At 59.7% G+C, this 57,671-nt stretch carries 51 protein-coding genes (1 of these 51 running past the window's edge); 15 read left to right on the forward strand and 36 right to left on the reverse strand.

Going from position 1 to position 57,671, the window contains the following annotated elements:
- Positions 1–176 precede the first annotated feature (176 nt).
- Positions 177–398 (reverse strand): alkylphosphonate utilization protein, encoded by a 222-nt coding sequence (locus ABJO61_RS06225; RefSeq protein ID WP_348324404.1) that lies wholly within the window; start codon positions 396–398, stop codon positions 177–179.
- A 72-nt stretch (positions 399–470) separates the two neighbouring features.
- The gene (gene cobA, locus ABJO61_RS06230; protein WP_348324402.1) at positions 471–1,388 is read right to left on the reverse strand and encodes a uroporphyrinogen-III C-methyltransferase; all 918 of its coding nucleotides are present in this window, start codon (positions 1,386–1,388) and stop codon (positions 471–473) included.
- Between the two features lie 139 nt (positions 1,389–1,527).
- On the opposite strand from cobA, the gene ABJO61_RS06235 reads away from it, so the two are divergent.
- From ABJO61_RS06235 to ABJO61_RS06245, 3 genes are all read left to right on the forward strand, one after another.
- Positions 1,528–2,223, forward strand: coding sequence for a TIGR02281 family clan AA aspartic protease (locus tag ABJO61_RS06235; RefSeq protein WP_348324400.1), 696 nt, complete (start codon positions 1,528–1,530; stop codon positions 2,221–2,223).
- A 186-nt stretch (positions 2,224–2,409) separates the two neighbouring features.
- Positions 2,410–3,909, forward strand: a complete 1,500-nt coding sequence (locus tag ABJO61_RS06240) for a phosphomannomutase/phosphoglucomutase (RefSeq protein WP_348324398.1) — start codon at positions 2,410–2,412, stop codon at positions 3,907–3,909.
- A gap of 71 nt (positions 3,910–3,980) precedes the next feature.
- Positions 3,981–5,084: a phospholipase gene (locus ABJO61_RS06245; protein WP_348324396.1), complete on the forward strand. Its 1,104-nt coding sequence runs from the start codon at positions 3,981–3,983 to the stop codon at positions 5,082–5,084.
- Here ABJO61_RS06245 and ABJO61_RS06250 read toward each other — a convergent pair.
- The 7 genes from ABJO61_RS06250 to ABJO61_RS06280 all read right to left on the reverse strand — a co-directional run bounded on the left by ABJO61_RS06250 (position 5,081) and on the right by ABJO61_RS06280 (position 14,701).
- The gene (locus ABJO61_RS06250; RefSeq protein ID WP_348330986.1) at positions 5,081–5,917 is read right to left on the reverse strand and encodes a sulfite exporter TauE/SafE family protein; all 837 of its coding nucleotides are present in this window, start codon (positions 5,915–5,917) and stop codon (positions 5,081–5,083) included. The two genes, ABJO61_RS06245 and ABJO61_RS06250, sit on opposite strands and share 4 nt — an antisense overlap.
- Before the next feature lie 98 nt (positions 5,918–6,015).
- Positions 6,016–8,661: a glycosyltransferase gene (locus tag ABJO61_RS06255; RefSeq protein WP_348324392.1), complete on the reverse strand. Its 2,646-nt coding sequence runs from the start codon at positions 8,659–8,661 to the stop codon at positions 6,016–6,018.
- A 163-nt stretch (positions 8,662–8,824) separates the two neighbouring features.
- Complete coding sequence (gene dusA / locus ABJO61_RS06260) at positions 8,825–9,844, reverse strand: tRNA dihydrouridine(20/20a) synthase DusA (protein WP_348324390.1); 1,020 nt, start codon at positions 9,842–9,844, stop codon at positions 8,825–8,827.
- Positions 9,845–9,976: 132 nt separating this feature from the next.
- Positions 9,977–10,810 carry a fumarylacetoacetate hydrolase family protein gene (locus ABJO61_RS06265; protein ID WP_348324388.1) on the reverse strand — a complete coding sequence of 278 codons (834 nt, stop codon included), beginning with the start codon at positions 10,808–10,810 and terminating at the stop codon, positions 9,977–9,979.
- 38 nt (positions 10,811–10,848) lie between these two features.
- Positions 10,849–11,754: a VOC family protein gene (locus ABJO61_RS06270; protein ID WP_348324386.1), complete on the reverse strand. Its 906-nt coding sequence runs from the start codon at positions 11,752–11,754 to the stop codon at positions 10,849–10,851.
- An 11-nt stretch (positions 11,755–11,765) separates the two neighbouring features.
- Positions 11,766–13,226, reverse strand: coding sequence for an aldehyde dehydrogenase (locus tag ABJO61_RS06275; protein ID WP_348330984.1), 1,461 nt, complete (start codon positions 13,224–13,226; stop codon positions 11,766–11,768).
- Positions 13,226–14,701 (reverse strand): 4-hydroxyphenylacetate 3-hydroxylase N-terminal domain-containing protein, encoded by a 1,476-nt coding sequence (locus tag ABJO61_RS06280; RefSeq protein WP_348324383.1) that lies wholly within the window; start codon positions 14,699–14,701, stop codon positions 13,226–13,228. Before ABJO61_RS06280 ends, ABJO61_RS06275 begins: the two co-directional genes overlap by 1 nt.
- Positions 14,702–14,910: 209 nt before the next feature.
- Here ABJO61_RS06280 and ABJO61_RS06285 point away from each other — a divergent pair, with 209 nt between their 5' ends.
- The 3 genes from ABJO61_RS06285 to ABJO61_RS06295 all read left to right on the forward strand — a co-directional run bounded on the left by ABJO61_RS06285 (position 14,911) and on the right by ABJO61_RS06295 (position 17,277).
- The gene (locus ABJO61_RS06285) at positions 14,911–15,615 is read left to right on the forward strand and encodes a TetR/AcrR family transcriptional regulator (protein ID WP_348324381.1); all 705 of its coding nucleotides are present in this window, start codon (positions 14,911–14,913) and stop codon (positions 15,613–15,615) included.
- A 98-nt stretch (positions 15,616–15,713) separates the two neighbouring features.
- Positions 15,714–16,484 carry an aldolase/citrate lyase family protein gene (locus tag ABJO61_RS06290; RefSeq protein WP_348324379.1) on the forward strand — a complete coding sequence of 257 codons (771 nt, stop codon included), beginning with the start codon at positions 15,714–15,716 and terminating at the stop codon, positions 16,482–16,484.
- Between the two features lies 1 nt (position 16,485).
- The gene (locus ABJO61_RS06295; protein WP_348324377.1) at positions 16,486–17,277 is read left to right on the forward strand and encodes a fumarylacetoacetate hydrolase family protein; all 792 of its coding nucleotides are present in this window, start codon (positions 16,486–16,488) and stop codon (positions 17,275–17,277) included.
- Positions 17,278–17,662: 385 nt separating this feature from the next.
- On the opposite strand, the gene ABJO61_RS06300 is transcribed toward ABJO61_RS06295, so the two are convergent.
- The 4 genes from ABJO61_RS06300 to ABJO61_RS06315 all read right to left on the reverse strand — a co-directional run bounded on the left by ABJO61_RS06300 (position 17,663) and on the right by ABJO61_RS06315 (position 22,782).
- A complete protein-coding gene (locus ABJO61_RS06300; protein WP_348324375.1) occupies positions 17,663–19,225 on the reverse strand; it encodes an amidohydrolase in 1,563 nt (520 codons plus the stop codon).
- A 74-nt stretch (positions 19,226–19,299) separates the two neighbouring features.
- Entirely contained in the window at positions 19,300–20,511 is a 1,212-nt protein-coding gene (locus ABJO61_RS06305) for a hypothetical protein (protein WP_348324373.1), read from the reverse strand.
- Positions 20,512–20,520: 9 nt separating this feature from the next.
- The gene (locus ABJO61_RS06310; protein ID WP_348324371.1) at positions 20,521–21,594 is read right to left on the reverse strand and encodes a DUF2817 domain-containing protein; all 1,074 of its coding nucleotides are present in this window, start codon (positions 21,592–21,594) and stop codon (positions 20,521–20,523) included.
- 15 nt (positions 21,595–21,609) lie between these two features.
- Positions 21,610–22,782 carry an enolase C-terminal domain-like protein gene (locus ABJO61_RS06315; RefSeq protein WP_348324369.1) on the reverse strand — a complete coding sequence of 391 codons (1,173 nt, stop codon included), beginning with the start codon at positions 22,780–22,782 and terminating at the stop codon, positions 21,610–21,612.
- A gap of 28 nt (positions 22,783–22,810) precedes the next feature.
- On the opposite strand from ABJO61_RS06315, the gene ABJO61_RS06320 reads away from it, so the two are divergent.
- Positions 22,811–23,713, forward strand: coding sequence for a MurR/RpiR family transcriptional regulator (locus tag ABJO61_RS06320; RefSeq protein WP_348324367.1), 903 nt, complete (start codon positions 22,811–22,813; stop codon positions 23,711–23,713).
- Positions 23,714–23,742: 29 nt separating this feature from the next.
- Here ABJO61_RS06320 and ABJO61_RS06325 read toward each other — a convergent pair whose 3' ends face one another.
- The 10 genes from ABJO61_RS06325 to ABJO61_RS06370 form a co-directional block, all read right to left on the reverse strand.
- The gene (locus tag ABJO61_RS06325) at positions 23,743–24,168 is read right to left on the reverse strand and encodes a biopolymer transporter ExbD (RefSeq protein WP_348324365.1); all 426 of its coding nucleotides are present in this window, start codon (positions 24,166–24,168) and stop codon (positions 23,743–23,745) included.
- A gap of 12 nt (positions 24,169–24,180) precedes the next feature.
- Entirely contained in the window at positions 24,181–24,606 is a 426-nt protein-coding gene (locus ABJO61_RS06330) for a biopolymer transporter ExbD (protein WP_348324363.1), read from the reverse strand.
- 30 nt (positions 24,607–24,636) lie between these two features.
- Positions 24,637–25,557, reverse strand: a complete 921-nt coding sequence (locus ABJO61_RS06335) for a MotA/TolQ/ExbB proton channel family protein (RefSeq protein ID WP_348324361.1) — start codon at positions 25,555–25,557, stop codon at positions 24,637–24,639.
- 64 nt (positions 25,558–25,621) lie between these two features.
- Positions 25,622–26,251: an energy transducer TonB gene (locus ABJO61_RS06340; RefSeq protein ID WP_348324359.1), complete on the reverse strand. Its 630-nt coding sequence runs from the start codon at positions 26,249–26,251 to the stop codon at positions 25,622–25,624.
- A 102-nt stretch (positions 26,252–26,353) separates the two neighbouring features.
- Positions 26,354–26,875 carry a flavin reductase family protein gene (locus ABJO61_RS06345; RefSeq protein ID WP_348324357.1) on the reverse strand — a complete coding sequence of 174 codons (522 nt, stop codon included), beginning with the start codon at positions 26,873–26,875 and terminating at the stop codon, positions 26,354–26,356.
- A gap of 30 nt (positions 26,876–26,905) precedes the next feature.
- Positions 26,906–28,276, reverse strand: a complete 1,371-nt coding sequence (locus ABJO61_RS06350; RefSeq protein ID WP_348324356.1) for a peptidase M20 — start codon at positions 28,274–28,276, stop codon at positions 26,906–26,908.
- Entirely contained in the window at positions 28,269–28,943 is a 675-nt protein-coding gene (locus tag ABJO61_RS06355; RefSeq protein ID WP_348324354.1) for a cysteine hydrolase, read from the reverse strand. Before ABJO61_RS06355 ends, ABJO61_RS06350 begins: the two co-directional genes overlap by 8 nt.
- On the reverse strand, positions 28,940–30,007 hold the full coding sequence (locus ABJO61_RS06360) for an LLM class flavin-dependent oxidoreductase (RefSeq protein ID WP_348324352.1): 1,068 nt from the start codon (positions 30,005–30,007) through the stop codon (positions 28,940–28,942). The genes ABJO61_RS06355 and ABJO61_RS06360 overlap by 4 nt, the downstream gene beginning before the upstream one ends.
- Before the next feature lie 47 nt (positions 30,008–30,054).
- Positions 30,055–31,392, reverse strand: coding sequence for an MFS transporter (locus tag ABJO61_RS06365; protein ID WP_348324350.1), 1,338 nt, complete (start codon positions 31,390–31,392; stop codon positions 30,055–30,057).
- A gap of 53 nt (positions 31,393–31,445) precedes the next feature.
- Positions 31,446–33,920: a TonB-dependent receptor gene (locus tag ABJO61_RS06370; RefSeq protein WP_348324348.1), complete on the reverse strand. Its 2,475-nt coding sequence runs from the start codon at positions 33,918–33,920 to the stop codon at positions 31,446–31,448.
- A gap of 84 nt (positions 33,921–34,004) precedes the next feature.
- Here ABJO61_RS06370 and ABJO61_RS06375 point away from each other — a divergent pair, with 84 nt between their 5' ends.
- The 3 genes from ABJO61_RS06375 to ABJO61_RS06385 all read left to right on the forward strand — a co-directional run bounded on the left by ABJO61_RS06375 (position 34,005) and on the right by ABJO61_RS06385 (position 36,228).
- A complete protein-coding gene (locus tag ABJO61_RS06375; protein ID WP_348331471.1) occupies positions 34,005–34,271 on the forward strand; it encodes a hypothetical protein in 267 nt (88 codons plus the stop codon).
- A 221-nt stretch (positions 34,272–34,492) separates the two neighbouring features.
- Positions 34,493–35,347, forward strand: coding sequence for a TauD/TfdA family dioxygenase (locus tag ABJO61_RS06380; protein ID WP_348324346.1), 855 nt, complete (start codon positions 34,493–34,495; stop codon positions 35,345–35,347).
- A 35-nt stretch (positions 35,348–35,382) separates the two neighbouring features.
- Positions 35,383–36,228: an oxidoreductase gene (locus tag ABJO61_RS06385; RefSeq protein ID WP_348324344.1), complete on the forward strand. Its 846-nt coding sequence runs from the start codon at positions 35,383–35,385 to the stop codon at positions 36,226–36,228.
- A 54-nt stretch (positions 36,229–36,282) separates the two neighbouring features.
- On the opposite strand, the gene ABJO61_RS06390 is transcribed toward ABJO61_RS06385, so the two are convergent.
- Positions 36,283–37,098: a TauD/TfdA family dioxygenase gene (locus ABJO61_RS06390; protein ID WP_348324342.1), complete on the reverse strand. Its 816-nt coding sequence runs from the start codon at positions 37,096–37,098 to the stop codon at positions 36,283–36,285.
- A gap of 132 nt (positions 37,099–37,230) precedes the next feature.
- Entirely contained in the window at positions 37,231–37,839 is a 609-nt protein-coding gene (locus ABJO61_RS06395; protein WP_348324340.1) for an NAD(P)H-dependent oxidoreductase, read from the reverse strand.
- Between the two features lie 331 nt (positions 37,840–38,170).
- Between ABJO61_RS06395 and ABJO61_RS06400 the strand changes: the two genes are divergently transcribed.
- The 4 genes from ABJO61_RS06400 (at position 38,171) to ABJO61_RS06415 (ending at position 44,021) form a co-directional block, all read left to right on the forward strand.
- Positions 38,171–39,355 (forward strand): SRPBCC family protein, encoded by a 1,185-nt coding sequence (locus tag ABJO61_RS06400; RefSeq protein ID WP_348324338.1) that lies wholly within the window; start codon positions 38,171–38,173, stop codon positions 39,353–39,355.
- A gap of 25 nt (positions 39,356–39,380) precedes the next feature.
- Positions 39,381–40,172 carry a 4,5-DOPA dioxygenase extradiol gene (ygiD, locus tag ABJO61_RS06405; protein ID WP_348324336.1) on the forward strand — a complete coding sequence of 264 codons (792 nt, stop codon included), beginning with the start codon at positions 39,381–39,383 and terminating at the stop codon, positions 40,170–40,172.
- A gap of 197 nt (positions 40,173–40,369) precedes the next feature.
- Positions 40,370–41,449: an acetamidase/formamidase family protein gene (locus ABJO61_RS06410; RefSeq protein WP_348324334.1), complete on the forward strand. Its 1,080-nt coding sequence runs from the start codon at positions 40,370–40,372 to the stop codon at positions 41,447–41,449.
- A 193-nt stretch (positions 41,450–41,642) separates the two neighbouring features.
- Positions 41,643–44,021, forward strand: coding sequence for an acetamidase/formamidase family protein (locus ABJO61_RS06415; protein WP_348324332.1), 2,379 nt, complete (start codon positions 41,643–41,645; stop codon positions 44,019–44,021).
- On the opposite strand, the gene ABJO61_RS06420 is transcribed toward ABJO61_RS06415, so the two are convergent.
- Positions 43,993–44,913 (reverse strand): PfkB family carbohydrate kinase, encoded by a 921-nt coding sequence (locus ABJO61_RS06420; protein ID WP_348324330.1) that lies wholly within the window; start codon positions 44,911–44,913, stop codon positions 43,993–43,995. The two genes, ABJO61_RS06415 and ABJO61_RS06420, sit on opposite strands and share 29 nt — an antisense overlap.
- Positions 44,914–45,112: 199 nt before the next feature.
- Here ABJO61_RS06420 and ABJO61_RS06425 point away from each other — a divergent pair, with 199 nt between their 5' ends.
- A complete protein-coding gene (locus ABJO61_RS06425) occupies positions 45,113–46,978 on the forward strand; it encodes an alkaline phosphatase D family protein (protein WP_348324328.1) in 1,866 nt (621 codons plus the stop codon).
- Positions 46,979–46,984: 6 nt separating this feature from the next.
- On the opposite strand, the gene ABJO61_RS06430 is transcribed toward ABJO61_RS06425, so the two are convergent.
- From ABJO61_RS06430 to ABJO61_RS06475, 10 genes are all read right to left on the reverse strand, one after another.
- Entirely contained in the window at positions 46,985–47,476 is a 492-nt protein-coding gene (locus ABJO61_RS06430; protein WP_348324326.1) for a VOC family protein, read from the reverse strand.
- Between the two features lie 169 nt (positions 47,477–47,645).
- Positions 47,646–49,046 carry an MFS transporter gene (locus ABJO61_RS06435; RefSeq protein WP_348324324.1) on the reverse strand — a complete coding sequence of 467 codons (1,401 nt, stop codon included), beginning with the start codon at positions 49,044–49,046 and terminating at the stop codon, positions 47,646–47,648.
- Between the two features lie 113 nt (positions 49,047–49,159).
- Positions 49,160–50,500, reverse strand: coding sequence for a DUF1329 domain-containing protein (locus ABJO61_RS06440; protein WP_348324323.1), 1,341 nt, complete (start codon positions 50,498–50,500; stop codon positions 49,160–49,162).
- A gap of 39 nt (positions 50,501–50,539) precedes the next feature.
- On the reverse strand, positions 50,540–52,219 hold the full coding sequence (locus ABJO61_RS06445) for a DUF1302 domain-containing protein (RefSeq protein WP_348324321.1): 1,680 nt from the start codon (positions 52,217–52,219) through the stop codon (positions 50,540–50,542).
- An 89-nt stretch (positions 52,220–52,308) separates the two neighbouring features.
- Positions 52,309–53,775: an alpha-L-fucosidase gene (locus tag ABJO61_RS06450; protein WP_348324319.1), complete on the reverse strand. Its 1,467-nt coding sequence runs from the start codon at positions 53,773–53,775 to the stop codon at positions 52,309–52,311.
- Positions 53,765–54,649: a fumarylacetoacetate hydrolase family protein gene (locus tag ABJO61_RS06455; RefSeq protein WP_348324317.1), complete on the reverse strand. Its 885-nt coding sequence runs from the start codon at positions 54,647–54,649 to the stop codon at positions 53,765–53,767. The genes ABJO61_RS06450 and ABJO61_RS06455 overlap by 11 nt, the downstream gene beginning before the upstream one ends.
- Entirely contained in the window at positions 54,646–55,398 is a 753-nt protein-coding gene (locus tag ABJO61_RS06460) for an SDR family oxidoreductase (RefSeq protein WP_348324315.1), read from the reverse strand. Before ABJO61_RS06460 ends, ABJO61_RS06455 begins: the two co-directional genes overlap by 4 nt.
- Positions 55,388–55,717 (reverse strand): L-rhamnose mutarotase, encoded by a 330-nt coding sequence (locus tag ABJO61_RS06465; protein ID WP_348324406.1) that lies wholly within the window; start codon positions 55,715–55,717, stop codon positions 55,388–55,390. The genes ABJO61_RS06460 and ABJO61_RS06465 overlap by 11 nt, the downstream gene beginning before the upstream one ends.
- Positions 55,718–55,739: 22 nt before the next feature.
- Positions 55,740–56,852 (reverse strand): mandelate racemase/muconate lactonizing enzyme family protein, encoded by a 1,113-nt coding sequence (locus ABJO61_RS06470; protein WP_348324313.1) that lies wholly within the window; start codon positions 56,850–56,852, stop codon positions 55,740–55,742.
- Positions 56,839–57,671, reverse strand: the 3' portion of a protein-coding gene (locus ABJO61_RS06475) for an amidohydrolase family protein (RefSeq protein WP_348324311.1). It continues 58 nt past the right edge of the window; only the last 833 of its 891 coding nucleotides appear in the window; the start codon falls outside the window, past its right edge; the stop codon is at positions 56,839–56,841. The genes ABJO61_RS06470 and ABJO61_RS06475 overlap by 14 nt, the downstream gene beginning before the upstream one ends.

Consider the following 57,671-nt stretch of genomic DNA (forward strand, 5'->3'; position numbering starts at 1 on the left):
ATTACCCGCCAACCTCCTGAAATCGCCCGGGACGCAGGACTGTTCCCCACGCCGCAGGATCGGTTCCCTCTCCACGCATTCGGCCAGTCCGGACGCGCCCTTCGGTGGAGCGAGATCGAACTAATATGGGTACGGAGGAAGAGAGGGGGACAAGTTTATTTTGAGGGAGCGGTCTGTCAGGCTTTCTTCAGGAACTCGGTTTTGAGGACGAGGCCCTTCACCTTCTCGGCATTGCATTCGATGTGACCGCTGTCGCCGGTGAGGCGGATGTTCTTCACAACGGTGCCGCGCTTCAAGGTGACGGACGTGCCCTTCACCTTCAAATCCTTGATGACCATGACACTATCGCCATCGGCAAGGATGTTGCCGTTGCTGTCTTTCACTACATCGCCGCTCATGAGTATCCGCCTGCCCTAAAGAGGAGTTTTGTCCTCTTTAAGCCCCGGCCCCCTCTGCCGCAACGGGAAAACCTAACCGGCGTTCTGCCTTGCGCGGGCATTGAGCGGATCGCGCTTGAGAATCCGGCCATCAATGGCGCCAAGCCAGTCGAGCCCCTCTCGCAGCTTCACCACATCGCCGATGACGATGATCGCAGGCGCCTTGAAGTCCGCGCGCATGACATCTTCCTGCGCGCTGCCCAGCGTCGTTTCGAGGACCGACTGGTCTTTCAAGGTCGCGTTGCGCACAAGAGCGACGGGCTCATCCGCACGGCGGCCATTTTCAATCAGGAGTTTCGAAATCTCGCCAAGATGGGAGAGCGCCATATAAAGAACGATGACGGGCGAGCCCTTGGCGATGGAGGGCCAGTCGAGATTTTCAGGCACATCGCCGCCCGCCATGTGGCCGGTGACGAAGGTGACGGCGTGGTTCACGTCGCGATGCGTCACCGGTATGCCGGCATAGCCGAGGCCGCCGACACCCGCCGTAACGCCCGGGACCACACGAAAGGGAATGCCCGCATCGACAAGCGCAAGCGCTTCTTCGCCGCCCCGGCCGAAGACGAAGGGGTCGCCGCCCTTCAGCCGCAACACGCGCTTGCCCGCGCTCGCAAGCTCCACCAGCTTCGCGGAAATATCGCGCTGCTTCGGGCTTGGCTTGCCGCCGCGCTTGCCGGAATATTCGAGGGTGGTATGCGGACCGGCGAATTGCAGGACCGTCTCGTCCACCAGTGCGTCATAGACGACGACATCGGCCTGGCGGAGGGCATTGAGCGCATGAAGCGTGAGAAGACCCGGATCGCCGGGCCCTGCACCGACGAGCCAGACCCAGCCGGGCTCGAACTCCGGCAGGCCGAGCGCGGACGCCGCCTCGGCCGCACCTTCCGGCACGGGAGAGACCTTGCGGCCGCCTGTCAGCGATATGACTTTATCCTGCGGGTCGTTCGACATTTCACTTTTCACGCAAGTGAATTAAAAGACAACTCAACTCTAACATGTAAATAAGGGCTTGTCGCCTGTCTTCCAAGGCCTACCCCCGGCTGAAAACCGCGTTACACTTTTCTCAATATCACACGCTAGGCTCTTGCAAATGAGACAGAACAACTGGACATGGGCTGCCCTGCTGCTCCTGGGGGCCGCGGCGCTGCTGCTATTACTGATGAACCGCTTTCCGGGTGCGCTCGACAGCGAGAATGCGCAGATGCGCCTCGTCTATGGCGTGCTGCTGCTGGCGCTGGTCGGCACCAGCGTCGTCATGGGCTGGCGGGAGCGCGCGGGGGTGGCGCTGAAGCAGGCGCTGGCCTGGGTGGCGATCGGGCTCGTGCTTGTGATCGGCTATTCCTATCGCGACGTCTTTTCGGATATGGGAAGCCGGCTGCGCAGCGAACTCGCGCCTTCCGCGCCGGTGACGAGCGAGCCGGGCACGGCCTATCTCTCGCGCGACATGACCGGACATTTCCATGCCGATGCGCTGGTCGACGGCACCTATGTGCGTTTCATGGTGGATACGGGCGCGAGCGACGTGGCGCTCAGCACGGCAGATGCAGAGCGGATCGGCATCGATCTTTCGTCGCTGCGCTATACCATTCCCTACAACACGGCGAACGGAACCATCTATGCCGCCGCCATCACGCTCAAAGAGGTGAAGGTGGGCGGGATCATTTTGCGCGACGTGGATGCCTCGGTCTCGCAGGGCGGGCTCGACAGATCCCTGCTCGGCATGAGCTTTCTCGGGCGGCTCGACTCCTTCGAGGTACGAGGCGAACGGCTGATGCTGCGCTACTGATCGAGACGCCATTCTCCTGCCTCATTCGGGCCTTCAATAGCGGATCAGACTGTCATCCGTTTACGCCGAAAATTCGCTATAAAGAACCATCGAGACTTATCGTTGCCGCGTTTCCCGGCGGCCAGGCGCCCTCTGAAAGAGGCACCTGACCTGGAAACGCTCCAATCCTGCCCTCCCGGAGAGAACATGACGCTGAAGCCGCGCACCGACCTGAAGCCCAACACGCCGGAATTCGAAAACCTGCCGCTCGTCTCACCCAACGGGTTTCGCGAATATGACGCGCGCTGGCTCTTCGAAAAGGAGATCAATCTCGTCGGTGTGCAGGCGCTGGGGCTCGGGCTCGGCACGGCGATCCACGACATGGGCGTGGCGCCGAGAATCGCGGTGGGCCACGATTTCCGTTCCTATTCCGCCTCGATCAAGCAGGCGCTCATCATCGGCCTGATGGAAGCGGGCTGCGAGGTGCACGATATCGGGCTGGCGCTCTCGCCCGTCGCCTATTTCTCGCAATTCGAACTCGATGTGCCGTGCGTTGCCATGGTGACGGCGAGCCACAACGAAAACGGCTGGACGGGCGTGAAGATGGGTGCGCAGCGGCCGCTGACCTTCGGGCCGGACGAGATGAACCGGCTGAAAGAGATCGTGCTGAACGGCAAGGGCGTGGCGCGCGAGGGCGGACGCTATATCCGCGTCGCGGACATGGCCGAACGCTATATCGCGGACCTTACCGACCGCCCGAAGATCAAGCGCAAGCTGCGCGTCGTCGCGGCCTGCGGCAATGGCACGGCGGGCGCCTTCGCGCCGAAGGTGCTGGAGGGGATCGGCGTGGAGGTGATCCCGCTCGACTGCGAACTCGACTGGACCTTCCCGCGCTATAATCCGAACCCGGAAGACATGGAAATGCTCCATGCGCTGCGCGACAAGGTGCTGGAAACGGGTGCCGATGTCGGCCTCGGCTTCGACGGCGACGGCGACCGCTGCGGCGTGGTGGACAATACGGGCGAGGAAATCTTCGCCGACAAGGTGGGCGTGATGCTGGCACGCGATCTTTCAGCGCAATATCCGAATGCGCAATTCGTGGTGGACGTGAAATCGACCGGGCTTTTCCTCACCGACCCCGTGCTGATCAAGAACGGCGCCAAGACCGACTACTGGAAGACCGGCCACTCCTATATCAAGCGGCGCGCGCATGAGCTGAACGCACTGGTGGGCTTCGAGAAGTCCGGCCACTATTTCTTCAATCCGCCGATCGGGCGCGGCTATGACGACGGCCTCGTCTCGGCCATCGCCATTTGCGACATGCTGGACCGCAACCCCGACAAGAAAATGTCGGAGCTGCGCGAGGCGCTGCCGATGACATGGGGTTCGCCCACCATGTCGCCCTATTGCCCCGACGAGAAGAAATACGAAGTCGTGGAGCGGATGGTGAAGCTCTTCACCGGCATGGCGGAGAAAGGCGAGACGCTTCTCGGCCAGAAGATCCGCGATGTCGTGACGGTGAACGGCGTGCGCGTGACGGTGGAAGACGGAACGTGGGGCCTTGTACGCGCCTCATCGAACAAGCCTGGGCTCGTGGTCGTGGTCGAAAGCCCGGCGTCGGAGGCGAACATGCGCGCCATGTTCGCGGAAGTAGACAGGCACCTCTCATCGCAGCCCGAAGTCGGCGAGTACGACCAGAAGATCTGAACAGGCTTCGCGCTTGCCCTTCCCTGCCCCTCCGGTCACTCTCGCGGCAACGAGAAACCGGGAGGCAAGGCATGAGCGAAACTTCAAGCGATAGACTTATAGAGGCCGTCGATACGCTTCTGCCCGCGCTGTTGCAGGGGATGGATGCTGTTTCCTTCATTGCGCGGCACATGCATCCGCCGCTGCTGGAAAGCCTTGTCGAGCAGATGGAGCCGGTGGCGACGAAGCTGAAAGAGGCGCGGCCCGCCTTCGACGCTGCGGCGTGGCCGGAGCATCTCGCCGCCTTCGCCTCACATGTGCGCCAGGCGGCGGACGAGACGGAGGCCGTGTTCCAGGGATTGCGCGAGGCGGTGAACGATCAATCGTCGCCGGGCGGGCCCGTCTTCGCCGCCTATCGCGGCATGCGGCACGGGCCACGCGCGATGGAAGCGCTCTACCCCGTTTCCGCGATGCTGCCGCCGGTGAGCCGTTTCTTTCTGGAGGAAGGCGCGCGGGACGATACCGCGCTGCTTGAACGGCTTGCCGAAGGCGCGGCGAAAGAAGGAACGGGCGTCCACCATTTCGGCAACGAGAAGGGGCAGCGCGGCGGTTTTTCGCTCTATGTACCCGAAACATATGAGGCGGATCGCCCTCACCCGCTGATCGTCGCCTGCCATGGCGGCAGCGGACATGGACGCGGCTTTCTCTGGACATGGCTCGCGGCGGCGCGCTCACGCGGGGCCATCCTGCTGAGCCCGACATCGCTCGACGCAACATGGTCGCTCATGGAGCCGGAGCGGGACCGCGCCTCGCTCGCGCGGATGATGGCGCATGTGAACGAACGCTGGACCATCGACGCTACCCATGTGCTGCTGACCGGCATGAGCGATGGCGGCACCTTCACCTATCTGGCGGGGCTGGCGGGCGGACCCTATACGCATCTCGCGCCTGTTTCGTCCGCGTGGCACCCGATGCTCATCGGCTCCGCCGATCCGGCGCGGCTGAACGGCCTGCCGGTCTACATCACGCATGGTGCGCTCGACTGGATGTTCGTGGCCGACATGGCGCGGCTCGCCTCGTCGGAGCTTTCGGCGGCGGGTGCGGACGTGACCTATCGCGAGATCGCGGACCTCTCCCACACTTATCCGCCGGAAGAGAATGCGCGGATCATGGACTGGTTTCTGCCCGGGTCTTAGCCGAAGAACAGCCGATAGAACATCTGCGCCGATGTGAGCGCCAGGAAAAAGGCGAAAGCGCGGATGAGCGCCTTGTGGCTGATCGCATGGGCGATGGCGGCGCCCCAGGGCGCGGCCAGCACGGAGAGCGGCGCGATGAAGGCGATTCCGATCAGGTTCACATAGCCGAGACTGAAAGGCGGAAGCAGCGGATCGTTCCAGCCCGCAAGCACGAAGCCGATAACGGCGGGAACCGCGATAAGAACGCCAAGGCCGGAAGACGTCGCCACCGCTTCGCGGGGGTTCTTGCCGTAGAGCGTCATGAAGCTGACGGCGAAGGTGCCGCCGCCAATGCCCATGAGCGCGGAGAGCGCGCCGATGACGCCGGCAACGGAGTATTGCGCGGGCTTGCCTGGCAGCTCCGTGCCGAGACGCCAGCTTTCCTTGCCGAAGGCGAGATTGGCGGCAACGAGAAGCGCGATGGTGGCGAAGACGCCGGTAAGCGCATCGCCGCTGACCCATGCCGCAACCACCGTTCCCACAGCAACGCCCGCAAGAATGGGCGTGGCCCAGCTCTTCAATAATGGCCAGTCCACTGCACCTTTTTTTGCGTGGGCGCGAACCGAGCGGATCGAGGTGAGCACGATGGTGCCGAGCGATGTGCCGACGGCGAGATGCATGCGCACCACCTCGTCGATGCCGAGAAGCGTGAAGACATGATAGAGCACGGGCACGATGACGATGCCGCCACCGACGCCGAGAAGACCGGCAAGAACACCGGCGACAAGACCGGTGGCAATGAGCCCGAGCGCAAAAGGCGCAAGCTCCACGAACGACATGGCTTCAATCTGCATGGAAAAACTTCCGGCTGGCGGTCAACGGACGGGAGGAACCCCGAGGACGCGGCAAATCTAGAGTATCGTGGATGGAATTCCTACCTGTCCTGCAGAGGTCAGACGACCAGACGCTCGGCAGCAGCATGGCGGCGCGCCCAACTGCGGTCGGCTATGTCGAGCATGGTCTGGCATCTTTCCAGGCAGCTTTCCCATGAATAGTTGCGCTCGACGAAGGAAACGCCGTTGCGCTGAAGCTCCTGCCACAATGCCTCGTCTTCGTAGAGGCGCAGCACGGCGTCGCAGAACGCCTCTTCGCCATCGGCCACAAGAACGTCGCGGCCATCGGCAAGGCCCATACCTTCCACCGCGACGGAGGTTGCAACCGAGGGAACGCCATATGCAAGAGCGTGAACGAGCTTGCCCTTGATGCCCGCACCATAGCGAAGCGGCGCGACGAAAACCCTTGCCGCATCGAAAACCGGCGCGAGATCGGGGACGAAGCCCTTTACCTCGAAACGGTCATCGTCGAGCGCCAGAATATCGGGACCGGCATCCGCGCCGACAAGCATGAGCTTTGCATCGGCGGGCAGTCTCTCGCGAAGCCGGGGCCAAATTCTTTCCTTCAGGTAGACCGCTGCATCGATATTCGGCAGATGACAGAAGCCGCCGAGAAAGACGATATGGCGGCGCGCGGGCGAGAGCCCCTTTTTCGCATTCTCCGGCACTCTGAAGACGTAAGGGAAAACCAGGGCGGTGTCTCGCGCGGCGGGCTCTTCACGAACGACCATCTCGAATTCGGTCGGGGCGAGGAACACCGTGCAGTCCGCATCGGCGACAAGGCGCATCTCCATTTGCTTCGTCTGCGCCGCAACGCCGCGCATCTCATCGTCATTCGTGAGTTCGGCCTGACGGCTCTCGCGAAGATGATGCAGGTCGACGGTGTTGTAGATGATGCGGGCGCCGGGCCAGCGGGTCCGCAACTCCTCCATGACCGGGGTGAGCACATTCACCCGGAAGGCCAGGATGTAGTCAATCCACCCGACGCGGGCGAGATGGCCGGTGACATCCGTGAAGGTACGGAAATGCGGGCGGACGAGACATTCGACACCAAGCCGCCGGAAGTTGCGGGCATATCCCGCAGACGGGCGTCTGCTTTTCGTTGGAGCGAAAATCACATGCCAGCCCAGTTCGATATAAGCGCGAATGAGAGAGTCCGCGAGAACGGACCCTGCGTCCCTGTCCGGCGTCGGTATGCGATGATCAAGGACGACAAGCGGCGCGGCGGTATATCTGTTGGCCTCCGTGTAGCTGTCCGGTCCGCGCGAACCATGCCCGTCCAGAACATGCTGCCAGCGTTCCCTGAACTTTCCAAGATTGACGACCTGGTTCGCCTTGACGCCCTTGTCCGTGGCCGTCCCGTGCGTCACCCCTTCATGATGGATCACCTGCGACACGGGCTGATACCAGACTTCGTACCCGGCCTCGCGGGCACGGAAGGCGAGATCTGCATCCTCGCAATAGGCGGGCGCGAAGGTTTCATCAAAACCGCGCAATTCATTCCAGACATCGCGGCGGATGGCGAGCGAAGCGCCCGACACATAATCGGCCTGACGGGCATAGGACCAGAACGGGTTATCGGGGTCTCCCCCCCGGCCGCATAACCTGATCCTCCCATCGTTGAAGACGATGGCGCCGCCATCCTGCAAGCTGAGATCGCCGTTCAAAAGCTTCGAGCCGACGAGGCCCGCGCGCGGAAAACTGGTGAATGTGGCGACAAGTTCATCCAGCCAGCGGGTGATGACGCGCGTGTCGCTGTTCAGAAGGACGGTATATTTTCCCCGCCCCAGCTCAACCGCACGGTTGCAACTGCGCAGGAAACCAAGATTGACGGAATTGCGCACCAGCCTGATCCAGGGAATCCGCTCAAGCAGGCCGGCACAAGCCGCAGCCGGCGAACAATCGTCGACCACGACGATCTCGACCCTTGAACCCGTGCGGTGCCACGCGAGGGATTCAAGCAGAGACAACACGAAATGGATCTGTCCGAACACAGGGATGACGATCGAAACATCGGGCTCCTCCGCGTCAATCGTCATGACGGGAGTAAGCGCAGCTACATATTCAGCCGCCCGTTCGAGCGCCGCGCGATCTCCAATCTCGACGGGAAGACGGGGAAAGCCGAAACGGCGAAAAAACGCCTCATGTGCCGTGCGGGCGCGTTCACGGGCGGCGGCGTCCGTGTCCGTCACGTCCGGACAGGCCGGCACGTCCTCGGTTGCGCCGACCGTCATGAAGTGGGCAAGCGGATTTTCACCCGAGCGCCGCAAGGACGGATAGGCATCCAGATAGGCGGAGGTGGAGAACTGCGGACCAGGATCGAAATTGCCCGACGCAGCATTCTCAATGTAGTGCTCCAGCGGCGAACAACCGCTCTTTTTCACCCGAGGATATTTGCGCAGATACCATCCGGTGTGGAAAAAGCGGTTGAAGACCGCCCTCTTGCGCCCGCCGGATTTCAGATAATGGACGAGAGCATTTTCGCCCGAGCGCAACAGTTCAGGCTGGCCCTTGCAATAGCTCGCAACACTGAAAAGGGGGCCGGGATCGCGCTCTTCCGCAGCGCCGTAGCGGCAAAAGTGCTCCAGCGGATCGAGTTTCGAGGCGGCAACATCGGGGTATTGTTCGAGATACCATTGCGGGTCGAAGATCGGACTGCCGCCTATCGCGGCGAGGTCTGCGCGCCATTCGCCGCGGTGTGCCAACGGTTTCGGCAGGAAAGACCCCCCCCCGCCGGCTTCCAGAAAATCCCGGATTTTCTGTCCCCAATGCATATTCAGCAGTCACCCTCCGACATGGACCAGACGAGCTTGCCGGAGTTCCACATCAAGAACACTCTCATTCATGTTCAGTTTGACGGGCGATTTGTCACGCCCCGTCCGCACATGCCAGCGAGCCGGGGCCTTCACCACCCGTCTCTTCCACTACTAACGCCATCGCTTCGCGAATGACACGCTCATTCGCGCCGGATCGCGGCGCGTTTTCGGAGATGTGGCGGCGGAAGGCCCGTGCGCCCGGACGCCCCTGAAAGAGCCCCAATATATGACGTGTCATCGCATGAAGATGTGTTCCATGCGCCAATTCTCTTTGCACATAGGGCAAGAAGGCATCAAGCACTTCATGGCGCGAGGGAACAGGGCGATCGTCGCCGTAGAAGCGCACATCCACGCCGGACAGCACATAGGGGTTCTGATAGGCGGCGCGGCCGAGCATGGCGCCATCGACATGGACGAGATGCGCTTGCGTTTCGTCGAGCGTCGCGATGCCGCCATTGACGATAATGGTCATGTCCGGCATGGCCTGTTTCAGACGATAGACGAGCGGATAGTCGAGCGGCGGGACATCGCGGTTTTCCTTCGGCGACAAACCTTCAAGCCAGGCCTTGCGCGCGTGGACGATGAGCGTTTCGCAACCGGCTTCGCGAACGGCCTGCGCCATGGCCGGGAGGGCTTTCTCCGGCTCCTGTTCGTCCACACCGATGCGGCACTTCACGGTAACGGGGACGGAGACCGCCGACCGCATCGCCTCGACACAACGTGCAACAAGATCCGGCTCGCGCATGAGGCAGGCGCCGAAGCGGCCGGATTGCACCCGGTCCGAAGGGCAGCCGACATTGAGGTTTACTTCGTCATAGCCAAAATCAGCGGCGATGCGCGCGGCTTCAGCCAAATCCGACGGTTCGGAGCCGCCAAGCTGAACGGCAACAGGATGTTCGGACGGGTCGAAGGCGAGAAGGTGCTTGCGGTCCCCATGCAGCACCGCACCCGTCGTCACCATCTCCGTATATAGAAGTGCATGACGCGTGATGAGACGCAGGAAAAACCGGTCGTGCCGGTCCGTCCAGTCCATCATGGGGGCGACGGAGATTTTATTTGTCAGCGTGTTCAATAGCTTACCGAGCTTCGGAGAACCTTCAAGAAGCCTAGTTTACGCTGTTGTATCCCTCAATGCTTCCCCGGTGCACATGAAAATTGGCGCCCAAGCGGAAATGCGGACGGCCTGGCCATTTTCACCTTCCGGTCAGAACTGACCAAGCGCCACGCGGCGCACCGCGTCGGTGTCGGTCGGCTTGTGACCGACATCGTGCTTCGGTGCAGGTACTTCCTGAACGGTGTTCGAGATGCTTCCAATGCCCGTCACCTCCACGTCGACGACGTCGCCCGGATTCATCGGCCGCGAATTGGCGGGTGTGCCGGTCAGTACGATATCGCCCGGCAGGAAGGTGATGTGCCGCGACAGGTCGGCGAAGATGTAGTCGATCGGGAAGGTCATCTCGCTCACCGGCCCGTCCTGCACCTTCTCGCCGTTGATGTAGGTGCGCACCGACTGCTCACGAATATCCACGCCCCGCACGATACCCGGTCCGACCGGACAGAAGCCGTCCTGCCCCTTCACACGCAGCATCGAGCCCGCATCCGTGTCGCGGAAATCCTGCGCGCCAACATCATTCGCCGGGGCGAAGCCCGCGAGATGATCCCAGACGTCTTCCGGCGCAACATTCCGCATCGGCTTGCCAACGATGGCCGCGATCTCGCCTTCATAGTTGAGATACTGGCAGTCAGCCGGGCGGTTCAGAAAGCCGCGATGAGAATTGAGCGTCGTCAGCGGCTTCTGAAAATAGGTCGGCGTAACCAGCGGTGGCGCCTTGAACTCGACGCGCCGTGAATCGTAGTTCAGATGAATGCAGATGATCTTCGTCGGGTCGCAAGGCGGCAGATAGGCCGCGCTTGCTTCTTCCACCGTTCGACCATCGCCGAGACGGAGCTTGCCGCCCTCCTCCGGCTTCACCCAGACCGGCGTTCCCTGATGCAGGATGCGCCGCCATTCCTCGCGCGGACCTTCAAGAACGGACATGTATTTTCCTTCCCTTATTATTGTCCCGGTACGGACCTTCAGGCCGGCACCATGAAACCCTTCATGTTCTCGAAAATCGGCGTGTGGCCGTAGGTGTCCCGCTGATAGAACTCCGACTGGCCGGTGGGTGCGCGGCCACCCCATCCGATCTCGTTCATGAAGCCGGAGGGGTTCTTGAAATAGAAGGAGAAGTTGTGATCGTTGGAATGGCTGCCCGGTTCAAGGATCACCGGCAATTGCGCCAGGCGCACAATGTCTTGCGTAAGCCCGACATCCTCAAGCCGCTCCACTTCAAACATCAGATGATTGATTGTCTTCTCCGACGGCTCGCCGAATGCAAGAGTGTGCTGGCGCGTATTGCAGTGAAGAAACATCAGTTCGACCTTCTCCGGCATACCGGGAATCGCGATCTTGTATTCGACGCCGCCACGCATTCCGAGCAGCGAGTAGAATGCATGCAGCTCCTCGAAACCGGCGCGCCGGTTCAGCATCATGTGACCGAAGCCACCGCCTGCCGTCTTGAATCCGCCATGCATCCTTCTTCCCGGATGGAAGGGAAGGTCATACTGGACGAGCGGACCATGGAAGAGCTCGATGGCAAACCCGTTCGGGTCTGCCAGGAACATGACCTCAAGCACATGACGTGCTTCAGCCTCCTCGTGACTGCCGATCCGGACGTCGACTCCCGCAGCCTTGAGACGGTCAGCCATTTCGCGGAACTCCAGCACACCCGCAAGACGGAGCCCCATGACGAGAAGATCGTCCGCCGGATTTTCGACGAGCTTGATCCTGTGGTGCCAGTAGTCCATCCGCAGATAACGCGTTTTCTCGTCTTCGCCCGGCCTGACCTCAAGGGCCAGAACCTGAGAGGCATATTCCTCCCACGCAGCAAGATTGCTGACGCCGAGCGTGACATAACCCAGTTCCGTGACTTCTACCGCCATGATTTCCTCCCTCAAGCGAACGATCCTTTGCGGACCGATATGTTTTTTATGTCGGTGTAGAAGTCGAAGCTCCAGACGCCGCCTTCACGCCCGATGCCCGAGTCCTTCGATCCGCCGAACGGCGCGGCAAGGTCGCGAACGAAGAAGCAGTTGACCCAGATCGTCCCGGCGACGACTTGCGAGGCGATATCCATCGCCCGCTTTTCGCTGCGGCTGAACAGCGTGCCCGCGAGGCCGTAGCGCGTGTTGTTCGCGAGTTTGACCACCTCATCGTCGGAGGAAAAGCTCTGCCAGGTGAGAACCGGACCGAAGACTTCGCGCTGCGAAATCTCGAAATCGGGGCTCACATCGGCAAAGAGCGTGGGTTCGAAGTAGAGGTCGCCGAAATTGGAACGGCCCCCGCCCCAGAGCGGTACAGCGCCGTCGGCCTTCGCCCGCTCAACGAACCCCGCGACGCGCTCGAAATGCTCCTTGTGGATCAGCGGCCCGACCCGCGTATCCTTGTCGCGCGGATCGCCGACCGTCATGTGGGCGGCGGCGCCGCGCACCTTTTCGAGGAACTGTTCCTCGACCTTCTTCTCCACCATGATGCGCGTGCCCGCCAGACAGACTTGACCGGCGTTCATGTACTGAGCGGCAACGGTTTGCGCGGCGGCATCGAGATCGGCGTCGGCGCAGACGATGAAGGGAGACTTTCCGCCGAGCTCCGCGCTCATCGGCGTGATGGATCGCGCCGCCGCCTGACCGATGATTTTTGCGGTATCGGTCGAGCCCGTGAAGCTGATGCGGTCGACGCCGGGATGGTTCACGAGAGCGTCGCCCGCTTCCTCGCCAATCCCCTGTACGACATTCAACACACCAGCAGGTATGCCCGCCTCATGCGCGATGTCCGCCATGAGCGAACAGGTGAGAGGGGCCCATTCCGGCGGCTTCACGACAATGGTGTTGCCGGCGGCGAGCGCCGGGCCGATCTTCCAGGTGGTCAGCATCAGCGGTGCGTTCCACGGCGTGATGAGGACCGCCACGCCCGCCGGGTCGTATTTCACATGGTTCACGACTTCGGGCGAGTCGATCGAATGCCCGTCAAGCGTCATTGCCCAGTCGGCGAAGAACTCGATGTTCTGCGCGGCGCGCGGAACGACACGATGGACGTTGCCCATGAGGAGTGAGCCGTTGTCCATCGTTTCGACCGCGGCCAACTCATTGACCCGGGCCTTCAAGCCCTCGGCGAATTTCTTGAGGATCGGAAGCCTTCCCTTGGGCCCGAGTGCTGCCCATACCGGGAAGGCTTTGCGTGCGGATGCGACCGCCGCATCCGCTTCCGCCTTGCCACCCGCCGATACATCCGCGAGATGCGAGCCGTCGATGGGGGAGAAGTCAGGGAACTTCTCCTTCGAGGAAACGCGTCTACCGTCGATCCAGTGATCGGTGGAAACATCGACGCCCGCGACTTTCACGGTGTTGCCGCTCATCATACGGCCTCCGCGAATTTCACCGCCGGGGCCAGCGGCTTGTCTTCCTTGATGAAGCGATCGACCAGTCTGTCCGCGCGGGCGCGATCGGCGATCATATGCGCGACCTGCTGGTTGCGCGCGCCCGACGCCAGATAGAAACGCTCATACTGTTCACCGCGGCTTGCAAGCGCGCTACCTGTGAAGTCCCAGGCGAGACGGAAGAGCCGGCTGCGCGTCTCCGCATCGATGCCGTTTGCGCCATGCATGTAACGCTCGATGAGCGGACGCAGTTCAGGGTTTGCGAGCTGCGCTTCGGTCGGTGCGGCAAGCAGATTGTGCGAACCGAGCAGCCGGATGATCTCGTTCACGCGGGGAAACCAGGTCGGCAGCATCGACTTCAACGCCGTCATCGGCGCGCCATGCGGGAACCAGACGCCGTTGCCGAATTCATAGGCATTCTCTTCCGCCATCTGAATGCAGGAACGGGCGAATTCGCCATAGCTCCAGAGTTCGCCGAGCATCTGGATCGATGGCGGCTGCAGACCGCCAACCGCTTCCGTCATACGCGTTGCGACACCCCAGGCGAATTCGAGCTTCGTCTGGGCACGGATCATGGCCTGCTGCGTGACGTTCGGGAACCAGCCAGTCGACATGACTTGGTTGTATACCTCGACGTTGCAGTTGATGTGGATTCGGTCGTGCGGCACCTCGACATCATCGAAGATTACGAAGGCGTCCTGTTCGTCGAAGCGCGAGGATAGCGGATGGTCGTGCACGTTGAGCGTGCCGGCGCAGCTGTCGCGGCAGATGAATTTGAGCCCCGGCGTATCCATCGGGATACAGAAGGCGAGCGCATAATCATGCGCGTCCGGCCGCACCGGATGAGCCGGATATACAGCAAGCTCATCCGCAAAGGGGGCGAGCGTGGCCAGCACGCGGGCACCGCGCACGATGATGCCGTACTCCGTTTCGCCAACCTTGTGCAATGGCACCTCATTCGGCGGCCCAACGATATCGCCACCTGCCTTGTCGATGGTCGGGTGAATGATGGTGTGGGTAAGGGAGATGTCGTTACGGCGCAGGAACTTCTGATAGTTGACGAGGTTCTCCGCGCCCTCTTCGTTTCCGTTCGCGCCCCATTCGTCCGCGCGGCCAGCAAAGCCGGCATAGGTAACATTCATGTAATCCGGCGAACGTCCCATCACGCCGACCGTATATTCGGCGTGGCGCTGCAGCGCCTTGTGGCGGCGCAGGATGTCGTCCTTCGAACGGGGGATCATGTGCGTGGCATTGATCTTCTCGCCCGTCTCAGGGTCCGGCATCAGGCAGTCATCGGCATGCTGGTGCTGAAGGTCGAACAACCCCGCGAGGCCGCGCGCCGCGCCGGCGAAAGCAGGATGGTTGACAACATCGGTGACCTTCTCGGAGCCGAGCCAGATCTCCCGGCTGCCTCTCAAGCCCTTCAAAAACTCTTCTCCCGTGCGTGCCGGCATGGCGCGATCCCCTCCCTAGTGTCGGCGGCACCCTCGCTGGCGCGCCATTTGTGATTCAATTCATTTATGACTACACTCATATTCATTTCTTGAGTCAAGCGAAATGCATGCTGCGGAAATGAAGGGCGCGATTGACAATGCGGAACGATCGGCCAAGTTGTTGCCCTATCGAAATTCCTTACGGATTCGCAGGAAGGGGCGGGCTCGGCGTGACAAAGGCGGCGAAGAAGCAGGCAGTGACGCGCGGGGCAGAGAAGGTGCCCCCTATGGGTCGCCGCGAACGCAACAAGCAGGAAAAATTCGACCGCATCCTCGCGGCCTCGCGCGATCTTTTCGCCGCAAAGGGATTCGCCGAAACGACGACGCAGGAAATTGCCGAGCGGGCAGATATCGGTACCGGCACCCTTTTCCTTTACGCGAAGACCAAGGAAGACTTGCTCATCATGGTCTTCAAGGATGAGATGATCGAGACGTCGCGGGCGGCCTTTCGCAAAGTGTCTCCAGCAACGCCGCTTGTCGACCAGCTCATGCAGGTCTTTGGAGCGATGGTCGCCTATCATAACCGTGACGTTCCGCTGGCGCGCGCACTGATACGCGAAATCACGATCCTTTCCCGGCCGGAGCGCCGGGAAGATGTACGCACCCTCATGCGTATCATCTACAGCGGGATCGGCGACCTCATCGCCGGGGCGCGCGACCGGGAAGGACTTCGGTCCGATATCGACCCGATGCTGGCGGGCGAGAGTCTTTTCGGGATCTATTATCTCGGCCTCATCGGCTGGCTCAGCGGCCAGACAACCAAGCAGGCTTTTCTGAAACGACTGCGCGTCAAGTTCATTCTGGCGATCGACGGACTGCGCCCTACTGCCCCCGAGGCGGGCGGTACACGCAAACGGCGACCGGCAAAGGCCTGAGTCCGTCGAGCCCGCCCATGCATTATTGACTTTCATCATTTATGATGACACTCAGTAATTAGCGGCCCGTGAAGGTCGCGACATGCGGGGAGCTCATCATGAACACATCCTTGAAATCGCGCTGGGCGTCCGGCGAGGTTACGCTCGGCGCCTGGTGCATGATCCCCGAACCGTTGACGGCGGAAGCGCTGGGCCGCGCCGGTTTCGACTGGGCGTTGGTCGATATGCAGCATGGCTGCATGGATTACGAGACGGCGCTCGAGATGATCCGCGCCATCGACCTCACCCCCGCCCTGCCCGTCGTCCGTGTGCCGTGGAACGATCCCGGTATCATCGGACGCATGCTGGATGCGGGCGCGCTCGGTATCGTCATTCCGATGATCCAGACGGCAGAAGATGCAAGGCGCGCCGTCGACGCTTGCCTCTATCCGCCAAAGGGACGGCGCAGCTTCGGCCCCGTGCGTGTCGGGCAGAGAGACGGACCGGGCTATTTCATGGAAGCGAATGAACGCATCGCCGTCATTCCCATGATCGAAACGCCCGAGGCTCTCGCGAATGTAGAGGAGATCGCCACCGTGCCAGGTGTCGACGCGCTGTTTGTGGGCCCCTTCGACCTCTCGATCGCACTCGGCCTGCCGCCGGGCGACAATGACGGCAAGCCTGCCTTCGATGAGGCCATTGCACGCGTCTCCGCCGCCGCGCGCTCGGCCGGCATAGCAACCGCCGTTCTCTCCAATGCGAAGGTCGCACCGCTCCGCATCGGACAAGGCTTCCAGATGATCTCCACCACCACGGACATCAACGCACTGGCTATGGCGGCACGCGGCGATCTCGAAGCCGTGAAGTCCACACAGAAGAAGGAAAACTGACATGCTCGGGCAATCGGACCGCGACGAGATCGTCGCCCGTCTCTTCGAGACATACCGGACCCGGCAGCCCATGCCGCTTCCCTCGAAGACCTGGCCCGACATTGAAGTCGAGGATGCCTACCGCATCCAGCAGGCCTTCGTTGCGCAGAAAGTCGCGCAGGGTGGCAAGGTGAAAGGTTACAAGGTCGGCCTCACCTCGAAAGCGATGCAGGAGTTCTCGGGCACGACCGAGCCGGACTTCAGCGCCGTCACCAACGATTTCTTCGTCCCCGAGGCAACACCCATCCCGATGTCGCGTTTCTTCGCACCGATGATCGAAATGGAGATCGCCTTCGTGATGAAAGAGCCGTTAAAGGGCCCCGGCGTTCTGCCCGTCGACGTCATCCGCGCGACCGACTTCGTCCTGCCGGCCATCGAGATCGTGGACTTCCGCGTCGAGCGCGGTCCGGGTCTCAGCGTGATCGACAACATAGCGGACCTCGCCTTTTGCGGCGCGGTCGTTCTCGGCGCCAATCCGTGCCGTCTCGACCAGATCGATATTCGCCGCGTCAAGGGCGAGATCAGCCGGAACGGGATCAAAGAGCTCGAAGGTGAGGCTTCCGCCGTGCTCGGCAACCCGGTGACCGCAGTCGCGTGGCTTGCGAACAAGCTCGGCGAGTTCGGCACCTCCTTCGAACCAGGCGACACGATCCTCACCGGCTCCTTCGTGCGAGTGCTTCCCGTCGAGGTCGGAGACGAATTCGTCTGCCGCTTCGATCAGGGGCTCGGCGAGGTGTCGACGAGTTTCGTATAGCGGCCTCACGGATACAATTCAGCGCACAATAGCCAAGAACACCTCTACTCCGTTGGCGGCGAACGGCAATCGCTCGCGTGACGCGCTCATCAACGCGAGCACCGCTTGTGCATCTCTATCACCGCACACGCTGAGTACACGGCGCCGCCTAAGCTGTTGAGACAAAGGCAACTCGTTCAAATCCATCATGGGCGCGATGGAGATTCTGTTTGTCAGCGTGTTCAATAGCTTACCGAGCTTCGGAGAACCTTCAAGAAGCCCAGTTTACGCTGTTGTATCCCCCAATGCACTTCGGTGTACGTGAAAATCCGAGGCGATCGGGGGAGCGCTCTTTTTGCGTACAGATTACAGATGAGGAATATGTCGCAGAATAGTGGAGCGGGACCTACCGTTCGAATGTCACCTCTCCGCCCCGAACGGTGCGGACAAGACTGATCTTGCCGATATCGTGAGGGACGACACGATGCGGATTTTCGTCGAGCATCACGAAGTCCGCCCGCTTGCCGGGCTCAAGCGTTCCTTTTTCCGCTTCCTCGAACTGGATGAAAGCGGCATTGCGCGTATACATCGAAATCGCCTGATCGACAGTCAGCGCCTGCTCTGGCGTAAAGCCGTCTCGCGTGACGCAGCATTCGATGGCCGCGAGTACGCTGGTACTTTCGATGGGCGCATCGGACGCCCCCGCAATCACAACGCCTGACTCGAAAAAGGAGCGAAACGGATAGGTCATAGGCAGACGCTGCGGCCCCAGGCGCTGAGGCAACCACTGTGCCTCCGAGCGGATGAACAGAGGCTGGCAACTCAGCACGAGGCCAAGTTTCGCGAGACGGGGAATATCCCCTGGCGAGACCACCGAGGCGTGCTCGATGCGATGCCGGTGGTCTTCACGGGGGTGTGCCTCTAGCAATTTCTCATAGAGGTCGATGCAGGTCGTGACCGCCTTGTCGCCAATGGCGTGAATGCAGACCTGAAACCCCAGGAGATGCGCATCCCTCATCCGCCGATAAAGTTCGTCGAGACCGAGCGTCAGATAACCCGTTTTCTCAGGATGGTCGAAAAACCCCTGATGCATGCAAGCGGTACAGGAGCCGAGCGTGCCGTCCGAGAATATCTTGAAGGCGCGATGTTTGATATCCGCAAAGGGCTCGGTCCTGCCGTCGGCTTCAATGCGGGAAATACCGGAGGGGTTCGAGCCAATGAAGATATTGTAAATCGACAATGGCAGATCGGGCGCCAGCGCGGCCATCATCAGGCTTTCGCGCCGGCCACTTGCGCCACCGGGCCCCTCCTCATCCGTTTGCAGGATCGCACCAATGGAGGTGATGCCATGGGCGGCAAGCTTGCAAATTGCCTCCCTTGTCGCCGTCATGAGCTGCGCTTCTCCCGGCGGCTTAAACCGCTTCATCACAATACCGACCGCTGCCTCGCGGCACACACCGGTCGGAATGTTGTCTGCATCGACCTCTATCGTTCCCCCTTCGATTTCCTGTGGAGCGTCAGCAATCCCTGCCTCGCGGAGCGCAGCCGAGTTCGCCGTCAGGCTGTGACCGTCCCTGCAGAAAATGACGAGAGGATTGCCGGCACATATCCGGTCGAGAACATGCCGGTCTGGCAGACCCGTTTCGGAGAAACGCTGCTCGTCGAGCTGCAGCCCCAACAGCCACTCGCCGGGCTCAATCGAAGCCGCTTTTCCAGAGAGGATGCGGACGACCTCTTCTATGGAGGACACCTCGCCAAGATCCGCATTTATCTCGAAAATGGAAAGCATGATGGGGTGAAGATGGGTGTCAATGAAACCCGGGAGTACGCAGCAGCCTTCACCGTCGATCTCGCGGACGGGGCACCCCATCCTCGAAAGCCATCGCCGTGCTTCAGTTTCATCTCCTATAAAGCGGATGAGACCGTCTTGATAGATCATGGCATTCGCGACCGTCCGATTGTCATCCATGGACAGTATCTCTGCATTGATCAACAGAGCCGCCTCACCTGTCTTGTTGGTGTTTCGCTGGGACATATCTCTCACTATTCGCAATGGCTTCGCGTGGCGGTCGTCGTACCGGTCGGCCAGGAGGTGATTTCAGTAACGGCTATCAGCCCGGCCGGCTCGATGCCGTTGAAGTGCGTTGCCGTGGCATTTGTATAGGCACCCATCATCCCGAACTCGATGAAGTCTCCCGTAGCGATGGCCGATGGCAGGGATACAGGTTTCCGCAGTCTGTCCAGGCTGTCGCATGTCGCCCCCCATATCTGGAAATCGTCGCAAGGCCCTGCCTCTGGAAACGGCGTTCCATCCGCGGAGTAGGCCTGGACAGGGGGCTGGAAATCCACGAATGGAGTCTCCATGAAAGAGCCGTATATGCCCTCATTGATATAAAGGCGGGGATCGTCCTTGCGCCGGAGATTGATCCTGGCAAGGAGGTTCGCGCTCTCCGCGACCATCGCGCGGCCGGGTTCGCATATGAGAGGACAGGCGATGGATGACGCCGCTTTCCCTATTGCTGTGAAATAAATCTTCAGTGCGGGCTCAAGACCGCCTGGATAGGAGCAGGGAAATCCGCCACCGACATTGATGTGTGCGAGTGCGGCTGTGCCTTGTGCGAAAGACTCCGCTGCGATGCTGCGCCCCAGATCGATCAGCATGGCATAGCTCTCCGGGTCGCGATTCTGCGAGCCCGGGTGAAAAGTCAGGCCGGTTCGGTAGCCAAGGCTGTCGGCAAACCTCAAAAGGCCGACCGCTTTACTGGCGTGCGCACCGAATTTCTCGTCGAAGCAGTAGTTGCCCGTGCCCGCCGGCCTTGTATTTCTGAAGCGGACCGTCAGAACGGTGTCGCGCCGGGCGGTCTCACCGGCTCCATCGAGAACGGCGTCTATTTTCTCAAGCTCTTCCATACAGTCGATCGCGAAGCTTCGAATGCCGGCGGAATGCCACGCATAGACAATGTCTTCCTGTGCCTTGACAGGGTGGTTGAAGTGCAATGTCGCGGAAGGACAATGCCGCAAGATGAGATCGATCTCGTGGCGCGATGCAACGTCGAATGTCCCGATACCCGCATCGACGACCGCGCGCACGACCAGCGGATGCGGGTTGGACTTCACCGCCCAGCCGGTTTCACCCGGAAAATGCGCCAGGAACTGTTCGACCCGCTTTTTAATGGAGCCGGGCGAGAAGCAGAGAAGCGGGTGACCGGGGGCTTCTCTGCGTATCAGATCCGAAACAGATGCATATGAGGTCATGATGGGCGTTCAGCCTGCGGCATCTGCAGCGATGACCACCTCTTTTGCGCGCAGATAGGCCTTCTCTCTGAGGGAGATATCGTCCAGATAGAAGGCATCGAGCATCAGCTGCTTGATCTGCGCACCACGTTCGCTATCGACCTCAGCATGATGATGAAGCCAGTTGTCAGCGACGATGGCGCACAACACTTCGACGGGATCCTTCGTGCCGTATTCCAAAACCACGGCGAGAACATCCCGGCCGGAAGCGAGGCTTTCGAGATGGGGCCCAAGAACCCCCTTGGCGAGAACATCGCCGGTGTCCGCGGGCGGCGAAACGAGAATCTCCTGCCACATGTCCCGAGCACGCTTTATGCGTGACTGCTCCTCCGTGCCGTAGGTCATGAGCACGCCCTCGCCGGGAGAGCCGAGGCCAGTATGAAGATCGATCTGGGTGACGCGGTGTTTCCCCGCCACGGCCCGAACCCAGATATCTTCCATTGTACGCCGCGACCAGGTGGGCGCATTGCCGCCATACTGAACACTGGAAGGATGTTCGTACTGCCCGCCGCTGACCGCCTTGAAAAGCGCCCCGAGCCCCATTCTTTCCAGGGCGCGGGCCGCCTCGGCCTTGAGCTTCACCTCATACTCATCATCCCATTCGACGGGATTCAGGATTGAGCGAAACTCTTCGTAGCCTTCATTGACCGCCAGAGGTAAGCCGAAGTCGACAAAGTTGCGGTTGAGGTCGACATTGTCTTCATTGACGCGGCGATGCCATGCAAAACCATAGGGGTTGACCGCATGCACCATCACGGCATGACGGTCCGCCCGGTCCACGGCCATCACATCGTCTGCAAGAAGGCGGCTCTGGATTTCCGATCCGAGATACCCCTCAATACCGTGCGTTCCCGAGGACACCATCAGCAGATTTGTGCTTTCGACGTTTCCACAATACGCAACGTCCGTGAAAAGATCGATTTCGCAGGGGCCCTGCAGCGGATGGGGGATGCTGCATATCTCCCATTTCGCCAAACGTGCATTTGACAGAAAGAGATCGCGGGCATTCCGATATCGCTCAGCCATCTCGGCGGGATCGATCATGATCTGGTCTCCCATCTACTCGATTACAGTCGTCGGCCGCACCGAATAACGGTCCAGCGCATCGATATCGAGCTCCACCCCCCATCCCGCTCCCTCCGGCAAGGTCAGGGTCCCGCCGCTATAGTTCAGGGGTGCTTTCAGCAGGTCGTGTTCCAGCATCACGTGGCCGAAAAGCTCCATGTCGTAATGCAAGGATGAGTGGAAGGCGGCACCCAAATGCGCTTGCCAGACCGACCCAAGGCCAGCTGGCTGGTTGTGCAGGACCACACCCAGTCCGTTCTGTTCGGCGAAATGGATCGCGCGAACCGCAGCGCTGAGGCCTCCCGGACGTTCGCCATTAATACCGATGGCGCCGATGGCACCAAGCGCGTGGAGCTGATGAATTTCGTCAAGCGAGAAGCAGCCTTCATGCGCCATAAGCGGCACATTTACCCGCTTCTGAACCTCCGCCATGGCGAGGTAATTGGATGCCTTTGCCGGCTGCTCCGCCACTTCAATGCGGAAGTGTTCGATCGCATTGATAGCGGTGATCGCGTCCCATGTTGAATAAGCCTGATTGTAGTCGACCCGCAGACGCACCTCGTTGCCGAGGGCTTCACGCATTGCGCCCATGATCTCCACGTCACGCTCAATGCTCTCGCCGAGCTTCACGCGAATGGTGCGACTTCCCTGCTCGCGCCAATGTTTAGCCAGGAAAACCATCGTCGCCGTGTCGTTATGAAGGGGAACGAGCGCAGCAAGCGGCAGTTCACGTATCTGCGCACCGCCGAGAAGATCGGCGACCGAGCGCCCCACCAGATGCGCCTTCAATTCGAAGCAGGCTGAGTCCAGCAATCCCTTGGCAATTTCATTGCGCGCCACATTATTGTTGAGGCGCGTCATCAGCCGCTCGGTATTGAACGCAGATTCGCCGAGCACGAACGGCGCCATGTCATCTTGAATGGTCTCGACGATCCCGCGGGGAGAGACGCCGGATTCGGGCAGCCAGACAAAGGCTTCCGACATGCCGGCCTTGCCTGACGCGCTGAAAAGGCGGCAGATCACGAAGTCGCCTCCGAGCCAAGGCTCCTCCGCAGGGATGGCCATGCCCAATCCGTTGCCGGAACCCTGCATGACCTCCTGAACCTCCTTTTTGAAAGGAATGGCGACTTCAGTCAGCTCAATGCGAACGATTGTGTCTTCATTCATGTGTGCCGGTGTTCCGCGTGCTTGTGAGATGGGTGATCTGAACTATAATGATCATTACATCTTGAGAAAGAATGTAATGCCTGTTACAGAAACTATTTTCACCCGGCTTGAGGAACTCGCGGCTCATCTGACGGCAACCGAGCAGCGGATTGCGCGCATCATGACCAATGACCCGGAACTGATCGCTTTCGGGACGGCAGCAAGCGTGGCGCAGGCGGCGGAGACATCGGCGCCCAGCATCGTCCGTTTCGCCGCCAAACTCGGATTTACGGGGTTTAGCGAACTTCAAGCCAGCATGCGCCGGGATATCTCGACCCAAATTTCATCCGCCTACAAACGCGCGCAGGATCCGGCCGCACGTCATGACATCGCAGCCTGGATCGAGATCGAAACGCTGAACGTCACCGAAACCTTGTCGGCGATCGACGAGCAGGATCTGAAACGGGCGGTGGAGCTTCTCACCGATACCAGCAGGCGGATATTCATTCTATCGAGTGAGCAATGGGTGGGGTCCGCGATTACGCTCCACGACTTCCTGCGAATAATGCGCCCGCGTGTATATCACTTGCAGGGCTCGCCTTTCCGCGTGGCAAGCGAACTGGGCAGAGCTGAATCCGATGACGTCCTTCTCACGATGGATGCGCAGCGCAATGAAAGCTGGGTCGTGGAGACGCACAATATGGCATGCGGCATGGGGCTACGCACCATTGCGATCACCGACGGCCCTTTCAACGTGATAGCAACTCGAAGCGAAACGAATTTTCGCGTGTCACAGGCTACCTGTGGCCTTTTCGACAGCAAGACAGGATTGACAGCCCTGCTTAGCTATCTGCTTGACGCTGTGTCCAAGCAAATGGATGAAAGCGTTGTGACACGCCTCGCTCATATGGAGACCATCTGGTCCAAAGGCGGTTTGTTGAAGCCAACCTAGCTCAGGCCGGCAAGAAAGAAGCTTGTCCTCTAATCGATATATTGTTCGTTGCCGACGAAGCCGATTTTCGTGACGCCGAGACGCTGGGCGGCGGCGAGCACCTTGGCCACATGGTCGTACTCAACCATGCGGTTCGGCCGCAGATGGATTTCCGGCTGGATCGTGGCGTCGGCCGCGCCCGCAAACTTCGCCTCCAGAGCCACCATGTCGGGCAGTTCCTCTCCGTTCCAGCTCACGAGCCCGTATTCATCGACGACGAGCTGTACGATGGAAGGCTCTTCGTTGACCTCCGTCGTCACCGCCTGCGGCATGTCGAGCTTGATTGCATGCGTCTGTAGCGGGATCGTGATGATGAGCATGACCAGCAGAACCAGCATCACGTCGATCAACGGCGTGGTGTTGATCTCCATCATCGGTTCGTCTTCGTCACCGCCGGTTCCGACATTCATCGCCATGGCGCGTTCTCCTCAATTACCCTGAACGGGTTCGGTGATGAAACCGACTTTCTGGATGCCCGCTCTCTGTATGTCGAGGATCAGGCGGCCCACAGCCTCGAAACGCACGGCAAGATCGCCACGCACCTGAATTTCCGGCTGGGGTTCCATTTTCGCAATCGCGATCAACCGCTCCAGCATCTCTTCCCGGCTCCCGACAAATGTCGCGTTCCAGAATGTCTTGCCGTCCTTGTCGACAGCGAGAGTGATGTTCTCGGGCTGCGTCTGGTTGACCTCGCTGCTCGCCTTCGGCAACTCAACGGGCACCGTCTGGATCGCCACCGGGATGGTGATAAGAAAGATGATGAGCAGAACGAGCATCACATCGACGAGCGGCGTGGTGTTGATCGCCGACATCACCTCGTCTTCTTCACCTTCAGTCCCGACATTCATCGCCATTTCAGTATCTCCGTTTCTTCAGTGCCCGTCTCAGGCGACCTTGCCCGAGAGGATGCGGAGATGAACTTCCGTTGCGAAGCGGCGCGCGCGGGAGATAACGCCCTTGTTGCGGCGGGTCAGCAGGTTGTAGCCGAGTACCGCGGGAACGGCGACGGCAAGGCCGATGGCCGTCATGATCAGGGCCTCACCGACCGGCCCTGCAACCTTGTCGATCGAGGCCTGCCCCGAAACACCGATCGCTACCAGCGCGTGATAGATGCCCCATACCGTGCCGAACAGGCCGACGAAAGGCGCGGTGGAGCCAACGGTCGCAAGCAGGGCGAGCCCGCCCTGGAGCTTGGCCGCAAGCGCATCGACGCCGCGATTGAGCGCAGCGGTGGACCAATCGGAAAGCGTGACCTCACTGCTCAGCCCCTTGCTGAACTGGGTATAGGCTTCCTCGCCGCTCTCCGCGATAGCGCGATAGGAGTTGCGCTGGGGCAGAGCTTCGATGCCTTCCTTCAGTGTATCGGTCGGCGCGAAGAGCTTGATCACGCGGTTGAACTGATCGAACAGGCGACGCTGCTCGAAGAGCTTGGTGATGAGCACGTACCACGACCCCATCGACATGAGGACGAGGATAATGAGCGTACCTTTGGAGACAAAGTCACCCTGCTCCCACAAGGCGCCGAGCCCGTACGGGTTGGCCTCGGCGGCGCTCGGTTCGGCAGGCGCTTCTTCGGCCGCCATGTCCGTAGCCGCTTCTTCGCCTTCCGCGCCTTCCGCTGCGGCTGCATCCGCGGCGGCAGCCTCTGCCTCTTCACCCTCGGGTGTTTCCGCCGTGACGGGGGCTGCCTCTTCCTGCTGCTGCGCCGCAACGGGCGCAGCGGTAAAGGTCATTCCCGCAGAAAGGGCGATGGCAAGCGCGACGGCCCCGATAAATCGGCTGATCTGATTGGTCCGGGTCTTCATTACTGGGTCCTCTATACTACTTGTCTCGTTTAATGCTCTGCTGCTTTTCCAAACAAGGGAGCCGCTAGCCATCGGTCAGCTTGAAGTTGACCGCAAACTTCATCCAATGCCCTACCGGCTGTCCGTCCTTTGTCGCCGGGAGGAAGCGCCACGTGCGCCGCGCGTGAATAAGCGCAACCTTGTCCAGGCGCTCGAAGCCGCTTGACCGGTCCACCTTGCCGTCGGTCACCCGGCCCTCCTCCGACACGTAGAGAAGAAGGATCACACGCCCCTCCTCGCCCATGCGGCGCGACGCCGGCGGATAAGGCGGCTGCGTATTGCCGTGGCTGGGGTCCGCGCGCGGCAGCACAGGCTTCTGTTCGACGACAACCGGGGCCGGATCCGGCTTGACCGTCTGCACCTGCTGGATGGTCTTCGGCGGGGTTGGCGGCGGCGCCTTTTTCACCACCGGCGGCGGCACATAAGCTTCGGGCGGCTTCACCACTTCAGGCGGCGGCGGCGGCGCGGGCGGCGCCTCTTTTGGCGCTTCCGCAATCAGCGCAACCTGCAAAGGCTCCTGGACAGCCTCGACGATGTTGCGTGCAAGCCCGCTTAACAGGGCCCACAACAGAAGGATATGGAGGCCGATAACCGCCGCAAGTCCGGCGACACGGCTCGACGAGGGATGGCCTTCACGAAAATCAAGCGTACTCATATTCCAGTCACTTCCAGGCAGCCGTTCCGCAACTCAGGCCGAACATTTCAATGCATGCCGATCTGCAGGCTCATGCACGAAAGATGCCGACCGTCTTCTCTTTCAGACCACAGCATTTTCACCGGCAAGCCCGGAGAAGCTGCCGCGAAAATAGACAAGTGGCGCCAGATCGCCTTCGACAGTGGCATTCCGAACGAGGCCCACGAGAATTTCATGATCTCCACCGGAGAAGCAGTCTTCGAGATCGCATTCGATGGAGGCACCTGTGCCGGCGATGATTGGCGCACCGTTCTGTCCGTTCCTATATTCAATGCCTTTGAATTTTCCGGCACCCGCTGCCGTCGCAAAGCACGCAGCAATCTCGCTCTGCCCTTCGGAAAGAATGTTCACGGCAAAAATGCCCGAGCGCTTTATCTGCGACAGCGTTTCGCTCTTGCGCGCAAGCGACACAAGGATGAGAGGCGGTGACAGGGACAACGCGGCGAAGGCGCTGACCGTGGTGCCGACAGGGGTTCCGTCCAATGCTGTCGTCACGACGGTAACGCCGGTGACGAAGTTTCCAAGCGCGTTTCGGTAGGTGACGGGATCGACAGAACCCTGCTCGTATTTCGATGACTGACTCATACTCACTGTCTCACTGTTTCTGCCGTCGCATCAGAAAGGATTGTCGCCATAGACCGGCTTGTAAGCGGCATTTTCTGCTCCATCCGGGGCCCGGCCGCAGATTGAAAGCGCAGTCAACGCGTATATCAGGGCGCTTTTGGCAAGGTCCGCCGGGGTGGGCCGCCAGCGGGGCATGCCCGTGGTGACTGCCGGAATGCGGTGCATGTTGAAGACGTTCTGATCGCGCCACATGCTCGAATAGACCGGGTTGGCACGTTGAAGCTTCTCGCCAAGCGTGAACTCCGTCGCATCTGCAACGGCAGCGACGAGCGGCGCCACGTCCTGCGCATTCGCCTCGAAGCCATGACGCACCACCATGGGTTCGATGTCGAAACCCTCGATATCGAATTGCCGCATGAGGGCTGCAAGCTCATGCTCGACATCCGCCGCCTTCTGGCGCGGTGTCAGCCCCGCTTCGAGATAGATAGAGACGACTTCGGTTCCGGTGCCGAAAGAATAGGGAATGCCGGCCTTGATGGAATCGATCTGGGTTTTCGGAATCGACACGCCACCCGCACTTTCATAGCGATGACGTTCGGGATAGGTCATGCCCCAGTCATGCAGTGCATCGATGATCGGCCCGAGGCGATAAATCGGATTCGGATGCTTAAGCGGATCGCCCGGATAGTCGAGAATTGGCGTGAAGACGCCCTGCCCGAAAATACGGATGCGGAAAACGACATAGCCGCAGCCCTGCCAGGTGAGGCCGAAGTCGCAGCCCTCGGCCGCGATTGCATAATCCGGGGCAACACCGCCGTGGTGAAAGAGGTAATGCGCGCCTATGTCCTTGCCGAGATAGTCGACGCCTTTCCGGTCTTCGATCGGCTCCGGTCCGATCTCACCGGGGCAAGCCGTGAGATAAAGTTTTCCGGCAAGCGGAATACCCGATTTGCGCAAGGCTTTGGCCGCGATCATGAAGCAACTCATCGGCCCGCGATCATTCGCTATGGGATAGCCGAAGAGTTTTCCGTCTTCGAGCCAGCATTCAAGCCATTCCCGGTTCGAGAGCGTTTCGGGCCGGTATTTCGCATTGTCGAGATCGGGCTCGTAGGTCGGGCTCTCTGTGTCGAGATGGGCCGTAAAAAGAAGGTTCGCACCTTCCGCACTCCCCCCATATTCGCCGATCACGTTCTGGCGCTCCGGTGTCGCGCCCGTGGTGCGGGGATTGAAGCCTTCGCGTTGCATCCAGTCGAAGACATACTGGCTCGCTGCCGCTTCGCTGCGTGACGGGCTCGGAATATTGCCGAGTTCAAGCGCCAGTTTGCAGAGCTCGTCTTCGTCAATCGCTGCGGCAATAGCTGCGCGTTCTTCCTCGGTCACCTGGTAGGGCGCCTTCGTCTCGATGTTCAAGGGATCAGACATGGGCAGCGCTCCATGCGTCTTCGATCTCTGCCGTGCTGCGCAGAACGGCACAGTTCATTTCAAGGATATTAAGGGCAGAACGGTGAACATCATCGCCGTAAGCGGCGCTGGCATCGTCCGCGATAATGATGTGGTAGTCGCGGTGGAAGGCATCGGACACGGTGTTGTCGATGCAGCATTCCGTCGTAAGACCGCAGACAACAAGTGTGTCGACGCCTTTTTCCATCAGTATTTCCGCGAAGTTGGTTGCGTGGAAGGCGCTGTATTTCGGCTTCATTACAACGGCATCACCCGGCTGCGGCAGAGGTCCGTAAAATGCAGCACCCGGTGTTCCCGCGCGGCAGACATTGCTTTCGGACTCAGGGTCACCGTCACGGCGGCGCATCCGTTCCATCCAGACGGGTGAGTCCGTTTCTGCCTTTGTTTCCAGCCCGATGAAGATGACCGGCACACCCGCTCCACGCGCCGAGGCGACAAGTCGCTTCATATTCGCGATGGCTCCGGGAACCGCGCTCATGTCGACGCCATAACTCGCCATCAGACCGTCCGGCGCTGCGAAATCGACCTGCACGTCGATGACGCAGAGCGCAGCACGCTTTGGCGAGATCCAGCCGGCGAGCTCACCGGGACCACCGCTCCCGGGTTTTGTTTCGGCCATAGCTGTCATGCGAAATGTGCCTTGAGGCCAGGGAGCACTTCCTTGCCGAAAGTCGTCAACCCTTTCACGTAATCGGGGTAGATGGTCATGATGCCGTCAAGTTCGCAGCCTTCGATCTGTTCCTTGAGCTTTTCCAGACAAGTCGCAGGCGTTCCCGCGACGGTATGCGTCATGAAGGTTTCCTTCGCCTTCTCACCCATGACGCTCGCACTGCCATCGGCCTCCATGCCGTAGCTGCGCATCATTCCCTGCACGGCGCCCCAGTCGAGACCCTGCTTGTAGTAGTCAACCGTCTTGGCCGCTTCCTCATCGGTATCGCCGAAGACGATGGTGCTCATTGCAAAAACACGGATCGTCGTGTCGTATTCGGCGGCCACACGACGCGCCAGGCGGCTGATGCGGAGCGTATCTTCCGCCGTCTTGCCGCCGATGAAGCATGCATCGGTATTCTGTACGGTGAACCGCAACCCGCGCTCCGACTGTCCCGCGCAGATCAGATAAGGCCGCGGGTTCGATACGGGTTTCGGGTCGGAAACGCAATCATTGAACTTGAAGAACTCGCCGTCATAGTCGACGTGGTCCTTCTCCCACATGGTCTTGACGAGCTTGGTCCACTCCTCGGCGTAGCGGTAGCGGCCATCATGATCGAGATCCGCAGGCCAGGCGCCCATCTGGTCGAACTCGTCCTTGAAGGCGCCGGAGACAATGTTCAGACCCGCTCTGCCGCCGGAGATGTGATCCAGCGTCGTAATCATCTTCGCGACCACGGCGGGGTTTTGCAGCAGCGTATGAACGGTGGCGATGATGCGCGCGTTCTTCGTCGCTTCGGCGATGCCCGCCATCATGGTCACGGATTCAAGCGAGGTTCCCCAATGCCCGGTTTCACCGCCGAAGCCGCGCCATTTCATCATCGACATGATGAAATCGAGACCGATTTCGTCTGCGATCATCGCCGCTTCGCGGTTCTGCTTGTAGGACGCATCAAGCGGCGGCGTGTTCTTCGAGATAATCCATCCGCCATTGGCGATGGGCAGGAAGACGCCGAATTCTTTTTTTCCGGTGGAAGAAGACATTTTTCTCAACCTCGTATTAAACCAGTAATCCGTTCCGTGCCGCCGCGTCAGACGCCAAGCTTGGCGGGCTCACCTTCCATCGCATGCTCCATGTCACCTGCCTGGGCGAGTGCGGCGGCGGTCATCACCGCTTCTTCTTCCCGTTCCTCTTCGTCGGAGATGCGCACGGGCGGCCGCATGAAGAAGACGGCAACCATCACTACCAGGGGCACCAGCGCATAAAGGAAGAAGGCCCAGACGAAGGTGCCGGTCACATCTCGCAGATAGCCACCCAGAAAGGGGCCGAAGGAGGCGAGCGTTGCCGCCACATTCATGAAGGAGAAGAGTTCGAGGTAGGCATTGCGGCCGAAATAATTCATCAGCAGCACGCTCGTCGCGAGAAAGGTCGTGCCGTAGCCGATACCGATGCCGACTGAATAGACAATGAGAGCCAGCCAGTTGGTGCCAACGCCCAGACCGATCATGCCTACGACAAGAAGTGCAAGCGATACCATCAGCAGGCGTTTCGGATCGATATATTCCCCGATGAAGCCGCTGACGGCGCGCGATGCCGCATTGAGGAAAGCCTCGAAGCTGAGCAGACCGGCGGCTACCGCCATCCCGACACCGATCTCTGTCAGGTGGCCGACGGAAAGGCTGTTGACCGTGATGCCGCAAAGCAGGAACGAAACATAGCCCGCCGCGATGATGTAGAACTGCGGTGTGCGGAGCGCCTGCATCGCCGTCCATTTTTGCCGCGTGATATAGACGCCGGAAGCGGACTCATCGACGGCTGCATTCGCGATGTCCTCGGCGCGCTGGTCTTCCGCCTCTCCTTCGCGCAGAAAGGCGGCGGTCAGCACACCGGACGCCGCCATCAGAATGGCGATGATCATCCAGTGCATCCGCCATTCTTCCCAGATGCCGACTGCCGCGAAGTAAACGAGCGGACCGGCGATACCGCCGACGCCACCGATTGTGAAATAGATGCCGAAAGCCATGGACTGCTTCTTGAAGCAGCGGGCGATCATGTAGGTGCCGGGAACCGTCGCGACGAAGGAAAAGCCTGTGCCCGCGAGCAGCATGGCAATGAAATAGGTGGGGACGTCCTGAACGACGTAAAGAAGCATGAAGCCCGCAACAAGGATGGCTGTACCGAACAGAACAGTCGCGCGGACACCGAACTTGCGGATCATGTAGGCGGGCGGATAGCTCGACAGGCCGCAGGAGACGCCAAGAAGGGTGAAACCCAGACCTGCTGCCGTCCAGTCCCAACCGAGTTCGCTCACCATATCGGGGAGCACCACGCCAAGCGACGTGAAGGTGCCGGCTGTTACAAGAAAGAACAGGACGCTGAAGGACAGCAAGACAAACCACGGATATACAAACTCTTTCGTGTCGTTCATCTGCTGGCCTCCAGACATCATGTACTCGGGTTACGCGGTCGTAGCTTCGATACTCAGAAGCGGTAGGTTGCCGTCAGTCTCCATTCGCGGCCCTTGCCGGGCAGCACGGCGACGTCGCCATAGAGATCCTGAAGCGGGGTGAAGTATTCTTCGTCGAGAAGGTTGTCGATGTTGAGTGCGAGCTTCCAGCTATTGAAGTCCGCATAGGCCGACGCCTGGACGACGAAGTAGTCGGGATACTTCACGGGATCAGCTGCAAGCCCAGCCGTCTCGGAGACATAGCGCACGCCCCATGTCGTACCGGCATGACCCCATGCGTACTGATCGGACGTATAGGTACCGAAGAGGCTCAAGACCCTTTCAGGAATACGGCGGTCTTCGATCTCGCCTGCGTAGTAGCTGTTGCCGGTGATGCCAGCGATACCGCTGAAGGAATAGCCGACAAGCGCTGCACCGTAGTAGTCCTCCGGGTTGTAGCCGAAGGTCTCCGGCGTGAAGTAGTAGAAGGCATCGTAGCTGCCGAGGAACTTGGTCTTCTGCGCGTTACCGGCAAAGGTGAAGCTCAGGTTCTTCGTTGCAAGATAACGCAGCTCAAGCTCAACGCCCTCGCCTTCCGTTTCGTCGACATTGCCACTGACATTGTCGAGGACCGTGCGGTGCTGACGATAGAAGGAGAGTGCGCCGGTGAGAACGCCATCGAAAGCTTCAAGCTTGACGCCGGCTTCGAGCAGGTCACCATCCGACAGGTAGGAGCCGTTGGCAATGTTGCTGGTGGAGATATCGCCAGCCTGGCCGAATTCCAGTGCGACGGTTTCGGCATAGGTCAGGTAGGGGCGGACGCCATAAGGCCCCTTGTACATGATCATGCCGCTATAGGTGAAAGCGTCGCTGTCGTCGCTCTGTGAACCACCGGTACAGAAGCAGAGAGCCCCGCGTTCTTCCGAGTCCACACTGTAGACGTCGTACCGGCCCGTACCGGTGATCAAGAGCGTGTCGGCAATATCGAGATCCATCATCGCGAAGATGCCGATATCGTTCCACTTTGACTTGGTGTCGATGTCCCAGGTGTAGCCGGAACCCGGCATGAAGGGCGAACCGAGCTGGTCTGTGGCCGTCGCACCTTGCGAAAGGTCACGCCGGTCCAGCGCGATACCGCCATAGTTGAAGGACTCTTTTTTCGTCGCGTCGTAGAAGCGGTTGCTCACGCCGACATTGAAGGCGGCGGTGACCGGCTCGTCGGGAACCTTTACATCGAAGTTGTAGCTGACGCGGCCTTCGATTGTGTAAGCCTCGTAGTCCGCCGGAAAGCCGTAGCTCACGAAGCGCTCATTATCGAGCGAGTCATAGAAGAGTTGGAACTTGAGTTCCGACCCGTTCGTGAACCCCTTTATAAGGTCGGCATAGAGCGTCATCGTCGTTGTGTCGGAGAAATCGAGATCGCTCGTATAGACGTCGCGCGGGCTCAAAGTGGTCGTGCCAACGCCCGTGTCGAGCTGACGATAGACGAGAGGAACATCGCAGAAGCCGAAGCATTCCGGCGCGCCCGTCAAGCCACCCGGCGGCAATTCACCGGCATCGATATAGCCATTGCCGTTCGCGTCGATCAGGCCCGAATTCGTCCCCGTGGTATAAGTGCCGTTGTCGATCAAATTCTGGGTGACGCGGTTCCAGCCGGGTGTCTGCACATAACCTTTAGACTGGTAGAACATGAGCCCGCCGCCATAGGTCCAGCCATCCAGCGTTTCGAACTGAGCGGTACTCTGCAGCAACTGATGTTCAGGCTCGATACCGCGATAGAAGCTCTCGGAATCCTCAAGCTCGCCATAGATGTAAACGCCGCCGGCCGTATCGCCGAAGTTGAGCGGGATTCCAGTCTCGAAGGTGCCGTTCTTTTTCTCATAAGAACCGATTGTGCCGGTCACCTCACCCGAGATGTCCGTCATGTAGCCCGCTTCTTCGCTGATCTTCGCCGTCTTGGGCTCAAGGTTCAGGAGGCCGCCCACCTTGCCGGGTCCGAAATTCGCCGTCGGCGGGCCGCGCAGGATATCGACGCGCGAGGCAGCGCCGATCGGTGTCTGGTAGGTACCGCGGTTTTCGATACGCTTGAAACCGTGGAAGTAGGTTTCGGCAAGCAAGCCGCGGACATTGAGCGCCCCTTCAACGCCATAGAACGAGGCCGTGAAGGTGCCTGGTGAGACGGCGGCGAGATCATCAACGGTGGTCACGCCATAAGCGTCGAGTGTTTGATCGCTGACAAAGGTTGCCGACCGCGGCGTTTCGAGAAGCGGCTTTTTCATACCGAACAGCAGATCGCTCGGCTGCTGCTCCAGCAGACCGGCCCTGTCTCGCTCGGAGATGACCGTCATCTCCTTGACTTCGCCGGAGGTTTCGACCGGCGCGGCCTCCATCACCGGAATGTTTTCGTCGAGGATCTCCTGCGCCTGCGTGCCCGACGGCACGATCAGGGCAGCGACCATGGCCAACAGGGCCAGATGTGATGTGGTGCCGAGGTAATGTGATTTGCTCATACGTGACGCCCCCAATCGCAATACAAGGAAGAGCAGTTTTCTTCGCAGATGCGGTATAGAGAGCAAGGCGTGTGCCAGATTCACATGATGTTGATTTTTCTATGTTTTTTTCAATTTCTTCAGAAACAAGCGCTGCATCTGACAAAAAATCATCATGCATCGCAGCAGAAATCTGGCCTCGTGCATCCGTTCGCGGCAGCTGGCGGGGCGAGGGGGGAATTTGGTCAAGTATCCGTTCGCCTTTGCGTCACCGGACAAGTCCTGCAGGAGTGTCGCGCGGCTCATCTGCAGGGCAGCTACCTCCCGGTAGAGGCTTTTGCCTCCATGAATGATAATTTCACCAGGGCATGAAACCATCGGCAGGGCGCAGAAAAGCAGCAAAAGGAACGCTGCTGCCCTCTTCGTTTGCGTTTCTAGCACTGCCTTTCACAAAACTGATGAAATCTTGGTCACATCGCCATGCGCGCCCCAAAGGCCAAAAAACCACCCAACTCATAGGGCGCGCGCAAGCAAGACCGTCAAGAGTATGTGGCCGTAGGGTCCGGCAACATCCGGTACAAAATGGCGTGATAATGACGACCGACCTTGAACTGCGTACCCGGCCGCTGATGCCGGGCTTCGGTGTCGAAATCTTCGACGTTGACCTGAAGACCGCCGGCAGCGATGCACGCCGGAAAGTCGTCGAGCTGTTTCACGCGAACGGCGCGATCCTGTTGCGCGGTCAGGATTTAGCCCCAGACGGACTCATGTCTTTCATCGAACTCTTCGGCGAAGCTGAAGACCATACACAGACGCAGTTCACGTTGCCGGGCTATCCGAAAATCTTCCTGCTTTCCAACAAGGTCGTCGATGGCAAACCCATTGGCGCGCATAATGACGGTGTCGGATGGCATACCGACTATTCCTACAAGGAAGAGCCGGTCATGTGCACCATGCTCTATGCCGTCGAGGTGCCGGACGAAGGCAGCGACACGCTGCTCGCCGATCTCTGCGCTGCTTACGATTCCCTCTCCGCAGAACAGCAGGCAAAGCTCGATGGCCTCGTGCTTCATCACAGCTATCAGCACCTGATGTCCACACGGCAGTTTGGCCGCATGGAAATCAGCGACGACCTGAAAGCGGCCAATCCAGATGTCTTTCATCCGCTGATCCGCACCCACCCCGCCGACGGACGAAAGGCGCTTTGGGTCAGCACCGGTACTGTGAAAGGCATTGTCGGCATGCCTGACGAGGAAGCTCATGCGCTCATCGAGGAGCTCGTCGAATTTGTTACCAGTGAGAAATTTGTCCACCGCCACAAATGGCAGGTCGGCGACATACTCATGTGGGACAATCGCTGTACGCTGCATACCGGAACCGTGTTTGACGACACGAAATATGTCCGGCTAATGCACCGCCTCTGGGTCAAGGGCGACAAGCCCTTCTGACACCTGCCGCGACATCTGAAACGGAGAATAAAGCCATGCCGGACACCTCTCGCAAGTGGTGGATCACAGGCGTGAGCAGCGGACTCGGCAAGGCGATTGCCGCTGCCGCGCTGGAGCGTGGCGATTTCGTTGCCGGCACTGTGCGCCGTGAATCGGATTTGAAGACTTTCGAGGCGCAGGCGCCCGGCAGGGCTCTCGGTGTCCTCCTCGATATAACGGACGGCAATGCTGTGAGAAAAGCAGCCACCGCCGTCGAAGAACGCACAGGCGGCATTGATATTCTCGTCAACAATGCGGGCTATGGGCTCGTCGGCGCGATCGAGGAAGCAAGTGCGGAGGAAATTCGCGGACAGTTCGAAGTGAATGTCTTTGGCGCAATCAGCGTTATCCAGTCCATTCTTCCCTTCATGCGCGGGCGGCGACGCGGGCACATCCTCAACGTGACGTCGGTCAGCGGCCTCGCACCCTGGATGGGAACCGGGATCTACGGCGCAACGAAATACGCGCTCGAATGCATCGGCCAGACACTCGCCGAAGAGGTCCGCCCTCTCGGTATAAAGGTCACGAATGTCGCGCCCGGCGGACTGCGCACGGATTTTGCCACGCGCTCTCTTACGGTTTGCAAATCGGAAATTGCGGACTACGAACCGACCGCCCACCTTGCGCGCAGCATTCTTTCAGGTCATGGCGGCAACGAAGGCGGCGATCCCGTGAAGGCCGCACTTGCGATCCTGAAAGCCGTGGATGCGGAAGAGCCGCCACTTCATCTTCTGCTCGGGGCGGATGCACTTCACTATGTGGGACGAAAGCTCGGTGCCTTTCACGCGGAAATCGCGGACTGGGCGCCCGTCACACTGTCGATTGCCCACGACGAAAGCTAACCGGGAAAAGCTTCTACCGCGATAGCCCTTGTTGCAGAACGGAGCGGCCCGCCATCAGGCGGGACGCTGTGTCTCTGCGACAGTGACGCGGAAGCCCGAACGCACTTGCGGGAAATAATCCCACACCGCGAGATGCCAGGTGCAGCGGTTGTCCCAGAAGGCGACCGATTTGGGCTCCCAGCGAAAGCGCACATGGAAATTCGGATTGGCGCAGTGCTTGTAGAGCATCTGGAGAACACCATCGCTCTCCGCCTTGCCGAGGCCGACAATCTCGGTCGTATAGGACGGATTGACGAAAATGCCTTTGCGCCCCGTCACCGGATGTGTGCGCACCACCGGATGCGTGTTGCAGGGGAAGCGCTTGTTCGGATCGTTCACGATGGGGCGGTAAACATGTTCACCATCATGCACGGCCTGAAGGCCCTCAAGATAAGCCTGCATGCCGGGCGACAGTGCTTCATAGGCGGCATACATGCTGGCAAACATGGTATCGCCACCCACCTCCGGCACGACCGGCAGATAGAGAATACTGCCCATCGGCGGAATCTCGTTGCAAGTAAGATCCGAATGCCAGTTCTCTCCTGCCACGAATTTCGAGTTTTCGTCGGCGTGGATTGAGACGATCTCGGGATGCTCGGCAAGGCCCGCCACGCCACTATGAATGGCCAGTTCGCCGAAAGCCCTGCCGAGTTCTTTGTGACGAACATGATCAAGATCCTGATCACGCAGAAAGATGACTTGATGCTGCATCAACGCGTCGTGCAGCTCATCGATGACCTTGTTCGTCAGCGGCTCGGAAAGGTCGACACCTTCAATCTCCGCACCTATCCGCGCTGTCATCGGCTTTACCGTCAAGACTTCGTAATCCATCGCCTTGGCCCTGCACTGAACTCGAGGAAAACTCACCATACGGGGCACGGCATCCACGCCCATAGAAACACTAATCAAAAGCCATGCCAAAGGCTTGTCTGGGAACGCCCAAGCATTTGACCGCGCCCGGCCTTACATGCCGAATGGATAGGTCTTGAGGTCGAAGGCCTTGCTGTCACGCACCGTCCTGAGCGCCTTGGCATATTCGACAAGCATGGCAAGGCTGAAATCGCAGCGGTTCTCGATCGCCGTCTCGGCTTCCTCGTCCTTCGCAGGGGTTCCGTTGAGTACGCTCTTCACGCCGCGAATGAGAAGGTGATCGGGAATCCAGCAGATACGGTTGTTCTTGAAACCGGTCAGCCGCAGCTCGACCATCGGATAGGTGCCGCCCGCGCTCGCGGAGATGCCGACGATGAGACCCGGCTTGTGCGCCAGTTCGCTGGTGCAAAGCAGAAGCATGTTCTTCAGCGCGGGTGGCGCCATGCCGTGCCACTCGGGCACAACAACGACGAAACCGTCACAGGAAGAAAGCTCTGCCGAAATGGGCTTCCAAGCATTGTTCAACGGGGAGGGTTCCGAAGAGAATGCGGATTCGTCCCAGAAAGGCAGAGGCGCAAGGCCGAGATCGATCGGATCGCCCGCCACCGCGCCACGCGCCTTCAGTCGCTCCGCCAGATAAGCCGCAACCTTGAGCGATTGAGACTTCGGCCGCTGGCTACCCGATATAACGCTGATTTTCATGATGTCCTACATTGTGTGGCACGCAGCTGCCGTGCCGTCCTTTGCACGGAAAAGACTAGGCTCTGCCGCAGCCACGGTCTTGTCCGCAGGCGCGCATTTGTTTTCCCGTTGCGCTCCAACGAACGCAGAACGAATCCGAATGCTGCTTTTAAAGGCGACCGCTCGCCGTTTTTCTAGGCAGTCGCACGCCCTGCCCCGCTCGCGGACAACAGTTTGGACGCACAGCCGCAAGAGATATGGGGGGCGCTTGCCTAGTATCGCCGTCAGATAGTCAGAGGCCCGAAATTTGCGTCTCCTTCAATACGGGCCAGCGTTCGAGCGGAGTGTTTTCATGTCCACCAATATCCTCACCGATGCGTTCTTCGAGGGGTTCACCAGCTCTCTTGGCGACGTCACCGAAGCGGAAACGCTGCCTCCTGCCTGCTATACGGATGAGGAATTTTTCGAGTTCGAGAAAGACGCTCTCTTTAATCGCGAATGGCTCTGCGTCGGGCGCGAGGACTGGGTAAAGAGTCCGGGCGACTATTTCACAACAACACATATCGGCGAACCGCTGATCATTTCTCGTACACGCGAAGGCGAGTTAAAGGCCCTGTCGGCCGTCTGCCAGCATCGGGCCATGCTCGTTGCGGAAGGACGCGGCAACACCAAGGCCTTTGTCTGCCCCTATCACCACTGGACCTATGGGCTGGACGGCCGCCTGGTGGGAGCACCCGCCATGAGCAAGACCTGCGATTTCGATCGCAACGATGTGGGCCTGCCTGAGATCAAGACGGAAATCTGGGAAGGCTTCATCTTCGTCAATTTCGATGCCGATGCGCCACCGCTGGCGCCCCGCCTCACGACGGTGAGTGAGGCGCTGGTCAACTATGACCTCCCGAACGCCGAGGGCGCCGTCCCGGAAGAGCCGCAGAGCTATCCGTGGAACTGGAAGGTCATGATGGAGAACAACAATGACGGGTATCACGCGACCCGTCTTCACAAAGGGCCGCTCCACGACTTCATTCCGAGCGAACTCGCCACCTTTCCTGCAATGCCGGAGGGAAGCGCCGGCTATCTGCGCTTCAACGGAACGCTCCATCCCGACGCCGCCTTCAACCCGCTGCAGAAAGCTGTGCTTCCAGTCTTTCCGAAGCTGACGCCCGAAGAGCGGCATCGCGCGATGTTCGCGAATATCCCGCCCTCGCTTTCGCTCGTCATCACCTCCGACATGGTGATCTACCTGATCCTTCATGCGGAATCCGCCAACAGCCACTCCATGACCATCGGCTGGCTGGTCGCACCGGGCGCCATGTCCGAACCGCTTTTTCAAGAGCGCCTCGACATGAACATGCGGACCGCCATGGAAATCACGGAGCAGGATCTCCATGTAGACAAGCTTGTGCAGATTGGCCTCAAATCGCGCTTCTCCGTGCGCGGCCGCTATTCGTGGCAGGAGCGCGCACAGAGCGATCTCAATCACTGGCTTGTCGCGCGCTATCAGCAGGAGTGGCAGCGCCGCAAAGCCGCTTCGTGACTCATATTGAACCGGACCACATCAGATGCAGACCAATAGCGGCAAGCCGCAGCCCGCGATTTTCTTTGGCCATGGAAGCCCCGGCAACGTCCTGGAGGACAATTTTGTCACCCGGACCTGGGAAAATCTCGGCCGCGAGTTCGGCAAACCGAAGGGCATTATTTGCGTTTCTGCCCATTGGTATACGCGTGGTGTCCGGGTAACGGCGGGCGCCCATCCCGGCACGATCCACGATTTCGGCGGCTTCCCAAAAGCGATGTACGACATGCGTTATCCGGCGCCCGGCAGCCCGGAGCTCGCTGCGGCCATCCGCGAGAGGCTCGCTCCGGTCGATGTCGAACTCGACGAAGAGCGCGGATTTGACCACGGCTCGTGGTGCGTTCTCGTAAAGGTCTTTCCGCAAGCCGATGTGCCACTCGTCCAGATCGGCATGGATGCCTCTCTTTCTCCGGCGCAGCATTTCGAAATTGGCAAGATCCTCGGTGCTTTCCGCGATGAAGGTTATCTCCTCATGGGCAGCGGCAACATCGTCCACAACCTGCCGGAGATGGACTGGCAGATGCGAGATGGCAGCTATGACTGGGCCGGTCGTTTCGGGGACTACATTCGGGGCAGCATTGCGAACGACGTGCCGGAAAACCTTATCGACTATGTGTCCCAGGACAGGGACGCTACGCTTTCCGTGCCGCATCCCGATCACTACCTGCCCCTTCTCTATGTCATGGGTGCCCGTCGCGCCGGCGAACCCGTGCGTTTCGAGACGCCGATTGTCGAATATGGCTCGTTGGACATGACCACCGTCGTCATCGGCGGCTGACACTTCCTTTTCGCCGCATCGGGAGGCAGGTTGCCCAAGCAATCTGCCTCCCCACGAGGCAACGCCTTAAACGGCAGGTGCATCCGGCAATATCTTCTGCGCGCCAAAGCAAGACCGTTTCTGCCTGAAGCTTGAGACTGGTGGCATTCGCTCCCGTGGTCCGCGGGAGTACCAGTATCAAGGCACGAGGAGTTTTCATGGCGCATTCTGTCATTCCAGGATTCAAGGCGGCGTCGCACGCTCATCCCACGGCGCTTCATCTCCTCAAGGCCACGCCAGAAACCTGTCACTGGGGATATTTCGATCCGTCGCTTGCGCCCGTTCTTACCGTGAACAGCGGAGACCTCGTTCAAGCCGAGGCCGTCACACATCATGCGGGCGACGCTCCAGAACTGATGATGGACGACGCCGTCCGCCACATCTACGACACCATCCCTGAGAGCGACCGCAATCCCGGCGTTCACCTGATGACAGGTCCGATCTACGTCAAGGACGCAAAGCCGGGCGACATGCTGGAAGTACGCTACCTGCGCATGGTACCGCGCTTCGACTATGGCTCGAACCTCGCCGCAAACTGGGGCCACCTCTACAAGGAATTCGGCGAAAAGGAACGAGTGACGATCTACCGGCTCGACCGCGCGACAAACCAGGCGGAAGCTCACTACGCCTATGATTATCCGGGTCTCTACGAGACCCCCGGCAAGATCACCAACTGTCCGGAATGCGACCGGCACAAGGCGCTGAACGGTGTGCGCGTTCCCGTGCGCCCGCATCTTGGAACAGCGGGCGTCGCGCCCGATGTTCCGGGCCGCATCAGCACTATCCCGCCGGGCGCGCATGGCGGCAATATCGACAACTGGCGTATCGGCGCAGGCGCCACGATGTTTTATCCCGTCGCGGTCGATGGCGGCCTCTTTTCCGTCGGCGATCCGCACATTTCGCAGGGCGATGGCGAAATCAGCGGCACCGCCATCGAAGCCTCGCTGGACGTTCTCTTCCAGATCGTGCTCCGCAAGGATTTTGAATTTCCCTCACCGCTTCTCGAAACCCCGAATTACTGGATCGTCCATGGTTTCGATGAGGATCTGAACGTCGCGATGCGCAATGCCTCGCTCGACATGCTGAAATTCCTCAACGAAGAACGCGATCTCAGCAAGGACGACGCCTACTCCCTGATGAGCATTTCAGCCGACTTCACCGTCACGCAAGTGGTGGACGGGCGGCAAGGCGTTCATGTCCGTATGCCGCGTACCATCTTTGCACCGGACAAGAAATAGCTGCAAATCTTGGCTTTCCCTTGAGGCATGCTTTTTGCGATGCAACAAGCATGTGAGGCAGGCGGCGGGCCAAGTGCAACGATTCCGAAGTGTTGGACCAGTAAAGCCCTTCGAACTGCACATATTTGCGGCAGGCAGCGGATCGTTTTTTCGGCAATCCGCGCCGTCGCGTTGTTGGAGTGTGTGCGGACGCATGGATGCATGGAGATTTTCAACCGAGGCTTACCCGAAGCAGGATCGCTATGAAGCCTGGCAGGAGGCACTTGAACGCCTCGCTCTCAAACCGACAGGGCATGACACAGAGGATGGCGCCTATGGCTTGATGTCGGCGGTTGTCTCGCAGTCCGGCATCAGTTTCACGCGCCTCATCTCTACACCGCAAGACATCAGCGCCATTCACGAGTTGAACAAGTCCGCCGGTAAAGACGGTGTCTGGGTTGCTTCACTTCTTGAAGGGCACATTACCTTTCACGATGGCGGTACCGACCTGAAAGCAACGGCGGGCGATATCGTTTATGGGGCTGTGGGTTCACGCACCACCTTCACGCTCGAAACCTTCTGTCGCGTCGTCATCATCTATATTCCCCGCGCCGCTTTCCGGCCACGCCTGATGGCACCCCTGCCGACAAAGGTGATCCACCTTTCGGGCCGGGCAGGGATCGGGCATGTGCTGGCGGGCTTTCTTGCCTCCGTCGCGGAAGCCCTTGAAGACCTCAGCGTCGACCAGCTTCGTCCCATTGAGCTCGCGCTTCCGGAATTTCTCATGGCGGGCATTTTCCGCCAAGCGGACACCCGCGCACTGGGCGGCGCCGCTGGCGTACGCGCTGCCCTGCTCCACCGCATCTGCCAGACCATCGAATCCCAGCTCGGCGACCCGGAGCTTTCCCTCGCCAATATCGCCGAAGCGCACGGCATCTCGCCCCGCTATGTACAGAAGCTTTTCGAATCCGTTGGCCAGAGCTTCATTCGCTATATCCGCTACCGCCGACTGGAGCGTTGTCGCTATGATCTTGAAAGCCCCATCCACGGTCAGCTTTCGATTTCCGATATCTGTTTCCGCTGGGGCTTCAACGACGCCGCCCATTTCAGCCGCGCTTTTCGCGATCAGTATGGCGTCTCCCCGCGCGAGTATCGCCGCGCCGCGCCCGGCAACCAGCAGCAACTCCACCCCTGGGTCACAACGCGCGGCCGTCCGGATAGCGGCGCCCGCGAGGAGCGGCCTGTGCCCTCCGGCGGCGAAGACGGCGCGGAAGCCGATGAACTTGTTCTCGAAGCACCGCTCATCGATGCCGAAACGCCCTCCATTCCTGTGCCGCTATCCGAGGATGGCGCGCGTCACCACTATATTCCCGTTACTGCAAAGACCGTTCACTGGGGATATTTCAGCCGTTTTCTACCGCCCGTCCTTGAAATGCGTTCCGGCGACTTCGTCACCATCGAAACGCTGACGCAACACGCCTATGATGATTACGAGCGCATGATCGAGAACGATCCTGGCGCCGAAAGCGTCTTTCACTGGACCAAAGACGGAAAGAATGTCGACAGGCGCGGCGCAGGGCCTATGGATGCGTCTACTTACGGGCGCGGGCCTGGCGAAGGTTTCGGCGTTCACATCTGCACTGGCCCCATAGCCATCCAGGATGCGAAACCAGGAGACATCGTCGAACTTCGTATTCTCGACATACATCCCCGCCCAAGCGCGAGCCAGCGTTTCGAGGGCCGTTATTTCGGCAGCAATGCCGCCGCGTGGTGGGGCTTTCACTACAACGAGCTTCTGACACCGCCGACGCCACGCGAGGTCATAACGATCTACGAGATCGAGAAGCGGGATGAACACGACGTGGCCCGCGCCGTCTACAATTATCGCTGGACCCCGCAGACCGATCCCTTTGGCATCGTTCATGAGACGATCGATTATCCGGGTGTTCCCGTCGACCACACAACCATCGAAAAGAATTTCGATGTCCTGAAGAACATCGAAATCCCGCTGCGGGCTCATTTCGGCGTGGTTGCGCTTGCACCCGATCATTGGGGCATTGTCGATTCCGTTCCGCCGGCCTATTTCGGCGGCAATATCGACAATTGGCGTCTTGGGGCGGGCTCACGCATTTTCCTGCCCGTCTCGGTTCCGGGCGGTCTGCTTTCCGTCGGCGACCCACATGCATCGCAAGGCGATTCCGAGCTTTGCGGCACGGCCATCGAATGTTCGCTGACCGGTGTCTTCCAGGTTGTGCTGCACAAGAAGCGCGATCACGGGGGCAAGCTGCTCGATCTCGACTACCCATTGATCGAGACAGAAGATGAATGGGTCATCACCGGCTTTGCCCATCCGAACTATCTAAAGGAGCTGGGCAAGAAAGCGCAGAGCGAGGTCTACAAACAAGCATCGGTCGATATGGCAATGCGCGATGCCTTCAGGAAGACGCGCCGTTTCCTGATGACGACGAAGGGGTTGAGCGAAGATGAAGCAATCTCGCTCATTTCAGTCGCCGTCGATTTCGGTATCACTCAGGTTGTGGACGGCAACTGGGGCGTTCACGCCATCATTCGGAAATCGATGTTTCTCGATTGAAGGCTGCGGCCAGTGCCGCAAGCCTGTCTGCGCCGAGATTGGCGCCCTTCACCTCGCAGGCCGCCGCCGCGACGCGCGCAGCGAAAGCCATTGCATCGGGAAAAGCCGCGCCGGCAAGATCGGCGAACAAAAAACCTGCGTGAAATGCATCGCCCGCGCCTGTCGTGTCGATGGCCGTGCAGCCAAAGGCAGGAACAAAATGGACCGCCTCGCCCGCAATCGCACCCGCCGCACCTTCTCCCCCCATAGTGACGACATGGGCCGTGCCACCCAGTTCGGCAAGCGCGCGAAGCATGTCCTCCGGTGCGCTGGAACCGGCGAGATCGGCCGCGAGGGCGCGAGGTACGATCGCTGTATCCACGCGCGCCAATAGCTCTCGCGTGGCGTCTGTCAGCACTTCAGCATCGGTCAAAGTCGGTATCCCCCGGCGCGCCGCCTCGATGGCAATCGCGATGGACGCTTCCACTTCATGCCCGTCGAAATAGACACTCAGCGTCCGGCCCCAAAGAGCTTCCGCTATGCTTCCAGAGAAAGATGGAAAGCCAGGCGGTGCCGTTTCCACGATGCTGCGCTCGCCTGTCGCCCCATCCACCATGATATAGGCACAAGGAGCCGCCATACCGTGCGCGATTTCGGTTGGGCTGCAATCGACACCGCGCTTCTCAAGAAAGGCCCGCACACGCGCCGCCGCCGCGTCGTCACCGATAACGCCCGCATAAGCTACCGCGCAGCCGAGACCTGCCAGCGTTACCGCTGCATTTACGCATTGACCGCCGACAAGCAAGGCGGGGTCGCTGGTGCGCTGCTTGCTGTCGGGCTGCAGACGCGCGAGATCGACGCTGAAGACAAGATCGAGACTGTTACGTCCGACACATAAAACCTGGCCCCTCATGCGGCGGCTCCCGGATAGGTGCAATCCGCACCATCCTAGACCGGGCGGGTTGCCTGTTCTGTGGCCAAACCGCTCAATAATTTGCACGGGACAAAGAAAGCCAAGTTTCCGTGCGCGCAGGAGCCTGAAATCCTCCTCTCCGTCGCCCACAATGGGCGATCTGGTGTCATAGGTCTGCCGTCTTTCCGGGGGTTTAGCGATGAGTTTCCGACCAACACGCCGCGATGCGTTGAAGGGTTTTGCCTTTACAGGCGGCGCCGCGCTTATCGGCACATCCGGCTGCTCCGAGACACCGGCTGTTCCCGTCGAGTTTCTTCACGGCGTTGCCAGCGGTGACCCCGAAGCGACAGCCGTCATCATCTGGACCCGCGCTACCACTACCGCCGAGGTGTCGCTTCTCTGGCAGGTGGCGAAAGACGAAGGCTTTGACGAAATCGTGAGTGAAGGAGAGGCGCCCGCCAAGCCATCAAGCGATTATACGGTCAAGGTCGATGTGCGCGGTCTCGAACCTGGCAAGAGCTACTTCTACCGATTTCTCTCCGGCGAAACGGTCTCGCCTGTCGGCCGCACGCGCACGCTCGCCGCGAAGGATGCGACAAAGCTTCGTCTCGGCGTCATCTCCTGCTCGCATTACGGTTTCGGCTTCTACAATGTCTATCGCGAGCTCGCGAAGGAGCCGGACCTCGATGCCATCGTCCATCTGGGTGACTACATCTACGAATACGGGCCGGACGGCTATGGTGGCCCCGAGGCGAAGGAGATTGGCCGCGAGCAGGAGCCCCCGCACGAGATCGTGACGCTCGAGGATTATCGCACACGTTTCTCCCAGTATCGCCGCGATGCCGATCTGCAGGCGGCGCACGCCGCTGCGCCCTTCATCACCATCTGGGACGATCACGAGACGGCGAACAATTCGTGGGCCGGCGGCGCGCAGAACCATCAGCCAGACACCGAGGGAAAATGGGAGACGCGGCGGGATGCGGCGCTCCGCGCCTATTTCGAATGGATGCCGATGCGCGACCCGGGCCCGGGCGAGGCCTTCTACCGCCTCCACCGGACGTACGAGATGGGAGAGATCGCGACGCTCCACCTCATCGAAACGAGGCTCGCCGCGCGCGGCGACGAGGTGAGCTACGAAGACGACATGGTCTATTTCGAGACCGCCTATGACGTTTCGGATCCGCAAACCCCTGTGCCCCTGAGCGCAGAAGCAGCCGCGTCGCTTCCGGCCTCGCAGATCGAATGGCTTAAAACGCCATGGCGCGAGAGCGATGGCACGGCGATGACGGATTACGGCACGGTCCGGAAATGGGCCGATACCGGCCTGGCGGAAGGCTACGCGTACAAGCCCGATCTCGCTCGCTTTCGCGAGGAGGTGCTCGGTAACCCGGAGCGCAAATTGCTCGGGGATGAGCAAATGGACTGGATTGCCGGAGAGCTGAAGACCTCGCGAGCGAAGAACGTGCCATGGCAGGTTCTGGGCAACCAGGTCATCATGGCGCGCATGGATGCGCCCGATTATACGGTCGCCTTCCCTCCCGAGGTTATAGAACCTGCGATCCGCGACAATGAATATACCCGGCGCTGGGTTGAACGCACCAAGCTCCGCCTGCCTATCAACCCGGGCGCCTGGGACGGCTATCCGGCCTCCCGTCAGCGCTTCTATGAGGCGGTGCGCGAAGCAGAAGCCAACCTTGTCGTTCTCACGGGCGACTCGCACCAATTCTGGGCGAACGATCTTCGCGAAACACCCGGCGGAAAGCGCATAGGCGTCGAGTTCGGCACCAGCAGCGTCAGCTCCAAGGGCGGCTACGACTATCTCGCTGCCGACCCGCGCGTTTATGACATTGCCGAGGAAACGCTGTTGCGCGATGTGCCCGAGATCGTCTATTGCGAGACACGGCATCGCGGCTTCATCCTGCTTGAAATTACCGCGGAGGCCATCGAAGCGGACTACAGGGCGGTCTCGACCGTTCGCTCCCGCGATTACACTCCATCGAGCCTCAAGCGGCTTCGCGTCACCCGCGAGGGGCCGGGCGAGCTTTCGAAACTCGTCCCGGTCTGAAGCCCTCTATTCGCGCGTGTAGTGATCGGGAATTTCCGGGTTCTCGCCCCCCTTGCGCCAGAGCACGATCTCGTTTCCCCAAGGATCGCGGAAGGCGTGGTTCAGACCATTGAACTCTTTCCAGTAGTGGTCGCGCCAAAGTATTTCCGCACCACGCTTTTCGGCGTCGGCAAGAATCCGCCCGACGCTGTCATCGGCGCTGACCAGAATCCAGAGCCGGGGTTTGCGGCCCATGCCAGCCACGAAACGGGGCTCCACTCCATCCGCATCTGGATGCGGGCGCGTGTTGGCGGCGTTGTGGATGCCGATATGGAAATTTCCAATCTGGCTTTCGCTGCCATCCGGGTTCAGTGCATTGCCGCCCGGCACCATACGGTGGAACACGCCATAGGGGCGCGGGTCGTTCTCCCAGCCGAACACATCCGCATAAAAGGCAGCGCAGGCGGCAGGGTCGTCAGAGGTGAGGTCGACGAAAATCAAGGTATTCGGATAGGACAAGGCGGGCTCCGTTCGCTCGGTGCGCGGTGGCCACGATTGACCGCCGAACGCAGGTTTCGAACCTCGCCCTTCCCCGTTTCTGTGTCTTGCCTCCATACGCCTGATTACTGGGCCAATACGTCCGAGCTGCTGCCAGGTCAGGAGAAGACAGGTTCTCCTGGCAGCGCGCCTACTCTGTCGTTCTCCGGGCAATACGGCGTGCAAGGCCTGCGCTGAGACGGGCCTGCCGATCGCGGCTGACCGGATAGTTCCAGATCGCGACCATGGAGAAGAAGGACAAGATCAGGGGTACGAAACAATAGACGACGATCAGCGCATTCAGGGCGCCCTCACCATGCGTTGTCTGCCTGGGATCGAAGCCAGCCCAAGCGAGGACCGGAAGCGCAAGGCCAATTCCAACCGCTTCGAAAATCTTTCTGACCATGCCGAGAAACGAGACGAGGAATGCGGCACGAGGTTCACCGCTTTTCAGCGTGTCGATGTCGCTGATATCGGCAAGAATGGAAAGGCCGAGGATAGAACCCGCGCTGCTGGCGGCGCCCTGCACCACGACGATGATGAGCATAGCTGGCAAGACGAACTCAGGCACAGTCGGCTTTACCCATAAAACGATGAACGGAACAAAGGCAAAGGCCAGAATGCTCGTACCGGCGGCGCCTGCAAGCGCACGGTGCTTGCTTACGCGGCCGCCGAGAAAAACCCAAAACGGAGCGCCGAGGATAGCGCAGACGAATGTCACAAAAATAAGAAGCGGGGCATACGCGCCGAGGCCGAGCGCATGTTCGAAAAACAGAATGCCGACACCCATCCCAACCGAAGAAGAGAGCGCCCCGAACATGGACGCAATGAGCAGGACGCGGAAGGGCCCATTTTTCAGCACGATCCGGAACCCCCGGCCGAACGGCATGGAGGTGACAGCCGGTCGAGGGGGCTCTCCGAGCGAGGAGAAGAGCCAGACGGTGCAAAGGGGCACAAGAAAAACCGTCGACCAGCCAAGCCACGACATCGCGCCGCGGCTGGACGCGGTATTTTCGGAAGCACCGTTCACAACGCTATAAACAAGCGGAATCGCGATGGCGGTCAGAAGACCGACCTGCATGAAAATTTCACGCGTACCCGCAATACGGCTGCGTTCCTGATAAGAACTCGAAACCTCCGTTCCCCAGGCGACATAGGGAATGGCGATGAGTGTGAAAGCGAGATAGATCGCCGATATCCAGAAGAGAAGGTAGAGGTTGCCAACGTCGTTCGCCGGGTTGAAGAGCATGAAGGAGGAGAGGACAAGCAGCGGAATACCGGCAAGAATCCATGGCCGACGCCGCCCGATACGGGTATGCGTCTTGTCACTGAGAAGACCTATCAGCGGATCGGTCACGACATCGCTCAGTCGCGCAATCATGAGGATAAAGCCGACAGTTGCGAGATCGAGCCCCAACGTGCCCGCATAGAAAGGCGGAATATAGATAGCGATAGGCAGCCCAATGATCGCCAGTGGCACGATGAACTGCCCATAGCCGATGAGCTGTCGTGTCTTCAGGCGTAGGTTACCGTTACTGATACGCTCCGTCATGAGTTCCGTCCGTTCATCCCGATCGCGCCCAAAAAAGGGCCGGCCGCAATGTTTCCACTGCGGCCGGAGTTAGACGGGCCGAGTTAACGACCCGTGGAGGGTTCGCCTATTACCTAGCGACGTCCGTAGCGCCGCATTGAATCCGGCGAGAAGAAGTCGTTATCGACGATATCTTCTGCCGTGTAGTTGGCATCCGCAGACTTCACGACCAAGTTGTCGGCCACATACCGATCGGCATTGAGGTCGTGATAGAAATCGCCCGCGGAGACACATGCCGGGATTTCGGACGCCATGAAGATATGATTCTCCTGGAATCTCCAGAGCTTGCCCTTCGTGTCATAGAGATCTGCAACCAGCGGGGTCCAGGTGTCCTCGTCGATATAAAAAACACGTTTGCTGAACGTATTGCGCCAGCCATCCTTGACTGTTGCCTCGACCACCCAGACGCGATGTAGCTCGTAACGGGCCATATCCCGGTTCGGATATTTGTCTGTGATGAGGCTGTCTATATCGAGGTTTTCCGTACGCAGGCGCGATGCGTTGTAAGGAACATAGAGTTCCTTCTTGCCGACGAGCTTCCAGTCGTAGCGATCCGGCAAACCGTTATACATATAGGTCTGGTCGAAGGTACGAATGTCGTCCTTCCCCGGCGTATCGTAGTTTGCGGTCGGCGCCTTCTTCACACGACGAAGACCGGGAATGTAGACCCAGGATTCGTTGCTATCGTCATAGGGCTGCAACGTCATGATGATGCCACCTACCGACGCCGCCGGCGCAATCTGCTTGTAGATGAACTTCGTCATGTAATAGTCGTCGATCTCACGCGCATTCTTCTCGTAGTAAGGCGAGTAGGTGTCGATGACGCCGATATCGTGGGAGAAGCTTCCACCCGTCTGCGAAGTGGTGATATGGACGGTGAGTTTCGTATGCTTCCCGTTAAAGGCTGTACGGAAGTTTGCGATCGCCTGCAGACCATTTTCGGGTAGCGGGAACATGAAACCGCCATGCCCTTCAAGAATCCCTCCCTTTTCGCTGAGCTTCGCTCTCCCGACATTCGCCTTGGTCGCGTCGTAGATTTCCTGCGAATAACCGCAGCTGCGACGGGTTGGATACACATCCATTCGGTAGCCGTCATAGCGCTTTATGATGGCTATCTGCCCTGGCGAAAGTTTGTCGGCATACTGGTCGACATTCGAGGCATCGATGGAGAAGAGCTTGGCGTCATTTGCATAGAGATCGACGCGCGGATCGCCCGTCTTCCATCCAGATACAGGAGTGACGTCGCCACCCGTCCAGGCGGGAATCGTTCCGTCGGCATTGCCCGCGCGTTCTGCCCCGACGGGGGTGAGAGAGTTCCCCAATTCGCTTACATCTGCCGCGAAGGCATTGCTCACAAGAGCGAGCGTCAACGCGATACCCGCAATGCCGCTCATCGGTATCTTTCTTCCAGACATTATTTTCCTCCCGGTCCGACTTTGCGGACCACCCTGTGGTCAGAATGAATAGGACGCAGTGACCGTGACGAAATCGCGGTCGGAGTTGCGCGCAATCAACCCGCCACCGATGTTGTTGGTGTAGCTGATGGATGCGGAATAAACCGACCGGAAGTCAGCCGTGACACCGACGGAAAGCGCACGCTTGCTCTCCACCGGCGTGCCACCGATCGAACGATCAAGCGCCGTGCCATTTACGTCAGCATTGAAGCTGATGCTCGGTGTGAGTTTGAGTCCCGAGACCAGCACGTTTGTGTACGCCGCGCTGGCAACGGTCGTAAAACCCCAAGCGGAGTTCGTACCGGAGACACCTACGGGCGCTTCGTCAAAGCTGACGAGGCTTGCTTCGCCATAAAGGTCGATCGTATCCGCGCCGATCCAGCCCGGCAGATAGCCGATATAGGGCAGGCTCGGGGCAACGGTAACCGCAGCATTGGCGATGTAGTTCAAGCGGTCCGCATAGGCAACGCCATTCACGCGCGCCGTCGTGCCGGAAGCCGAGGCGGCATTCGTGGCGGCCGTCAACGCATCGTCGAGCATCAACGGATAGTCTGGCTGGTAAGCCACTTCCGCACCAAACGCGACCGGCCCGAGCGGGAAGCTGACGCTAGCCCCGTAGAGGTCGATATCCTCCGGGAAGTGCGCGTAATAGCCTGTCGGCACGGCAAGAAGACAGGGCGGGAGATTGAAAAGGCAGGCGCCCGTGGCCGAAAGATAGGGCGTCTTGGCGTGATAGTTCATATAATAGAGGCTTGTTTCCGTCGCGATGCTGTCCAGGAAATAGCGGGCGGCAACGCCAAACTGGCCGCCATTCTTCGGTTCGTCATCCGCAAGCTTCGGAATACCGCCCGCGATGGCCGCCGGATAGCCGACAGCCCCCGGATCTCCTGCGAAGAAGAATCCTTGCGCGCCTTTACCGAGAATATCTTCCGTCGAGTGGAAGGTGCCGACGGGTACGAGCTCCGTTTCCCGCCACATAAACTGGTAATAGGCTTCGAGACCGAAGCTGCTGAAGGGTGACACGTTCACATAAAGCATCGGCGAAGGCAGATAGCCTTCACGAATGTTCGTACCCGGTGTTACCAGACGGCTCACATCGACCGCATTGGTCTGGCCGATACCGCCGGAGCGGAAAAGCGCTTCGCCCCAGTTGATTACCTGATTACCCGCCCGAACCGTGAGCGGCATACCCGCGACGTCAAAATCGCCATAGAGATAGGCGTCATAAAGATCGAAGCCGCGACCGACCTGTCCGCGCGCCGCATTGGAAATATCCGTGCGCCTTGTGCTTTCTTCGTTGTTGTTCACCGCATCGTAGAAATAGGAAAGACTGACGAAAGCACCGAGATTTTCGTGATGCATATCGATTTCATGCAGCATTCGCAGCGAGGCCGTAAAAATATCGCCGCGCCTATAGTTCAGGTTGCCATCGTCAAAGTTCTCGGCGGCGACGTTCGCATCGCGACCGCCGTTGCTGACGGCGATATTTCCCCAATCCGGATCGACGACACGAACACCGAGACCGGCGGACAGGGTCGACTTGAAATTCACGTCGATATTGCCGAACTTGAAGTCTGCGGCCGAGGCCGGAGCGGCCGTCCCGACGGCCGTTATCAGCACACCTGCCAACAGGCACCTACTGCGCCTGGATGAGGGCCATTTCTTAAGCTTGTTTTCCATCTCTTCCTCCCGTTAAACCCGGGACGCCGCACCTCCGGCACGGATCGCCCCCATCTTCCTCCTGCCGTTGCGCCTCACTTGCGCTTCGGTCAATCTCGTGTCGTCACAATCACCGCTGGAGCAAATTTTCCTGCAAGGGGTGTTCTGAATTCGAGAACCAGATCCTCCCCCTCCTGCCGCAGTGTGACGGGACTTCCATCATCAAGAAGCTTGCCCTCACCCGTGAGCGAAACATCGCGCAGGCGCAACGTGCTGCCTGACGGGCTGCCCAAAAAGATAATGTTTATGTCGTTTCCCTTGCGCGTGAACCGTACAGGAACACCGCCATCCGTCTCCGCGTCCGAATTGTCCGAACCGTTGCGGCGCCAGGGCTGTGTGCCGTAGACAGCCGAACCGTTTACGGACAGCCATTCACCGAAGAATTTGAGTCGCGAGAGCTGTTCTGCTGGGATACCGGCATCGGTTCCACGCGGCCCGATATTGAGCAGCAAATTCCCTCCCTTGGAGGCACCGTCAATGAAATCGGACAACAGTGTCTCAGCGGGCGAGTAGTCGGCATCGGTGTCGTTGCGGTTGAAACCGAAGGAATGACTCATGCCGCGCGTCGCTTCCCATTTCTTCTTCTGAATGGTGTCAAAGCGCGTGTACTCGGGGGTCCGAAAATCGCTATGCGGTATGGGTTGCGGAATGGCGCCACTTACCGCATCCGGATTTTTCCGGATGTGGCGTTGCGCGAGGTAGTCGAACAGACGTCGCGACAGCCTGTAACGCATGAGCTTCGAGAAAAGCTTCTCATGCACCCAACGGTCGTTCACGACGCCTTCAGGAACCGCGTTATAATAGTCGGCGAAAAGCTGGAGCAGTTCGTCAAAGCCGGTTGGCCAGGAAATATCGTTCCACAGAACACTCGGTTCATAGCGCTCGATCAATTCGCGGGTCTGCGCCATAGCGTAGGCGCGATAGTCACCACCCGGCATTGAACCGATGAAATCGCCAAGCGTACGTAGAGGTTCCCGATTGAACGTCCAGTCGATGCCGCCTGAATAATAAACACCAAAGCGCAAACCCTGAGCGCGAACGGCACGGGCAAGTTCGCCCACGATGTCACGCTCGCTGGTCCAGTTCTTTTCATGCGGATTGCCGACCGCACTCGGCCAGAGGCAATAGCCATCGTGATGCTTGGTGACGAGCACTACATACTTTGCGCCCGAATTACGGAATGCTTCTGCCCACTCGTCTGGATCCCACTGCTTCAGCCCCTCCTCGAAAGGCTGCTTGAAATCCGTATAGGGCCGGTTGCCAAATTCTTTCGCATGAAATTCGGCGGAGGGTGTGCCGGGCACCTTGATCGCGTTCGCATACCATTCCGTATAGGGCGTCATGGCGACTGCGCGGCTGTAATCCTTCTTGAAGGCATCCGAGATGTTGCCGAGATGCGGCGCAAAGCCAGGAATGGCCCAAACACCCCAGTGAATAAAAATGCCGAACTTTGCGTCATCATACCATTGCGGCAGCGGACGCGAGTTCAGCGATTCCAGATTACCTTCATATTGCATTTCGTTTCCCCGGTTCGCGTGCTTCGCCGCTTTCACTGACGGTTCTTTGGTTTTGTTCGCCGAGCCCGTCGATGCCGAGTCGGATTGTTTGTCCCGCATGCAGGTAGACGGGCTTCGGCTTCATGCCGAGACCGACGCCTGGAGGTGTGCCGGTCGAAATGATGTCGCCTGGCTGAAGGCTCATGAATTGCGAGATGTAGCTGACGATCTCGGCGATGCCGAAGATCATGGTGCGCGTATTTCCGTCCTGATGACGGACGCCATCCACTTCAAGCCAGATACCCAGATCCTGCGGGTTCGGAACTTCGTCGCGCGTGACAAGCCAGGGGCCGATCGGGCCAAAGGTGTCGCAACTCTTTCCCTTCACCCACTGGCCGCCACGCTCGAGCTGGAATTCACGCTCGGACAGGTCGTTGATGACGCAATAGCCTGCGACATAATCAAGGGCTTCGTCCTTCGCGATGTAGCGCGCCTCGCGTCCGACTACGACGCCGAGCTCGACTTCCCAGTCCGTTTTTATAGAACCACGCGGAATGACGATGTCATCATCCGGGCCGCAGATCGCGCTCGTCGCCTTGAAGAAGAGAACGGGTTCAGCCGGCACTTCCATGCCGGACTCGGCGGCATGATCCGCATAGTTGAGACCAACACAGATAAACTTGCCAACGCTGGCCACGCAGGGGCCATAGCGCGTTCCTTCAGGAATGGCGGGAAGAGAGGCAGAATCCAGCGCAGCAAGCTTCGCCAGACTTTCCGGAAGCAGCACCTCGCCTCCGATGTCCGGCACCACCCCCGACAAATCGCGCATGCCCCCTGAAGCGTCGATGAGGCCGGGCTTTTCGCTACCGGGCCTTCCATGGCGCATGAGCTTCATATGTTGCTCCATCCGCCGTCAATGGTGATGACACTACCCGTCATGTAGCTGGCAGCATCGCTTGCAAGGTAGACGACAAGTTCTGCTATCTCCTCCGGCGTGCCGATACGCCCCATCGGCTGACGCGCAATAAAGGCAGAGCGCGCCGCGTCATAGTCGCCCTGCGCGCGCATGCGATCATCCAGAGAAGGTGTTTCCACGGTGCCCGGGCATATGGCGTTGCATCGGATGCCCTTCCCGACGAAGTCAGCGGCGACCGAGCGGGTGAGACCGATGACAGCCCCCTTGCTTGCGCCGTAGACGAAACGGTTGGGTACCCCGATGATCGACGAAGCGACAGAAGACATATTGATGATGGCACCACCACCCGCCTCGATCATGGCCGGCAAGAAGGCGCGGATCATTCGATAGGCAGCGGCGACATTGAGCTCCATGGAGAAGTCCCACTCCGCCTCGTCGCAATCGAGAATCGTACCGTGATGGACGAAGCCGGCACAGTTGAAGAGGACATCGATCGGCCCCAGTTCATCCGCCAGACGGGAAACCGCAGACCGGTCCGTTACGTCGAGTTGGCGGTGCTCAGCAACATCGAGGCCCGAGAGCTTCTCATCGCGAAGGTCGGTCGCAATAACATAGGCACCCTCGCGTGCCATTGCCTGTGCGGTCGCACGCCCAATGCCTTGCGCGGCGGCCGTCAGGAGCACCTTCTTTCCTGAAAGACGCCCGGTCTTCTTGATCTCAGTTGGCATGGAAGACCTCCTCCATCCCAGTCCACTTCTCGCCCGGTGCGCGGCTTTCCAGCGGTGACTGACAAGGATCGGTGAGCTGCCACCAGCGTTGTGTCGGTTCGTGTTTAGCCATGCGGGCCATGTCGGCTTCGAAATCGGTACCGACATACTCCCAATAGCTGAAGAGTAGATTTTCCGGTTCGCGCAGAAAGATCGTGTAATTGCGAATGTTGCAGGCACGGATCATTTCCAGCACCTCTGGCCAGGCATCCGCGTGAAGCCTTCTATATTCGGCTATTTTTTCGGGTTTGATCCCGATCACCATTCCCATCCGCTGCATTTTTCCACTCATGTCCCCGCCCTCATGCCGCTTTGCGAATGGCATGCATTATTTCGCTCCGTGCCCTGATCGCATCCCAATCCCAAGCAATACCGAGACCGGGCTCAATGGGCGCAAGTGCTTCGCCTTTTTCGATTCGCAGGCGTGATGTCGTGATTTCATCAAGTTGCGGGATGTATTCGACCCAGCGGCCATTCGTGACGGCACACGCAAGCGAAACGTGAAGCTCCATAAGAAAGTGCGGCGCGACGGCAACATTGAAGCATTCGGCAAGATGCGCTGTCTTGAGCCAAGGGGTGATACCACCGATGCGCGCACAATCGACCTGAACGACCGAGCAGGCGCGCTGCTGCAGATAATCCCGGAAATGACGAACACCGTAGATCGACTCGCCGACTGCCACCGGAATGGATGTCGACGCAGCGAGCCGGACGTGACCATCTAGGTCGTCGGCCGGGAGCGGTTCTTCCATCCACGCCAGATCAAAGGGGAGGAGCGCCCGCGCACGACGCACTGCTTCGTCCACCGCGAAGACCTGATTGCAATCGGTCATGAGTTCAAGATCATCGCCAAGCGCCTCACGCACGGCAGCCACACGACGCACGTCCTCCTTCACGGAAGGTTTTCCGATCTTGACTTTCACTCCATGAAAGCCATCTGCACGCGCCCGTTTTGCATCTTCGACCAGTTCTTCCTTCGACAGGTGGAGCCAGCCGCCTTCGGTCGTGTAGGCAGGAATCCGCGTCCGGGCCCCACCGGCCAGCAGATGCAACGGCAGGTTCGCTCTCAGCGCACGCAAATCCCAGAGCGCTGTGTCGATAGCGGCGAGCGCAAGAGAGGTGATTGCGCCGACCGTCGTTGCGTGAGTATGGAATTTCAGGTCGCGCCAGATCGCTTCGATTTCTTCCGCTTCCCTGCCAACAATTTGCGGCAAGAGGTGATCGGCAAGAAGCGCGACGACAGAAGAACCACCGGTCCCGATCGTATAGCTATAGCCTGTCCCTAATGCACCATCGACATCATGGATGCGGACGATCACCGTCTCCTGGCAAACAAATTGCTGGATTGCGTCGAAACGCGTGACTTTCGGCTCCAGCGGAACGAGATAGATTTCCGCATGCTCAATGCGCGCCACGACCTTTGCCCTCCATTAGATGGATGCGCTCGTCGCGCTCCTCTCCGGCAAGGCCGTAGACCCTGCACGCTGTTTCTCCAAAAATCAGTTCTCTCGATCTTTCGGGCTTATCCGCGAGCCATTCCTCGCAAACAGAGACCCAGCGGGCGTAACTCCCCTCCATCAGCACGACGGGCCAGTCACTGCCCCAGAGCAGGCGCTCGGGACCGAAGATATCGTAGATGTGCTCGAGCCATGGCCGAAGGTCGGCGAGTCGCGCGCCGGGTCCAGCTTCAGTCAACAGGCCCGAGATTTTGCAGCTCACGTTCTTTTGTGCGGCAAGCTTCGAGATATCCGCAGCCCACGCATCGAAACCGGTCATCCCGTTGCGGATGGCGGGCTTTGCTGCGTGATCGATAATGATGGAAAGACCGGGATGTCTAGCCGCGAGTTCCGATAGATGTGGAAGATGTGCGGGGAGAACAAGCGCATCAAAAGTCAGGCTCCGCTTCGCCAGTTGTTCATAAATTCTGTGGAAGGACGGATTGAGCATCCATCTGGTATCGGGAATTGACTGAAGCATGGGCCGAACGCCCCGAAACAAGGGGTAGCTGGCGAAAGCATCGAGATCGGCAAGCGCAGACGATGAGGCAAAATCGATCCAACCCACCACCCCCTTGACGAAAGAAGCTTCGTTCGCGAGGTCAAGCAGGTAGAGAGTCTCCGCGAGAAACGGGGCTGCCTGCACCACAATGCTACCTGTTATGCTGTGCGCGGACAGCAACGCCTCCAGGTCGGCAGGCTCAAAATCGGTATGGATTTTATCTTCCGCAGGCGTCG

The organism is Parvibaculum sp. (assembly GCF_039973015.1).
Lineage (GTDB): Bacteria > Pseudomonadota > Alphaproteobacteria > Parvibaculales > Parvibaculaceae > Parvibaculum.

Bases quoted from the DNA above. Each gene is read 5' to 3' on its own strand.
- ABJO61_RS06225 (WP_348324404.1), bottom strand. From the start codon at position 398: ATGAGCGGCGATGTAGTGAAAGACAGCAACGGCAACATCCTTGCCGAT.
- cobA (WP_348324402.1), bottom strand. From the start codon at position 1,388: ATGTCGAACGACCCGCAGGATAAAGTCATATCGCTGACAGGCGGCCGC.
- ABJO61_RS06235 (WP_348324400.1), top strand. From the start codon at position 1,528: ATGAGACAGAACAACTGGACATGGGCTGCCCTGCTGCTCCTGGGGGCC.
- ABJO61_RS06240 (WP_348324398.1), top strand. From the start codon at position 2,410: ATGACGCTGAAGCCGCGCACCGACCTGAAGCCCAACACGCCGGAATTC.
- ABJO61_RS06245 (WP_348324396.1), top strand. From the start codon at position 3,981: ATGAGCGAAACTTCAAGCGATAGACTTATAGAGGCCGTCGATACGCTT.
- ABJO61_RS06250 (WP_348330986.1), bottom strand. From the start codon at position 5,917: ATGCAGATTGAAGCCATGTCGTTCGTGGAGCTTGCGCCTTTTGCGCTC.
- ABJO61_RS06265 (WP_348324388.1), bottom strand. From the start codon at position 10,810: ATGTCCGTTCTTGAAGGTCCGCGCGAGGAATGGCGGCGCATCCTGCAT.
- ABJO61_RS06270 (WP_348324386.1), bottom strand. From the start codon at position 11,754: ATGGCGGTAGAAGTCACGGAACTGGGTTATGTCACGCTCGGCGTCAGC.
- ABJO61_RS06275 (WP_348330984.1), bottom strand. From the start codon at position 13,226: ATGAGCGGCAACACCGTGAAAGTCGCGGGCGTCGATGTTTCCACCGAT.
- ABJO61_RS06280 (WP_348324383.1), bottom strand. From the start codon at position 14,701: ATGCCGGCACGCACGGGAGAAGAGTTTTTGAAGGGCTTGAGAGGCAGC.
- ABJO61_RS06290 (WP_348324379.1), top strand. From the start codon at position 15,714: ATGAACACATCCTTGAAATCGCGCTGGGCGTCCGGCGAGGTTACGCTC.
- ABJO61_RS06295 (WP_348324377.1), top strand. From the start codon at position 16,486: ATGCTCGGGCAATCGGACCGCGACGAGATCGTCGCCCGTCTCTTCGAG.
- ABJO61_RS06300 (WP_348324375.1), bottom strand. From the start codon at position 19,225: ATGGATGACAATCGGACGGTCGCGAATGCCATGATCTATCAAGACGGT.
- ABJO61_RS06305 (WP_348324373.1), bottom strand. From the start codon at position 20,511: ATGACCTCATATGCATCTGTTTCGGATCTGATACGCAGAGAAGCCCCC.
- ABJO61_RS06310 (WP_348324371.1), bottom strand. From the start codon at position 21,594: ATGATCGATCCCGCCGAGATGGCTGAGCGATATCGGAATGCCCGCGAT.
- ABJO61_RS06315 (WP_348324369.1), bottom strand. From the start codon at position 22,782: ATGAATGAAGACACAATCGTTCGCATTGAGCTGACTGAAGTCGCCATT.
- ABJO61_RS06320 (WP_348324367.1), top strand. From the start codon at position 22,811: ATGGGTGATCTGAACTATAATGATCATTACATCTTGAGAAAGAATGTA.
- ABJO61_RS06325 (WP_348324365.1), bottom strand. From the start codon at position 24,168: ATGGCGATGAATGTCGGAACCGGCGGTGACGAAGACGAACCGATGATG.
- ABJO61_RS06330 (WP_348324363.1), bottom strand. From the start codon at position 24,606: ATGGCGATGAATGTCGGGACTGAAGGTGAAGAAGACGAGGTGATGTCG.
- ABJO61_RS06335 (WP_348324361.1), bottom strand. From the start codon at position 25,557: ATGAAGACCCGGACCAATCAGATCAGCCGATTTATCGGGGCCGTCGCG.
- ABJO61_RS06340 (WP_348324359.1), bottom strand. From the start codon at position 26,251: ATGAGTACGCTTGATTTTCGTGAAGGCCATCCCTCGTCGAGCCGTGTC.
- ABJO61_RS06345 (WP_348324357.1), bottom strand. From the start codon at position 26,875: ATGAGTCAGTCATCGAAATACGAGCAGGGTTCTGTCGATCCCGTCACC.
- ABJO61_RS06350 (WP_348324356.1), bottom strand. From the start codon at position 28,276: ATGTCTGATCCCTTGAACATCGAGACGAAGGCGCCCTACCAGGTGACC.
- ABJO61_RS06355 (WP_348324354.1), bottom strand. From the start codon at position 28,943: ATGACAGCTATGGCCGAAACAAAACCCGGGAGCGGTGGTCCCGGTGAG.
- ABJO61_RS06360 (WP_348324352.1), bottom strand. From the start codon at position 30,007: ATGTCTTCTTCCACCGGAAAAAAAGAATTCGGCGTCTTCCTGCCCATC.
- ABJO61_RS06365 (WP_348324350.1), bottom strand. From the start codon at position 31,392: ATGAACGACACGAAAGAGTTTGTATATCCGTGGTTTGTCTTGCTGTCC.
- ABJO61_RS06370 (WP_348324348.1), bottom strand. From the start codon at position 33,920: ATGAGCAAATCACATTACCTCGGCACCACATCACATCTGGCCCTGTTG.
- ABJO61_RS06375 (WP_348331471.1), top strand. From the start codon at position 34,005: ATGATGTTGATTTTTCTATGTTTTTTTCAATTTCTTCAGAAACAAGCG.
- ABJO61_RS06380 (WP_348324346.1), top strand. From the start codon at position 34,493: ATGACGACCGACCTTGAACTGCGTACCCGGCCGCTGATGCCGGGCTTC.
- ABJO61_RS06385 (WP_348324344.1), top strand. From the start codon at position 35,383: ATGCCGGACACCTCTCGCAAGTGGTGGATCACAGGCGTGAGCAGCGGA.
- ABJO61_RS06390 (WP_348324342.1), bottom strand. From the start codon at position 37,098: ATGGATTACGAAGTCTTGACGGTAAAGCCGATGACAGCGCGGATAGGT.
- ABJO61_RS06395 (WP_348324340.1), bottom strand. From the start codon at position 37,839: ATGAAAATCAGCGTTATATCGGGTAGCCAGCGGCCGAAGTCTCAATCG.
- ABJO61_RS06400 (WP_348324338.1), top strand. From the start codon at position 38,171: ATGTCCACCAATATCCTCACCGATGCGTTCTTCGAGGGGTTCACCAGC.
- ygiD (WP_348324336.1), top strand. From the start codon at position 39,381: ATGCAGACCAATAGCGGCAAGCCGCAGCCCGCGATTTTCTTTGGCCAT.
- ABJO61_RS06410 (WP_348324334.1), top strand. From the start codon at position 40,370: ATGGCGCATTCTGTCATTCCAGGATTCAAGGCGGCGTCGCACGCTCAT.
- ABJO61_RS06415 (WP_348324332.1), top strand. From the start codon at position 41,643: ATGGATGCATGGAGATTTTCAACCGAGGCTTACCCGAAGCAGGATCGC.
- ABJO61_RS06420 (WP_348324330.1), bottom strand. From the start codon at position 44,913: ATGAGGGGCCAGGTTTTATGTGTCGGACGTAACAGTCTCGATCTTGTC.
- ABJO61_RS06425 (WP_348324328.1), top strand. From the start codon at position 45,113: ATGAGTTTCCGACCAACACGCCGCGATGCGTTGAAGGGTTTTGCCTTT.
- ABJO61_RS06435 (WP_348324324.1), bottom strand. From the start codon at position 49,046: ATGACGGAGCGTATCAGTAACGGTAACCTACGCCTGAAGACACGACAG.
- ABJO61_RS06440 (WP_348324323.1), bottom strand. From the start codon at position 50,500: ATGTCTGGAAGAAAGATACCGATGAGCGGCATTGCGGGTATCGCGTTG.
- ABJO61_RS06445 (WP_348324321.1), bottom strand. From the start codon at position 52,219: ATGGAAAACAAGCTTAAGAAATGGCCCTCATCCAGGCGCAGTAGGTGC.
- ABJO61_RS06450 (WP_348324319.1), bottom strand. From the start codon at position 53,775: ATGCAATATGAAGGTAATCTGGAATCGCTGAACTCGCGTCCGCTGCCG.
- ABJO61_RS06455 (WP_348324317.1), bottom strand. From the start codon at position 54,649: ATGAAGCTCATGCGCCATGGAAGGCCCGGTAGCGAAAAGCCCGGCCTC.
- ABJO61_RS06460 (WP_348324315.1), bottom strand. From the start codon at position 55,398: ATGCCAACTGAGATCAAGAAGACCGGGCGTCTTTCAGGAAAGAAGGTG.
- ABJO61_RS06465 (WP_348324406.1), bottom strand. From the start codon at position 55,717: ATGCAGCGGATGGGAATGGTGATCGGGATCAAACCCGAAAAAATAGCC.